This window comes from Bradyrhizobium sp. WSM3983 (assembly GCF_000473045.1).
GTDB lineage: Bacteria > Pseudomonadota > Alphaproteobacteria > Rhizobiales > Xanthobacteraceae > Bradyrhizobium.
Genome location: NZ_AXAY01000002.1, coordinates 166,886 through 224,556, shown reverse-complemented (window position 1 = coordinate 224,556; position 57,671 = coordinate 166,886). Strand labels below are relative to the sequence as shown.

Annotated in this window: 46 protein-coding genes and 1 other RNA gene (1 of these 47 cut by a window edge); 15 read left to right on the top strand and 32 right to left on the bottom strand. The window is 65.2% G+C overall.

The genetic code is table 11. The annotated features are described in order from the left end of the window. Positions 1–791 carry the 5' portion of a fatty acid desaturase gene (locus YUA_RS0103950; protein WP_245285096.1) on the bottom strand. Its footprint begins 169 nt before the window's first position, so only the first 791 of its 960 coding nucleotides appear in the window; its start codon is at positions 789–791; its stop codon lies beyond the left edge, outside the window. Between the two features lie 322 nt (positions 792–1,113). On the opposite strand from YUA_RS0103950, the gene YUA_RS0103945 reads away from it, so the two are divergent. Together YUA_RS0103945 and YUA_RS0103940 are read left to right on the top strand one after the other, a co-directional pair. After that, positions 1,114–1,971, top strand: coding sequence for an alpha/beta fold hydrolase (locus YUA_RS0103945; protein WP_027529497.1), 858 nt, complete (start codon positions 1,114–1,116; stop codon positions 1,969–1,971). Between the two features lie 188 nt (positions 1,972–2,159). Next, on the top strand, positions 2,160–3,083 hold the full coding sequence (locus tag YUA_RS0103940; RefSeq protein WP_198029369.1) for a glycerophosphodiester phosphodiesterase: 924 nt from the start codon (positions 2,160–2,162) through the stop codon (positions 3,081–3,083). A 9-nt stretch (positions 3,084–3,092) separates the two neighbouring features. On the opposite strand, the gene YUA_RS0103935 is transcribed toward YUA_RS0103940, so the two are convergent. Then, positions 3,093–5,375 (bottom strand): fused MFS/spermidine synthase, encoded by a 2,283-nt coding sequence (locus tag YUA_RS0103935; RefSeq protein ID WP_027529495.1) that lies wholly within the window; start codon positions 5,373–5,375, stop codon positions 3,093–3,095. Between the two features lie 178 nt (positions 5,376–5,553). Here YUA_RS0103935 and YUA_RS0103930 point away from each other — a divergent pair, with 178 nt between their 5' ends. Further along, the gene (locus YUA_RS0103930; RefSeq protein WP_027529494.1) at positions 5,554–7,164 is read left to right on the top strand and encodes an NAD(P)/FAD-dependent oxidoreductase; all 1,611 of its coding nucleotides are present in this window, start codon (positions 5,554–5,556) and stop codon (positions 7,162–7,164) included. Between the two features lie 297 nt (positions 7,165–7,461). Here the strand turns inward: YUA_RS0103930 and YUA_RS0103920 are convergent, their stop codons facing one another. Continuing rightward, entirely contained in the window at positions 7,462–7,617 is a 156-nt protein-coding gene (locus YUA_RS0103920; protein ID WP_084292062.1) for a Flp family type IVb pilin, read from the bottom strand. Positions 7,618–7,781: 164 nt separating this feature from the next. Between YUA_RS0103920 and YUA_RS0103915 the strand changes: the two genes are divergently transcribed. Then, on the top strand, positions 7,782–8,669 hold the full coding sequence (locus tag YUA_RS0103915; protein WP_027529492.1) for a 50S ribosomal protein L11 methyltransferase: 888 nt from the start codon (positions 7,782–7,784) through the stop codon (positions 8,667–8,669). Positions 8,670–8,840: 171 nt separating this feature from the next. On the opposite strand, the gene YUA_RS0103910 is transcribed toward YUA_RS0103915, so the two are convergent. Beyond that, on the bottom strand, positions 8,841–9,020 hold the full coding sequence (locus tag YUA_RS0103910) for a hypothetical protein (RefSeq protein ID WP_027529491.1): 180 nt from the start codon (positions 9,018–9,020) through the stop codon (positions 8,841–8,843). 185 nt (positions 9,021–9,205) lie between these two features. Here YUA_RS0103910 and YUA_RS0103905 point away from each other — a divergent pair, with 185 nt between their 5' ends. Together YUA_RS0103905 and YUA_RS0103900 are read left to right on the top strand one after the other, a co-directional pair. Beyond that, entirely contained in the window at positions 9,206–11,032 is a 1,827-nt protein-coding gene (locus YUA_RS0103905) for an aminopeptidase P family protein (RefSeq protein ID WP_027529490.1), read from the top strand. Between the two features lie 222 nt (positions 11,033–11,254). Next, positions 11,255–12,535: a multidrug effflux MFS transporter gene (locus YUA_RS0103900; protein WP_027529489.1), complete on the top strand. Its 1,281-nt coding sequence runs from the start codon at positions 11,255–11,257 to the stop codon at positions 12,533–12,535. Positions 12,536–12,703: 168 nt separating this feature from the next. Here the strand turns inward: YUA_RS0103900 and ligA are convergent, their stop codons facing one another. From ligA to rsmH, 19 genes are all read right to left on the bottom strand, one after another. Further along, positions 12,704–14,851, bottom strand: coding sequence for an NAD-dependent DNA ligase LigA (gene ligA, locus YUA_RS0103895; RefSeq protein ID WP_027529488.1), 2,148 nt, complete (start codon positions 14,849–14,851; stop codon positions 12,704–12,706). 95 nt (positions 14,852–14,946) lie between these two features. After that, positions 14,947–16,635 carry a DNA repair protein RecN gene (gene recN / locus YUA_RS0103890; RefSeq protein WP_027529487.1) on the bottom strand — a complete coding sequence of 563 codons (1,689 nt, stop codon included), beginning with the start codon at positions 16,633–16,635 and terminating at the stop codon, positions 14,947–14,949. 24 nt (positions 16,636–16,659) lie between these two features. Beyond that, entirely contained in the window at positions 16,660–17,547 is an 888-nt protein-coding gene (locus YUA_RS0103885) for an outer membrane protein assembly factor BamD (RefSeq protein ID WP_027529486.1), read from the bottom strand. Between the two features lie 243 nt (positions 17,548–17,790). After that, positions 17,791–18,753 carry a UDP-3-O-acyl-N-acetylglucosamine deacetylase gene (gene lpxC / locus YUA_RS0103880; RefSeq protein WP_027529485.1) on the bottom strand — a complete coding sequence of 321 codons (963 nt, stop codon included), beginning with the start codon at positions 18,751–18,753 and terminating at the stop codon, positions 17,791–17,793. 363 nt (positions 18,754–19,116) lie between these two features. After that, positions 19,117–20,892 carry a cell division protein FtsZ gene (ftsZ, locus tag YUA_RS0103875; protein ID WP_027529484.1) on the bottom strand — a complete coding sequence of 592 codons (1,776 nt, stop codon included), beginning with the start codon at positions 20,890–20,892 and terminating at the stop codon, positions 19,117–19,119. An 87-nt stretch (positions 20,893–20,979) separates the two neighbouring features. Further along, a complete protein-coding gene (gene ftsA, locus YUA_RS0103870; RefSeq protein WP_027529483.1) occupies positions 20,980–22,302 on the bottom strand; it encodes a cell division protein FtsA in 1,323 nt (440 codons plus the stop codon). Further along, positions 22,299–23,327, bottom strand: a complete 1,029-nt coding sequence (locus YUA_RS0103865) for a cell division protein FtsQ/DivIB (RefSeq protein WP_027529482.1) — start codon at positions 23,325–23,327, stop codon at positions 22,299–22,301. The genes ftsA and YUA_RS0103865 overlap by 4 nt, the downstream gene beginning before the upstream one ends. A gap of 349 nt (positions 23,328–23,676) precedes the next feature. After that, complete coding sequence (locus tag YUA_RS0103860) at positions 23,677–24,663, bottom strand: D-alanine--D-alanine ligase (RefSeq protein WP_027529481.1); 987 nt, start codon at positions 24,661–24,663, stop codon at positions 23,677–23,679. A 22-nt stretch (positions 24,664–24,685) separates the two neighbouring features. After that, positions 24,686–25,606, bottom strand: coding sequence for a UDP-N-acetylmuramate dehydrogenase (gene murB, locus YUA_RS0103855; RefSeq protein WP_027529480.1), 921 nt, complete (start codon positions 25,604–25,606; stop codon positions 24,686–24,688). A gap of 185 nt (positions 25,607–25,791) precedes the next feature. Further along, positions 25,792–27,195 carry a UDP-N-acetylmuramate--L-alanine ligase gene (gene murC / locus YUA_RS0103850; protein ID WP_027529479.1) on the bottom strand — a complete coding sequence of 468 codons (1,404 nt, stop codon included), beginning with the start codon at positions 27,193–27,195 and terminating at the stop codon, positions 25,792–25,794. Between the two features lie 122 nt (positions 27,196–27,317). Then, positions 27,318–28,418, bottom strand: coding sequence for an undecaprenyldiphospho-muramoylpentapeptide beta-N-acetylglucosaminyltransferase (gene murG, locus YUA_RS0103845; protein WP_027529478.1), 1,101 nt, complete (start codon positions 28,416–28,418; stop codon positions 27,318–27,320). Positions 28,419–28,590: 172 nt separating this feature from the next. Then, the gene (gene ftsW / locus YUA_RS0103840; protein ID WP_027529477.1) at positions 28,591–29,742 is read right to left on the bottom strand and encodes a putative lipid II flippase FtsW; all 1,152 of its coding nucleotides are present in this window, start codon (positions 29,740–29,742) and stop codon (positions 28,591–28,593) included. A gap of 166 nt (positions 29,743–29,908) precedes the next feature. Further along, positions 29,909–31,309, bottom strand: coding sequence for a UDP-N-acetylmuramoyl-L-alanine--D-glutamate ligase (gene murD / locus YUA_RS0103835; protein ID WP_027529476.1), 1,401 nt, complete (start codon positions 31,307–31,309; stop codon positions 29,909–29,911). A 10-nt stretch (positions 31,310–31,319) separates the two neighbouring features. Further along, positions 31,320–32,423, bottom strand: coding sequence for a phospho-N-acetylmuramoyl-pentapeptide-transferase (gene mraY, locus YUA_RS0103830; protein WP_027529475.1), 1,104 nt, complete (start codon positions 32,421–32,423; stop codon positions 31,320–31,322). A gap of 171 nt (positions 32,424–32,594) precedes the next feature. Further along, positions 32,595–33,974 carry a UDP-N-acetylmuramoyl-tripeptide--D-alanyl-D-alanine ligase gene (gene murF, locus YUA_RS0103825; protein WP_027529474.1) on the bottom strand — a complete coding sequence of 460 codons (1,380 nt, stop codon included), beginning with the start codon at positions 33,972–33,974 and terminating at the stop codon, positions 32,595–32,597. Continuing rightward, entirely contained in the window at positions 33,971–35,443 is a 1,473-nt protein-coding gene (locus YUA_RS0103820) for a UDP-N-acetylmuramoyl-L-alanyl-D-glutamate--2,6-diaminopimelate ligase (RefSeq protein WP_027529473.1), read from the bottom strand. The genes murF and YUA_RS0103820 overlap by 4 nt, the downstream gene beginning before the upstream one ends. 83 nt (positions 35,444–35,526) lie before the next feature. Further along, complete coding sequence (locus YUA_RS0103815) at positions 35,527–37,278, bottom strand: penicillin-binding protein 2 (protein WP_027529472.1); 1,752 nt, start codon at positions 37,276–37,278, stop codon at positions 35,527–35,529. Continuing rightward, entirely contained in the window at positions 37,275–37,667 is a 393-nt protein-coding gene (locus YUA_RS0103810; RefSeq protein ID WP_027529471.1) for a hypothetical protein, read from the bottom strand. The genes YUA_RS0103815 and YUA_RS0103810 overlap by 4 nt, the downstream gene beginning before the upstream one ends. A gap of 3 nt (positions 37,668–37,670) precedes the next feature. Continuing rightward, the gene (gene rsmH / locus YUA_RS0103805; protein ID WP_027529470.1) at positions 37,671–38,660 is read right to left on the bottom strand and encodes a 16S rRNA (cytosine(1402)-N(4))-methyltransferase RsmH; all 990 of its coding nucleotides are present in this window, start codon (positions 38,658–38,660) and stop codon (positions 37,671–37,673) included. 536 nt (positions 38,661–39,196) lie between these two features. Between rsmH and YUA_RS0103800 the strand changes: the two genes are divergently transcribed. Continuing rightward, complete coding sequence (locus tag YUA_RS0103800; protein ID WP_035970484.1) at positions 39,197–39,976, top strand: N-acetylmuramoyl-L-alanine amidase; 780 nt, start codon at positions 39,197–39,199, stop codon at positions 39,974–39,976. A gap of 15 nt (positions 39,977–39,991) precedes the next feature. On the opposite strand, the gene YUA_RS0103795 is transcribed toward YUA_RS0103800, so the two are convergent. Continuing rightward, positions 39,992–41,224 carry an RNA polymerase sigma factor gene (locus YUA_RS0103795; RefSeq protein WP_027529468.1) on the bottom strand — a complete coding sequence of 411 codons (1,233 nt, stop codon included), beginning with the start codon at positions 41,222–41,224 and terminating at the stop codon, positions 39,992–39,994. After that, the gene (locus tag YUA_RS0103790) at positions 41,224–41,574 is read right to left on the bottom strand and encodes a YciI family protein (protein WP_027529467.1); all 351 of its coding nucleotides are present in this window, start codon (positions 41,572–41,574) and stop codon (positions 41,224–41,226) included. Before YUA_RS0103790 ends, YUA_RS0103795 begins: the two co-directional genes overlap by 1 nt. Positions 41,575–41,778: 204 nt before the next feature. Between YUA_RS0103790 and rnpB the strand changes: the two genes are divergently transcribed. Further along, an RNA gene (rnpB, locus tag YUA_RS46795) (RNase P RNA component class A) lies at positions 41,779–42,209 on the top strand. A gap of 244 nt (positions 42,210–42,453) precedes the next feature. Here rnpB and YUA_RS0103785 read toward each other — a convergent pair. Together YUA_RS0103785 and YUA_RS0103780 are read right to left on the bottom strand one after the other, a co-directional pair. Then, the gene (locus tag YUA_RS0103785; RefSeq protein ID WP_027529466.1) at positions 42,454–43,167 is read right to left on the bottom strand and encodes an alpha/beta fold hydrolase; all 714 of its coding nucleotides are present in this window, start codon (positions 43,165–43,167) and stop codon (positions 42,454–42,456) included. Positions 43,168–43,240: 73 nt separating this feature from the next. After that, on the bottom strand, positions 43,241–43,702 hold the full coding sequence (locus tag YUA_RS0103780; protein WP_198029368.1) for a DUF983 domain-containing protein: 462 nt from the start codon (positions 43,700–43,702) through the stop codon (positions 43,241–43,243). A 49-nt stretch (positions 43,703–43,751) separates the two neighbouring features. Here YUA_RS0103780 and YUA_RS0103775 point away from each other — a divergent pair, with 49 nt between their 5' ends. Both YUA_RS0103775 and YUA_RS0103770 read left to right on the top strand, forming a co-directional pair. Further along, positions 43,752–45,122, top strand: coding sequence for a PLP-dependent aminotransferase family protein (locus YUA_RS0103775; RefSeq protein ID WP_027529464.1), 1,371 nt, complete (start codon positions 43,752–43,754; stop codon positions 45,120–45,122). 94 nt (positions 45,123–45,216) lie between these two features. Further along, the gene (locus YUA_RS0103770) at positions 45,217–45,960 is read left to right on the top strand and encodes a sulfite exporter TauE/SafE family protein (RefSeq protein ID WP_027529463.1); all 744 of its coding nucleotides are present in this window, start codon (positions 45,217–45,219) and stop codon (positions 45,958–45,960) included. Here YUA_RS0103770 and YUA_RS0103765 read toward each other — a convergent pair. From YUA_RS0103765 to YUA_RS0103750, 4 genes are all read right to left on the bottom strand, one after another. Next, positions 45,957–47,363, bottom strand: a complete 1,407-nt coding sequence (locus tag YUA_RS0103765) for an MATE family efflux transporter (RefSeq protein WP_027529462.1) — start codon at positions 47,361–47,363, stop codon at positions 45,957–45,959. The two genes, YUA_RS0103770 and YUA_RS0103765, sit on opposite strands and share 4 nt — an antisense overlap. A gap of 54 nt (positions 47,364–47,417) precedes the next feature. Beyond that, the gene (locus YUA_RS0103760) at positions 47,418–49,217 is read right to left on the bottom strand and encodes an ABC transporter ATP-binding protein (RefSeq protein ID WP_027529461.1); all 1,800 of its coding nucleotides are present in this window, start codon (positions 49,215–49,217) and stop codon (positions 47,418–47,420) included. A 391-nt stretch (positions 49,218–49,608) separates the two neighbouring features. Further along, positions 49,609–51,195: a DHA2 family efflux MFS transporter permease subunit gene (locus tag YUA_RS0103755; RefSeq protein WP_027529460.1), complete on the bottom strand. Its 1,587-nt coding sequence runs from the start codon at positions 51,193–51,195 to the stop codon at positions 49,609–49,611. Between the two features lie 30 nt (positions 51,196–51,225). Continuing rightward, complete coding sequence (locus YUA_RS0103750) at positions 51,226–52,536, bottom strand: HlyD family secretion protein (protein WP_027529459.1); 1,311 nt, start codon at positions 52,534–52,536, stop codon at positions 51,226–51,228. 218 nt (positions 52,537–52,754) lie between these two features. On the opposite strand from YUA_RS0103750, the gene YUA_RS0103745 reads away from it, so the two are divergent. Genes YUA_RS0103745 through YUA_RS0103735 form a run of 3 tightly spaced genes read left to right on the top strand, consistent with a single transcriptional unit; the run spans position 52,755 to position 54,955 of the window. Further along, a complete protein-coding gene (locus tag YUA_RS0103745; protein ID WP_371259865.1) occupies positions 52,755–53,366 on the top strand; it encodes a TetR/AcrR family transcriptional regulator in 612 nt (203 codons plus the stop codon). A 54-nt stretch (positions 53,367–53,420) separates the two neighbouring features. Continuing rightward, a complete protein-coding gene (locus tag YUA_RS0103740) occupies positions 53,421–53,765 on the top strand; it encodes a DUF6665 family protein (protein WP_027529457.1) in 345 nt (114 codons plus the stop codon). Beyond that, positions 53,762–54,955 (top strand): LanC-like protein, encoded by a 1,194-nt coding sequence (locus tag YUA_RS0103735; RefSeq protein ID WP_027529456.1) that lies wholly within the window; start codon positions 53,762–53,764, stop codon positions 54,953–54,955. The genes YUA_RS0103740 and YUA_RS0103735 overlap by 4 nt, the downstream gene beginning before the upstream one ends. Positions 54,956–54,981: 26 nt before the next feature. Here the strand turns inward: YUA_RS0103735 and YUA_RS0103730 are convergent, their stop codons facing one another. Then, complete coding sequence (locus tag YUA_RS0103730) at positions 54,982–56,181, bottom strand: extensin family protein (protein WP_027529455.1); 1,200 nt, start codon at positions 56,179–56,181, stop codon at positions 54,982–54,984. A gap of 85 nt (positions 56,182–56,266) precedes the next feature. On the opposite strand from YUA_RS0103730, the gene YUA_RS43420 reads away from it, so the two are divergent. Next, positions 56,267–56,452 (top strand): hypothetical protein, encoded by a 186-nt coding sequence (locus YUA_RS43420; RefSeq protein WP_156947047.1) that lies wholly within the window; start codon positions 56,267–56,269, stop codon positions 56,450–56,452. A gap of 229 nt (positions 56,453–56,681) precedes the next feature. Then, on the top strand, positions 56,682–57,473 hold the full coding sequence (locus YUA_RS0103720) for a DUF2147 domain-containing protein (RefSeq protein ID WP_027529454.1): 792 nt from the start codon (positions 56,682–56,684) through the stop codon (positions 57,471–57,473). Positions 57,474–57,671: the final 198 nt, after the last annotated feature.

Genomic DNA, 57,671 nt, shown 5'->3' with positions numbered 1-57,671 from the left:
GAATACGGGAAGGCATGATGGTTGTTGTGCCAGCCCTCGCCCCAGGCGAGCCAGGCCATCACGCCGAGATTGCGGCTGTTGTCGTCGCGAGTAACGAACGGCTGCGCGCCAAACGTGTGCATGATGGAGTTGATGGCCGACATGGTCTGCTCGACCACGAACATGCGCACCACGCCGCCCCACAGCAGACCGGTCAGCGCGCCCCACAGGCTCATCGTGGCGAGGCCTCCGATCGCCGCCGGCAACAACAGGCCGAGCGCGACCCAGCTGTAGTAATAGCTGTTGACGGCGACCAGGGTGCGGCTGGCCATCAGATCCGGCACGTAAAGGGCGACGTTGGGATAGTCGTGCGCGATCATCCAGGTCAGGTGCGCATGCAGGAAACCGCGCAGGCGGCCGAGCATGCCGCCGCCATGCAGACGCGGCGAATGCAGATCGCCATCGTGGTCAGACAGTTCGTGGTGCCGCCGGTGCATGGCCGCCCAGGACAGCATCGGGCCGCGCCCGGCCATCGATCCCATCGCGATCAGGATCGCGCTCATCGCGGTCGAGGTGGCAAAGGCGCGGTGGGTGAACAGGCGGTGATAGCCCACAGTCAGCCCAAGCCCCGTGATCAGCCAGAGGCCGAAGAACAGGCTGAGCTCCATCACGTCGATCGGACGGTAGAACAGGAGACCCAACGCGATCAGCGTTCCAACGAAGGGCAAAACGTCGAAAACGATGAAATGCCGCCGCTGCATCTTGTGAAAATGCCGGCTGCGAATGATGCGGTGATCGCGTTTCTGTTGCACGGGTCGGGCTTCCAAGACTGGCTATGAGTACATACCCGCCGGACGAGCGCAACCCAAGCTAACCGCGTGGAGTTTCAACAGGTCTAGCCCGGCGGCTGCCGCAACAGCACCGAAAACGGCCAATCCCCTCACTTTTGCGAGAGAATCCGGGCCGTTGGCCGCGTCTGCAGGACCGGTCATCCGGCTGTAAAAAGCCGGCAATACGGTCAGCCCATCCATTGGGCATGCGCCTCCGGCGAGAGGTTTGCGCGGCGCCTGGCATCGAGGCCGGAAGCGCATCGGCTCCCGCCCACGCGATTGAACACAGGATGCGGAGACTGTCATGAAGCGAGGCATTGCCGTTTTCGCCTCAGCCGCAGCGCTGATGGGCTTCTTCTATTTCGTTGTCGGCAGGTGGGCGATCCACCACAGCACCCTGGCGTTCGCAGACATTCTGCGCGGCGACCGCGACGTGACCGCGGAGGTCTCCGTCCGCCGCGACCGTGAGATGGAATCACTGGCGGAAATGATCGACCTTCCGGTCGTGATCCTCAGCCACGGAAACACGGTCAAGCACACCGAGTATTCGTTCCTCACCAACACGTTCGCGGCCCGCGGCTATCTCGTCGTCAGCATCCAGCACGATCTGTCTTCCGACGATCCGATGGCGACGAAGGTCAACGAGGAGTATGTCGGCCGCCGCTTGCAATACAACCGCGGCATCGCCAACATCCTGTTCACGATCGAGCAGCTCAAGAAGGATTATCCGAATGCGGATTACCGCCATTTGACCCTGGTGGGACATTCCAATGGCGGCGACATCTCGATGTATTTCGCGAAGCTGCACCCCGAGCTGGTGAAGAAAGTCGTCACGCTCGACAATCTGCGCGTGCCCTTCGTCACCGACGGCAGGGTCAAGATCCTGTCTTTCCGCTCCAAGGATCCGCAGTTCAAGGCCGATCCGGGCGTCGTTCCCGACGACGAGACCTGCGCCAAGGCCGGCATCCAGGTGGTCAGGACCGAATTCCAGCACAACGATCTCAGCGACCGCGGCTCGGACCAGGTCAAGGGCTTCATCGGCAGCGTGGTCGACGATTTCCTGAACGACCTCGGCGAGGACGACAGCCCCTTCAACATGCCGCGCCCGTCAAAGCCGCATCCCACCATCGACGAGCTTGCGGCCTCCGTGCCCGACCGCTGACGCGCGAGACCTCCGGCGCATATCCGCCCTGACGCTTCGCCGCCGGGTGGACGGCGCCGCCGATGCCGACTATTGGTCGATCCGGCGTTGCGGCTCGAGCCGCGTTCCTCTTGCCCGTCGCGGTCATGATGTCATTCCGTCCTGCGCTACTACTCGGCACGATCTGTCTTCTCGTTGCAGGAGGGGCCATGGCTTTCGATCTCGAGGCGCATCGCGGCGGGCGGGCGCTGATGCCGGAAAACACCCTGCCGGCCTTTGCAAATGCGCTCACGATGGGCGTGGACACGCTCGAGCTCGACGTCGGCGTAACCGCCGACGGCGAGGTCGTCGTGTCGCATGAGCGCGGGCTCAATCCCGATCTTGCCAGGGACGCGAACGGCGTCTATGTCGCCGCACCCGGCACGCCGTTCGTGAAGCTCCGCTTCGCCGACGTCGGGACCTACGACGTCGGCCAAATCCGGCCGGACAGCGCCTACGCGAAGCAATTTCCCGACCAGCGCGCCGTGCCGCGGACCCGCATCCCCACGCTGAAGGAGCTGTTCGCGCTGGTGCGCAAATCCGGCAACGAACGCGTACGTTTCAATATCGAGACCAAGATCGATCCGGATCACCCAGACGAATCGCCTGAGCCGCAGGCTTTCGTCGCAAAGCTGCTCGGGGTGATCGCAGACGAAAAGTTTTCCGACCGCGTCATGATCCAGTCGTTCGACTGGCGGACCCTGCTGCTGGTCCAGCAGCAAGTCCCGACAATTCCGACCGTGTATCTGACGCTCCAGCGCGGCTCGGCACCGACCATCGCCCTCGACAAGGCCACCGGCTGGACGGCGGGCTACAGCCCGGCCGATCACGGCGGCTCGCTGCCGCGCACGATCAAGGCCGCGGGTGGCGCGGTGTGGTCACCCTATTTCGGCGACGTGACCGCGGCGCTTGTCACTGAAGCGCATACGCTGGGATTGCGCGTCGTGGTCTGGACCGTCAACAAGACCGACGACATGGCGCGGATGATCGAGACCGGCGTCGACGGCATCATCTCGGACCGGCCGGATCTGTTGCGGCAGGTCGCCGGCGAGAAGGGCTTGGCGCTGCCGGCGGGGACGCCGGTCGAGCCGTAAGTCTCGGCGTTACTGCTCCCCGTACCGCAAGCGCCGGTACAGCGCGCCCAGGATGTTGGAATAGTCGTCGGTCCAGACCCGCACTTTCTCGTCCGCGTCGGTCTCCTCCCACTGCTTGGAGGAGGCCAGCTTGCCGACGTCATCCGCTTCCCGCGCGGAGATGACGACGTCGGTCGAGAAGATGTAATCGGCGTCCCGGCCCGAATCCTCGTCGTAGACCCAGCTCTTCAGGTCGTTGGCATCGGCAATGCCGACGACGACGGGCTCGAGATCGAGATGCCGGTTGGATACGTGCATCACCACCGCGCCGTGCGGGGTGAGCTTGTCCTTGTAGATCTTCATCGCTTCTTCGGTCGCGAGATGAATCGGGATCGCATCCGACGAATAAGCATCGACGATGATGAGGTCGTAGACGCCGTCGGGCTCCCTGGCGAACGTGAGACGCGCGTCCCCGATCACCGGCTTCAGGTCCGGCAGGCAGCTCGAGATGTAGCGGAAATTTTTCGGGTCGCGCGCGGCATCGACCATGGACTGGTCGATCTCGAAGAATTTCCAGCTTTCGCCGGGCTCGGCGGCGCAGGCGAGCGTGCCCGATCCGACGCCGATCGCGGCGACCTTCAGCGGCGCGCCCTTGCGCTCGCGGATCGCGGTGATGGCCTGACCGATGCCGCCGTCCTTGTGGTAATAGGTGATCGGCTCGGGCCGGCCGGTGACCGGCGTGCCGTCATTGTTTAGGAAGCGTTCGGCGCCGTGAATGGTGGTGCCGTGCATCAGCACGTGGAAATAGCCGCCCGGCGTCACTACGATCTTGTGCACGCCGAAGAAGCTGCGCACCGTGGTGACACGGCCCTCGTCGGCCGGATAGATCCGCGTCAGGACCAGCGCCAGCGCGACGGTGGCAAAGATCTTCCAGCGATCGGCGTTGAGCGCCAGCGCCAGAAGCGCTGCGAGCACGCCGACGGCCCCGGCAACCCAGACGCGGTGATCCTCGAACCAGGTCGAGAGATCGCCCGTCATGTAAGACGGCACAACGAGCGCCGCTGCAAGCGCTGCAAGCGCCAGCCAATACCATCTCACGATGCCGGCAAGACGCTCGTTCGCCGACGGCCGGCACAGCGCGGCGAGCGCGACCAGGATCGGATATTCGGCGATCCATGAGAAAGTAAAGGGCGCGACGAGGCCGGCAAAGAGGCCGCCGACCATGCCGCCAAACGACAGCGCGACATAGAAGCCGGTGAGATATTTGGCTGCAGGCCGGGTCCGCGCCAGTTCGCCGTGGCAAGCCATGGCGATGACGAAGAAGCACAGTTGATGGCCGCCGAGCGTGAGCAGCAGATTCTGTTCGCCGCCGAAGGCGAGCAGGAAGATGACGCCGGCGATCGCGACCGGCTGCAGCATCAGCATCCATTTGTGCGGCAGCAGCGGCCGCGACTGGAACACCACAACCCAGGTCAGCAGGTACAGCGACAGCGGCAGCACCCACAGCAGCGGCGCCGCAGCGACGTCGGTCGAGATATGCGCGGTGACCGCGATGAGCAGGCCTGACGGCACCGCGGCGAGGAAGATCCAGCGCAACCGCGTCACGAGGCCAGGTGCCGGGGCATTCGCCTCCTCGGTTTGCGCATCGACGACCGCAAGCTTCGGCGAGCGCAACAGCAGCACACCGCAGGCCGCGATCAGCAGGATCAGAAGGCCGTAGCCGCCGGTCCAGAGCCGGTTCTGCGTATGCAGCGTGAATATCGGCTCCAGCAGGAACGGATACGACAACAGCGCGAGGAAGCTCCCGATGTTGGAGGACGCATAGAGGAAATAGGGATCGCGGCCATCGGGATGCCCGGTGCGGACGAACCAGGCCTGCAGCAGCGGATTGTTGGCGGCGAGCGCGAAGAACGGCAGGCCGATCGACATCACGAACAGGCCGAGCAGCCAGAATGCGTAGCCGGACGCCGGCGGCTCGCCATAGGCGCCGGCGATGCCGAGCGGCAGCGTGATGAAGGCCAGGATCAGCAGCACCAGATGCACCACGACCGGAACCACGCGATTCCTGATCTGCATGAGGAGATGCGCATAGGCGTAGCCCGCCAGCAGCAGCGACTGGAAGAATACCATGGCTACCGACCACACCGCCGGCGAGCCGCCGAGCCGCGGCAGCACCATTTTCGTGAACAGCGGCTGCACCGAGAACAGCAGCAGCGCACTGACGAAGATCGCGGCGGTGTAGACCGTGAGCAGCAGCCGGTTGCGTGACGAGGACGGTTGCTCCGTGGCGGCGGGTTGCACGATCGAATCCATGGAAGCTCCGGCTTATCCCCGGCGGGCGCCGGGCGCGCGCAATGGAGCACACCGCGTCTGAACGGGCAATAAATGGTCTCGTGATGTCGCCGCGAGAAATGCCTGATATAGAACGTTATTTCCGGGATGGTTCGAAGGACCCGCCCCGGGTTGGACCTGGGAACAGCTTGAACTTTTCATGACCGAAACCGACGTCGTCATCATCGGCGCTGGCCATAACGGCCTCACCTGCGCGGCCTATCTCGCGATGGCGGGCTTGCGCGTGCATGTGGTCGAGCGCCGCAAGGTGGTCGGCGGGGCCGCGGTTACGGAGGAGTTTCATCCGGGCTTCCGCAACTCGGTCGCGGCCTACACCGTGAGCCTGCTCAATCCGCAGGTCATCCGCGATCTCGGCCTTGCCGAGCAGGGCCTGCGTGTGGTCGAGCGGCGCGCGCAGAATTTTCTGCCGGCGCCCGACGGCAACTATCTTCTCACCGGCGAGGGCCGGACCAAGGCATCCGTCGCGCGGCTCAGCGCGCGCGATGCGGAAGCGCTCGACGGATTTTCGCGCGAGCTCGAAGACATCGCCGACGTGCTGCGGCAGTTCGTGCTGCGCGCGCCGCCGAACCTGCTCGCCAGTTTTGGTCTTGGCGCTATCCGCGAAGCCGCGAACGCGCTGACGACGGCCAACATCCTGCGCGGCCTGACGCTGGAGCAGAGCCGCAGCCTGCTCGATCTTTTCACCCGTTCGGCCGGCGAAATGCTGGACGAGCGCTTCGAGCACGATCTGGTCAAGGCGCTGTTCGGCTTCGATGCCATCGTCGGCAATTATGCCAGCCCCTACGCCGCCGGCTCAGCCTACGTGATGCTGCATCACGCCTTTGGCGAGGTGAACGGCAAGAAGGGCGTCTGGGGCCACGCCATCGGAGGCATGGGCGCGATCACGCAGGCGATGGCGCGCGCCGCGCGGGCTCGCGGCGTTACGATCGACACCGATGCCGGCGTGCGCGAGGTCATCGTCGAGCGCGACCGCGCCGTCGGCGTGGTGCTGGAGAACGGCACGGCCATCCGTGCGAAATATGTCGCGGCCAACGTCAATCCAAAGCTGCTCTACACGCGGCTGGTCGCCGCCGACGCCCTGCCCCAGGATTTCCTCGCCCGCATCCGCCACTGGAAGAATGGCTCCGGCACCTTCCGCATGAACGTGGCGCTGGATCGCCTGCCCTCCTTCACCGCGTTGCCGGGCGACGGCGATCACCTCTCCGCCGGCATCATCCTGGCGCCGAGCCTCGGCTATATGGACCGCGCATATCTCGATGCGCGGACGCAGGGCTGGAGCCGTCAGCCCGTCGTCGAGATGCTGATCCCCTCGACGCTCGACGACACGCTCGCGCCCGTGGGACAACACGTCGCCAGCCTGTTCTGCCAGCACGTCGCGCCGGAGCTTCCCGACGGCAAGTCCTGGGACGACCATCGCGACGAGGTCGCCGATCTCATGATCGCGACTGTGGACAGCTACGCGCCGGGCTTTGCCTCAAGCGTGCTCGGGCGCCAGATCCTCTCCCCGCTCGATCTCGAGCGGCAGTTCGGCCTGCTCGGCGGCGACATCTTCCACGGCGCACTGACCTTGAACCAGTTGTTCTCGGCGCGGCCAATGCTGGGCCATGCCGATTATCGCGGGCCCCTGAAGGGCCTCTACCATTGCGGCTCCGGCGCCCATCCCGGCGGCGGCGTCACCGGCGCGCCCGGCCACAACGCCGCGCAGGCGATTTTGAGAGATCACCGCGGGCTGTTCGCAAGCCGTGGATAGGGCTGTGGACGAGCTGTGGAGAGGCCTGTTGGCAAAGCTGTGGTGAAGCCGTGGAGGCTTGGCGCGACCGCTGGGCACAAAGCTTGGATCAGACTGTGGAGAAGAGACTGGATAGACCGGATATAAGCCAGTGGATGGCCGCTGAACCATCAGCGAACTGCTTGTGGACGTAGGCGGCGACAACGGCCTCGCTTCCCCCCAAAACGACTTCGCCCGCCAGGGGCAATTCCCCAGCGGGCGCTCGTCGAAAAGCCATCTATGAAGAAGGTGCCCCCGCTGGGAAATGGGAGGCAGAAATTACTTCAAGGAGCTGCTAATCGAAGCGAACTTGTCGTTCATCGTGGTGCCCAGGCTGTTCACCACGGTGATGATCGCCAGCGCGATACCGGCCGCGATCAGGCCGTATTCGATCGCGGTTGCGCCAGACTCATCGGACCAGAACTTTGAAACCATGCGCTTCAAGACTCGCCTCCATCTCCATTTAAGGGTGTGTTGATTGATGCCAACATCCGGAAATCTACGGAGCACAACCTACGGGCAAGTTAATCCGGGAACTGCAAGTTATGCGGAAAATTGGGAACAAAACTTCCAAAAATTGAACCTGACGGAACCCTAGAATGCAGCCATTGCCCACCCATCGCGCCAGCTTTTCGATCGGCAACGAAGCGGCTGCCAGGCGTGTCGTCGACGTGCTTACGGAGGTTTTTTTCGAGGGCGATGCGGCCGTCGCCGCCTTCGAGCGGCCGGACGGAGAATGGGACGTCACGCTGCATTTTGCCGAGGCGCCGGATCAGGGATTGCTGCGCGAACTCGTTGCAACTTCAGCAGGAAATGACATCGCCGCCACGCTTGCCTTCGACACGGTCGAAGCCAAGGACTGGGTCAAGGCCAGCCTGGAGGATCTCGTCCCGGTCCCTGCCGGACGATTCGTCGTCCATGGCAGCCACGACCGCGACCGCGTGCCGCAAAACAAGCTCGCCATCGAGATCGAGGCGGCGCTCGCGTTCGGAACCGGACACCACGGCACCACGCGTGGCTGTTTACTACTGCTTGACCATGTCCTGAAACATGCGCGGCCGAAGCGTGTGCTCGACCTCGGTACCGGAACCGGCGTGCTGGGGATCGCGGCAGCCAAGGCGCTGCATAGCGCGGTGCTGGCCTCCGACATCGACCCGCCCTCGGTGCGGGTCGCGGCCGAGAATGCGGCCCTGAACGAAGCCGGTCATTATGTGCGGGTGATCCGGGCCATCGGCTTCGCTGCACCCGACTTTGCCAAAAGCGGCCCGTTCGACCTTGTGCTGGCCAACATCCTTGCCAATCCGTTACGGCACTTGGCAGGTCCGATGGTTCGGCATCTTGCGCCGGGTGCCCGTGTCATCCTTTCCGGCCTGTTAACCCACCAGGCCCCCGCCGTGATCGCCGCCTACCGCGCGCGCGGCCTTGTGCCGTCGCGGCATCTGCGAATCGAGGGGTGGAGCAGCCTGTTGCTGCGGAAGATGGGGTGAACTGCGTCCGCAGCGGCGGTGCGCTCCCTCGCCCCGTTCTTACGAGGAGAGGGGGGTGAGGGGCTGCTTCCGCAAAAACGGTGAGAGTTGACTTCGCGGAGAGTCCCCTCACCCGGATTGCTTCGCAATCCGACCTCTCCCCGCAAGCGGGGCGAGGTGAACGAAAACGCCCTACTCCGCCGGCTTGTCGTCCCGAGGCGTCGCGCGCTCGTTCTGCAAGGACCGTCTCGCGCGGCGCTCGGCGACGCGATCCATCATCTGGCCGATGAGGCCGCGCGGCTTCTTCGGTGCCGTTGCTGTGGGTGCGCGGCGCACCGGCGGCGAAATCTTCTCAAACGTGAACGCTGGCATCGTGTGTCCCCTCGCCGTTGAGATGAACCACTTGCTCGAATTTCCCTGTTATCCGGACGAAGCGCAACAGCTGCATCCTTTACTCCACTCAATTCGAATGGAACATTTTCAAGCACAGTTCATGCCAGATGCGACCCCAAATGCGTCTACATTGCGGACTGATCTCCATGATCCTAAACTGAGCCATGTTCGAAGCGCACTTCCAGACATTCGAGGAGCCCGAGGCCGGCGTCGCATTGACGGCGCGGCTCGCCGCACTCCGTGAAGAACTCGCCCGCCGCAAGCTGACCGGCTTCGTCATTCCGCGCGCCGATCAGCAGCAGAATGAGTATGTGGCGCCCTCCGAAGAGCGGCTCGCCTGGTTGACCGGCTTTACCGGCTCGGCGGGGCTCGCGGTCGTGTTGACCCAGGAGGCCGCGGTCTTCGTCGACGGCCGCTACACGATCCAGGCGGCCAAGCAGGTCGACGCCAAGGCGTGGGCGGTGGAATCGCTGATCGATCCGCCGCCGGAGAGCTGGGTCTCGGCGCATCTCAAATCCGGCGATCGCCTAGGATTTGATCCATGGCTGCACACTTTTGCGGCAGCCGAGCGCCTCTCCGCCGCCTGCGTCAAGGCCGGCGCCGAACTGATTGCGGTCGACAGCAATCCGGTCGACGCGGTCTGGCAGGACCGGCCGCAGCCGCCAGTCGCGCCCGTCGCGATCCATGGCCTGCAAAACGCCGGCGTCACCGAGGCCGACAAGCTGGTGCAGATCAAAGGCGAGATCGACAAGCTCGGCGTCGATGCGCTGGTGCTGTCCGACAGCCATGCCGTGGCCTGGACCTTCAACATCCGCGGTGCCGACGTCGCTCATACGCCGCTGCCGCTGTCCTACGCACTGGTGCCCAAGGTCGGCCGGCCGACCGTGTTCATCGACCACCGCAAGCTCTCCAACCTGACGCGTGACCATCTCGAACAGTCGGCCGACGTGCGCGAGCCCGATGCGCTGACGCCGACGCTGATGGCACTCGCCAAGAGCGGCGCTGCGATCGCACTCGACAACGCCACCGCGGCCGACGCGCTGAGCCGGTTGATCACCGGCGCCGGCGGCAAGCCGGTGCGCGGCAGCGATCCGATCGCGCTGCTGAAAGCGGTGAAGAACGCGACCGAGATCAAGGGGACGCAGACGGCCCACCGGCGCGATGCAATCGCGCTGGCGCGTTTCCTCGCCTTCATCGATCGCGAGGCAGCAAGCGGCAAGCTCACCGAGATCGACGCGGTCGAGGCGCTGGAGACCTTCCGCCGCGACACCGGTGCGCTCAAGGACGTGTCGTTCCCGACCATCTCCGGCACCGGCCCGAACGGTGCCATCGTGCACTACCGCGTCACCCGCAAGAGCAACCGGCGGATCGCGCCCGGCGACCTGCTGCTGGTCGATTCCGGCGCGCAGTATGAAGACGGCACCACCGACGTCACCCGCACCATGGCGGTGGGCGAGCCGACCGAGGAGATGCGCGACCGCTTCAGCCGCGTGCTGCGCGGCCATATCGCGATCGCGCGCGCGATCTTCCCCGACGGCACCACCGGCGCGCAGCTCGACACGCTGGCGCGGCAATATCTCTGGGCCGCCGGCGTCGATTTCGAGCACGGTACCGGCCACGGCGTCGGCAGCTATCTCTCGGTCCATGAAGGACCGGCGCGGATCTCGAAGCTCGGCACCACGCCGCTGAAGCGCGGCATGATCCTCTCCAACGAGCCGGGCTATTACAAGACCGACGGGTTCGGCATCCGCATCGAGAACCTCGAGCTCGTGGTCGCCGCCGACATCAAGGGCGCCGAGAAATCGATGAACGCGTTCGAGACGCTGACTCTGGCGCCGATCGACCGCCGGCTGATCGACGCCACGATGCTGAGCCGCGACGAGCTCGGCTGGCTCAATGCCTACCACACGCGCGTCCGTGCCGAGGTGGGGCCGGCACTGGATGAGACGACGAAGGCGTGGCTTGATCAGGCCACGGCGGAGCTGACCTAGCGCAGCGCATGGCGCTACGCGGTTTGCGCAAGGCTTGGCCGCTTTTGTCCGCAACCACGACGGGCTCTGCACGCTCCTGACGCAGTTTGCCCGTAAAACAACGGCTTCCCGCGCGCTGTTATTATAACAGTCCCGGAATCCGTATAGCCGCATTCCGAAACGCCGATATCCGTCTTGTGCGAGCACGCTACAGTCGGATTCGAATTCGAAAGACGGACGCGCATGCACGGCATGATCAGCAGGCCGCCGGAGACGGCGACGAAGAACATCGCGACTTCGCGCGTGGTGTTGCTGCTGCTGGTCGTCATGACCGGGATCGCACCGATCTCGCTCTACATCCTGGTTCCGGCGCTGCCCGTGCTGGCGACGACGTTCGGGCGCGACATCTCGATCGCGCAGATGACGGTGTCGCTCTACATGGTCGGCATCGCGCTGTCGCAACTGATCATGGGGCCGCTGTCGGACAAGTTCGGCCGGCGCCCGGTGCTGCTCTCCGGTCTCGCGCTGATGGTGGCGGCAAGCGTCGCCTGCATCTTCGCCGAAACCCTACCGCAGCTGATCGCAGCGCGCTTCTTCCAGGCGCTCGGCGGCGCCTCCGGCATGGTGGTGAGCCGCGCCATCATCCGCGACATCTACGCGCGCGACCGCGTCGCCTCCATGATCAGCCTCGTGGTCGCCGCCCTGATGATCGGTCAGATGGTCTCGCCGCTCACCGGTGGGCTGATCGAGACCGCGTTCGGCTGGCGGGCGATCTTCTACGCTGTCACGATCGGCGCGCTCGCAGTCGCCGTCGGCATCGCGATCGCGTTGCCGGAGACGCGCCGCGACCGCGCGGTCGGCAGCGGCGGCTTTCGCAGCGACGTCGGCACCCTGATCAAGAGCCGCGCCTTCATCGGCTATGTGATGTGCCAGGTGCTGGCGTCCCAGATCATCTTCACCTTCGCCGGCGGCGGTCCCTACATCGTCGTGACGCAGATGGGTCGGACCAGCGCCGAATACGGCGCGTGGTTCGCCACAACAGGATTCGCCTATCTGGTCGGTAATCTGCTCTGCGTGCGCTTCGCGCCGCGGCACTCGCTGGAGAAATTGATCTGGTTCGGACTCGGCCTGCAACTCTGCGGCAGCCTGTTGAACCTGCTCTGGAGCTTTACCGGCTGGAACGAGGCGCCGGCATGGCTGTTCGGCACGCAGATGATCGTGATGGTCGGCAATGCCTTCGTGATGGCGAATTCCGCGGCCGGTGCCATCAGCATCCGCCCTGAAGCCGCCGGCACCGCGTCAGGCGCGATGGGCTTCCTCCAGCAAGGCATCGGCGCGCTGATGTCGCAATTCGGCGCCTATCTCGGCGGCCACTCCGCAACGACGCTGCCGCTGACCTCGGCGGTGCTTGCGATCTCGCTGCTCTGCGCCTGCATGATGATCTTCGTCGTGCCGCGGCGGAAATTGATGGTGAGCGAGACGCTGATCGAGCAGGCCGAGGAGGAAGAGAGCGGGATGATGTAGCCATTGCTGTGCGCAGCAGCCGTCACAACACGTTCGGTGTCATCCCCCGCGAAGGCGGGGGATCCAGTATTCCAGAGACAGTGCGAGGATACGGAGGGGCCGCGGCGTACTGGATCGCCCGCCTACGCGGGCGATGACGGCGGAGTGAACGGATAGGGCGATGCTCTCTCACTCCCCGATCAGCTTCAGCCACTCGTCTTCGGTCAGCACCTGGACTCCGTGCTTGTTGGCCTCCGCGAGCTTCGAGCCCGCCCCGGGGCCGGCGACGACGAGATCGGTCTTCTTCGACACCGAGCCCGAGACCTTGGCACCTAATCGCTCCGCGGTCGCCTTGGCTTCGTCGCGCGTCATCTTCTCCAGCGAGCCGGTGAACACCACCGTCTTGCCGGCGACGGCGGAGTTGCTCTTCGGCTTCTCGGCGTCGACGATCTCGACCTCCTTGGTCAGGCGCTCGACGATGCCGCGATTGTGGCTCTCGCCGAAATAATCGGCGATGCTCTTGATCACGGTCTCGCCGATCTGGTCCAGCGCGTCCATTTCCGCGATCGCTTCCTCGTCATCCTTGGCGACCTTGAGGCAGGCATCGTGGAATGCATCCCAGGAGCCGTAGCCGCGCGCGAGCGCCAAGGCCGTGGTCTCACCGACATGGCGCATGCCGAGCGCATAGACGAAGCGCTCCAGCGCGATTTTGCGCCGGCTCTCGATGGCGCCGAAGAGATTGCGCACCGAGGTCGCGCCGTAGCCCTCGATCTCCTCGAGCTTGAGCTTTGCGTTGCGCTTCTCCAGCGTGAAGATGTCGGAGGGCTCTTTCACCCATCCTTCGTCGAAGAAATATTGGAGCTGCTTCTCGCCGAGACCATCGATGTCGAAGGCGCGCCGCGACACGAACAGCTTGAGGTGCTCGATCTTCTGATAAGGGCAGGCAAACTCGCCGGTGCACCGGGCGCGCGCCTCCTCTTCGCCAGCGGCCGTCTCCCCGCGCACGACGTCGGTGTGCAGCGGGCACGGGCACTTCTTCGGGAAAGAGAATTCCTTGGCGCTCTTCGGCCGCTTGTCGAGGACGACGTCGACGATCTGCGGGATGACGTCGCCGGCGCGCTGGATCACGACGGTGTCGCCGATCCTGATATCGCGGCCCTCGCGCAGCACCTCGCCCTTGTTGCCGATGCCCTTGATGTAGTCCTCGTTGTGCAGCGTGACGTTCTGCACGATCACGCCGCCGACGCCGATCGGCTCGAGCTTGCCAACCGGCGTGAACGAACCGGTGCGGCCGACCTGGATTTCGATGTCGCGAAGCACCGTCATGGCGCGCTCGGCCGGGAATTTGTGCGCAATAGCCCAACGCGGCGTGCGTGAGACGAAGCCGAGCCGCTCCTGCCAGTCGAGGCGATCGACCTTGTAGACGACGCCGTCGATGTCGTAGTCGAGCTTTGCGCGCTGCTCCTCGATGGAATGATGGAAGGCAAGCAGCTCCTCGACGGAGTGACAGAGCTTGGTCAGCGGATTGGTCTTGAAGCCGCAGCGCTCGAACCAATGGATCATGCCGCTCTGCGTATCTTCCGGCATCGCACTCATCTCGCCCCAGGCATAGGCGAAGAAGCCGAGCGGGCGCGATGCGGTGATGGTCGGATCCTTCTGCCGCAAGGAGCCCGCCGCCGAATTGCGCGGATTGGCGAAGATGGTGTCACCGGCCGCCTTCTGCCGCTCGTTGAGCGCGAGGAAGGCCTTCTTGGTCATGTAGACCTCGCCGCGCACCTCGCAGACATCAGGGACGTTGCGGCCCTTCAGCTTCTGCGGCACGTCTTCGAGCGTACGGATGTTGGCGGTGACGTCCTCGCCGACCGCACCGTCGCCGCGTGTCGCCGCGGTGACGAGTTCGCCGCCCTCATAGCGCAGCGACATCGACAGGCCGTCGATCTTCGGCTCGGCGGAGAAATTGACCTTGTCATCGTCAAGCTTCAGGAAGCGCACGATCCGGCCGACGAAGTCGCGGACGTCTTCTTCGGCAAAGGCGTTGTCCAGCGACAGCATCGGAACGGAATGCTGGACCTTCCTGAAGCGCCCGGACGGCGCCGCGCCGACCTTCTGTGAGGGCGAATCCCCGCTGACCAATTCCGGAAAGCGCTTTTCGATCGCATCGAGGCGCTGACGCAGGGCGTCATACTCGGCGTCCGTGACGGTGGGGGCGTCGTCCTGATAGTAGCGCTCGTTGTGTCCCTCGATCTCGAGCGACAGCCGCATGTGCTCGACCTTGGCCTGCGCCTTGGTGAGGTCGGCGACGTCACGAAGCGGTTTTGATTTTGCTGCTCTTGCCATGGTGCTTGGATACGATGGAGCGGGCGGGAGGGTAAAGGCGGTAAAAGTCTCCTGCCCCGGAGGCACCGCATTGCGCTGCGTTCCGGGGGCGCAGCCTAAGCCGTCGCCGCCTTGAGCAGCCGGTCGGCAGCCGCCCTCGCCTCGGCCGTGATCTCGGCGCCGGCGAGCATGCGGGCGATTTCCTCGCGGCGGTGGTCGGCGGCGAGCGCGTTGACGCGGGTGGCGACGCGCCTGCCCTTGTCCAGCGCATCCTTGGAGATCAAGAGATGCTGGTCGGCACGGGCGGCGACCTGCGGGGCGTGGGTCACGGCCATCACCTGCACCTTGCCGGCAAGCCGTGCCAAGCGTCCGCCGATGGCATCGGCGACCGCGCCGCCGACGCCGGTGTCGATTTCGTCGAACACGAGCGTCGGTGCCGAGCCCCGATCGGACAGCACGACCTTGAGCGCCAGGAGGAAGCGCGAGAGCTCGCCGCCGGAGGCGACCTTCATCATCGGCCCCGGCTTGGTGCCGGGGTTGGTCTGCACCCAGAACTCGACGCGATCGATGCCTTGCGGCCCCGGTGCGGCCTCGTCGGTCGCGACCTGGGTCATGAATTTCGCGCGTTCGAGCTTGAGCGGGGCAAGCTCGGCGTTGACGGCCTTGTTGAGCTTCTCGGCCGATTTCTGCCGGACGAGGGACAGCTTTTTCGCAGCAGTCGCATAGCGTGCATCGGCCTCGATCGCGGCCTGCTCCAGCTTCTTCAAGCGCGAGGCGCCAGCATCGATGAGCACGACGTCGGCGGCGTACTTGGCGGCAAGCGCCGCCAGACCATCGACCGGCGTGGAATATTTGCGGGAGGCGGCGCGCAACGCGAACAGCCGCTCCTCGATGCGTTCGAGCTCGGCCGGGTCGAAATCGGTCGCGGCGAGCGCGGCCTGGAGATGCTGGTCGGCCTCCTCCAGCGCGTTGATCGCAATGTCGATCGCCTTCACCGCGGGCTCGACCAGCGCCGGCGAATTGACGCCGCGGCGTTCCAGCCGGCGCACGGCGGCCGACAGCGCCGCGACCGGCGAATTGTGGCCGCCGACGACCTCCTGCGCCTCACGCAGATCGGAGGCGATCTTCTCGCCCTGCATCATGGTGGTGCGGCGCGAGGCGAGCGAGGTCTCCTCGCCATCCTTGGGGGCGAGCTGCTTCAGCTCGTCGGAGGCGTGACGCAGATAGTCGGCCTCGCGCGCGGCGCGCTCCATGCCGGCGCGATGCTCTTCCAGCTCGGTATTGGCGGTGCGGCGCGCGTCCCAAAGGGTCTCGACGGCTGCGACGTCCTTTTCGATACCGGCAAAAGCATCGAGCAGGCGGCGATGGGTGGCGGCATCGACCAGCGCGCGCTCGTCATGCTGGCCGTGGATCTCGACCAGCGCGGCGCCGACCGCCTTCAGGGTCTGCACGCTGATCGACTGATCGTTGATGAAGGCGCGGGTGCGACCGTCGGCGAGCTGGACGCGGCGGAGAATCATCTCGCAAGACTCTGCAAAACTCGCGTCGTCCAGCCCGTTCTCGGCCAGAATCTTTGTCGCGGGGTGATTCTTCGGGATATCGAAGACGGCCGTGACCTGGCCCTGCTCCGCGCCATGGCGCACGAGGCCGGCGTCGCCGCGGCCGCCGAGCGCCAGTGCAAAGGCATCGAGCAGGATGGATTTGCCCGCACCGGTCTCGCCGGTCAAAACCGCAAGTCCGGTGGCGAATTCGATATCGAGCCGTTCGATCAGGACGATGTCACGGATCGACAGACGCGCCAGCATGGAACCAGATTTCCTAGCCGAGACCTAGAGGCCAATCTTCTTGAAGGTCTGGCTGATCCAGGACCCCTGATTCTCGCTCGGCTCGAGACCGCCGGATTTTACAAGATTATAGGCGTCCTTGTACCACCGGCTGTCGGGAAAATTATGCCCGAGCACGGCGGCGGCGGTCTGGGCCTCGCCGACGATGCCGATCGACATATAGGCCTCGGTGAGACGGTAGAGCGCTTCCTCGACATGGCGCGTGGTCTGGTACTGCGTCACCACGGCCTTGTAGCGGTTGATCGCGGCCGTGTAGTCGCGCTTCCCCATGTAGTAGCGGCCGACATTCATTTCCTTGCCGGCGAGCTGGTCGCGCGCGCCCTCGATCTTGGCCTTGGCGGAGGTCGCATATTCGGACGTCGGATATTTGCGCACCACCTCTTCCAGCGAGGCGATGGCCTTCTCGGTACGGGCCTGGTCGCGGCTGATATCCGGGATCTGATCGTAGTGCGAGGCGGCGATCAAATATTGCGCGTAAGCGGCGTCCGGGCTGCCGGGATGCAGGGTGACGTAGCGGGTCGCAGCGCCGATGCAGCTGTCATAGTCGCCGCCCTGGTAGGACGCGTAGGCCGACATCAGCAGCGATTTGCGCGCCCAGTCGGAATAGGGATGCTGGCGGTCGACCTCTTCGAACTTCTTGTTCGCCGCCTTCATGTCCTTCTTTTCGTTCATGAGGTACAGGCCCTCATTGTAGATCTTGTCGGCAGGCTCCTCGACGAAGGTGTCGTCCTTGGCGGTGAACTTGTCCCAGAGCGAGCCGGTGCCGCAGCCGGCCAACGGCAAGGCGAACAGGAAGAGCGCTGCGACCTGGAGCAGCCCACGGGCTCGCGGTGAAACCAAGAGATATCCGCGCGTCATACGCTGTGCCGACATGAATTTAAGACCTGACGCCCTGTGATGCGGTGCCCGCCAGCCCATGATCCCCGTCACGGGCGCGAAATGTGACCGTGGTGCCTGCCACGCGACCACGTCGGTGTAACCGAAAAACGATTGTAACCCATCGGATAGGCAGGCATTCCGCCCGGATTAAGGCGAAAACGCCGCAATCCTAGTCGATCATGGTTACCCGAAGTTTCCCGGACAAAACGCCGCTTGGCTGCTTGTCGCAACAGGGGGTCAGGACACGTCCGGCCCGTAGGCCGCAGCGATCCGGCCGCCGACGATACCGCTGCCGACCTCGACCACAGGACGCGTGGTGCGGCGGGCCACTTCGCCCTCGACCACCCGCCAGGCAGTACGGTCGGCAAGCAGCGCGGTGAGAACGGCGTGGTTGACCTTGTGGCCGCCACGCACCGAGCGATAGGCACCGAGCAGCGGCAAGCCGGCCAGCGCGAGATCGCCGATCACGTCCAGCACCTTGTGGCGAGCGCACTCATCGGCGTAGCGCAAGCCCTCGGGATTGAGCAGCCGCTCGTCGTCGAACACAACAGTGTTTTCGAAGGAGGCGCCGCGACCATAGCCTGCGGCCCAGAGCCGTGCCTGATCGCAGATCATTCCAAAGGTGCGCGCACGGGCGATGTCGCGGCGGAACCGCTCAGGGCTGAGATCCAGCGCGTAGTTCTGACGGCCGATCACCGGATTGCTGAAGTTGATCTCGACTTCGGCGCGGAACCCGTTCGCATAGGGCCGCAATTCACCGAAGGAATCGCCGATCGCAGCAGAAACGGGCTTCAGTACCTGGATATATCGGCGCTGCGCCGACTGCGTCACGATGCAGGCTTGATCGATCGCCGCAACGAAAGGCGCCGCACTGCCGTCCATGATCGGCACTTCGGCACCGTCGATCTCGATGGTGGCGTTATCAACGCCCATGCCGCGCAAAGCGGCCAGCACATGCTCGGCGGTGGAGACGAGCGGACCTTCACGGTCGCCCAGCACGGTCGCCAGATCGGTAGCAACCACCTGCTCTGCGGTCGCCAGCACTTCGCGATCGCGACCATCGAGGCCGGTGCGGACAAAAATAAAACCTGCATCGATCGGCGCAGGCCCAAGGGTAACGGTCACGGGAAGACCGGAATGAACGCCGACGCCGGCCACGGTGGCTTGCGCACGAAGCGTTGTTTGCCGGCTAAATTTCATCAGGAATCCGCCCCACTACGACCCACTGCGACTTATACTAGGCCCGACTGATCGATCGAGATCGACCGTCCGAATCTCCGTATCCCCAAGTCACGCCGAACCATAGTCACTGCCTCAAACAGCGCCAACTCACGCTTTTTTACCGATTGTTACCCCAAACCCGCCGTATTCGCGCCAAGGCTTAACCAAATTGCGCCGGAGTTTTGGGCCGTTATCGGCAGCTTTACTGAAGCACCGAACAAGTAATTAATGATTTAAAATCAGTTGCTTGAGCGCGCAACCCGGATATGCACGGGACCAAAGGAAAGGTCCCGGCAAGCTTCCCGCCGGGACCTTTTATCGTCTGCCTTATTGTAACAATCCTCAGGTCGCCTGCCGCCGCAGGAAGGCCGGGATATCAAGATGGTCGTCGCCCTGTGGCGCCGGCGCAACAGGCGCCGGGCGGCCATGGGCGTCGAGACCCTGCGGCGCCGGCCGGCGGGCATATTCCGACACCGGTTCGCTGGCGGCGATCTGCTGCTGCACCGTCCGCTGCGGCTTGCGCTCGGGCAGCGCCGGCATGGCGGGACTGGCAGTGCGGGCGGCGATCGGGGCCTCGCTCTCCTCGTCGCGACGGCCGAGGCCGACATTGGCAAGGCGCTGGAGCAGCGACAGGCGGGTCTTCTGCGGTGTTTCGTCTTCGACCTCGCCACGGGCCTGACGAATCTCGGCCTGGGCCGGCATCGGCAGCTCGTCGAGGCGCGGCATCCGCGGCGCGCGGGCCGGGGCACGCTCGGCCTGCGGTGGGATGAAGGTTTCCGGCGTCATCGGCTCGTGCATGGCCATCGGTGCCTGCTCGGGCTCCGGGAACAGCGTGGGCTTCTGCGCGATCGGGCGCACCGTGACGTCGCCATAGGTCTGCACCGGCGCGGGCGCCCGCGGAACGTCGGCAACGGCAGCCGCGATGGCGGCAAGCGCCGCACGCTCGACATTGGGACGCGGCGCGGCAGCCGGGATCTGCGATTCCAGCTTCTGGGCGCGCTCGGCCAGGCGCTGGTTATCGGCGCGGAGACGCGCGGTCAGGTCTGCAAGACGGCTCTCGGCAGCAGCGGCCGGAGCCGCGGGAGCCTGCTGCACCTGCGGCGCGGCATTTGCGACGGGCGCGCTGGTGCCCTGGCTGTTGCGGGCGATCGCGGCCTGCTCGATGCCGGTGGCAACGACCGAGACGCGGATCAGGCCGTCGAGCGCTTCGTCGAAGGTGGCGCCGACGATGATGTTGGCGTCCTGGTCGACTTCCTCGCGGATGCGGGTCGCGGCTTCGTCGACTTCGAACAGGGTCAGGTCCTTGCCGCCGGTGATCGAGATCAGGAGGCCCTTGGCGCCCTTCATCGAGCTATCGTCGATCAGCGGGTTGGCGATTGCAGCTTCGGCGGCGGTCAGCGCGCGCTTGTCGCCGGAGGCTTCGCCGGTGCCCATCATCGCCTTGCCCATCTCGCGCATGACGGCGCGGACGTCGGCGAAGTCGAGATTGATCAGGCCTTCCTTGACCATCAGGTCGGTGATGCAGGCCACGCCCGAATAGAGCACCTGATCGGCCATCGCGAAGGCGTCGGCAAAGGTGGTCTTCTCGTTGGCAACCCGGAACAGGTTCTGGTTCGGGATGATCAGCAGCGTGTCGACGACCTTGTGAAGCTCGTTGATGCCGGCCTCAGCGGTGCGCATGCGGCGGCCGCCCTCGAAATGGAACGGCTTGGTCACGACACCGACGGTGAGAATCCCCATCTCGCGCGCGATCTTGGCGATCACAGGAGCAGCACCGGTGCCGGTGCCGCCGCCCATGCCGGCCGTGACGAACACCATGTTGGCGCCGGAGAGATGGTCACGGAGTTCGTCCATCACCTCTTCGGCCGCGGCCGCGCCGACGACCGGCTGCGAGCCTGCGCCGAGGCCCTGCGTGGCTGCCGTGCCCATCTGCACGATGCGCTGCGCCTTCGACATCGTCAGCGCCTGCGCGTCGGTGTTGGCGACCACGAAGTCGACCCCCTGGAGGCCGGCCGTGATCATGTTGTTGACGGCGTTGCCACCGGCTCCACCGACGCCGAACACGGTGATACGGGGCTTCAACTCGTGAATATCAGGAACGTTGATGCTGATGGTCATGTTTGCCTCTCGATCACGCGCGCGTGGGTTCGCCCCGGCCGGCGGCCGCGGGAGTTGGTGACATTCGAAGATTGCGGAACCGGTTCATCAGAAGCCCTCGCGTAGCCATCGTCCGACCTTTCCAAAGTAGCCGCCCGTCCCTGTCTTGACCTGCTGCCGCGTGTGCCGCGGTTCGACATGTTCGTGGTGAACATATTGCGGGTAGACGAGAAGTCCGGCCGGCACCGCGAACGCGGCGTTCTTCGCCTCGTTGGGCAGCCGGCCGAAACCGAGCGGACGTCCGACCCGCACGGGTCGGCCGAGAATCTGGGTGCCGAGCTCGACAAGGCCGGTGAGCTGCGAGGCGCCGCCCGAGAGCACGACACGGCCCTTGGGCTCTGCCGCGAAGGGCGAATCCTTCAGCTTGTCCCGAACCATTTCGAAGACTTCCTCGGCACGGTGCTTGACGATGGTGGCGATGGTGGCGCGCGAAACGATTTGCGGCAGATCCTGGTCGTCACCGGCTGTCGGTACAGACATCAGCTCACGCGAGTCCGATCCGCCGGTGATGACGGTGCCGTATAACGTCTTGATTCGCTCGGCATCGGCAATGGTCGCCGAGAGTCCGCGCGCGAGATCCATCGTGATGTGTTGCCCGCCGACCGCAAAACCGGCCGCGTGCACGAAGCGCCCGCCCGAATAGACCGCGATCGTGGTGGTGCCCGCGCCCATCTCGACCACGGCGGCGCCGAGATCGGCCTCGTCGTCGGTGAGCACCGACAGGCCGGCCACATAGGGGCTCGCCGCCATGGCTTCGACGTTGAGATGGCAGCGTTCGACCGCCAGCATCAGGTTCCGCGCCACGGTGGCGTCGCAGGTGACGACGTTCATGTCGACGCCGAATTGATGCGCAACCATGCCGCGGGGATCGCGGATGCCCTTGACGCCATCGAGCGTGTAGCCGACCGGAAGCGCATGCAGCACGGTGCGGCCCTCACCGGTGGCGTGGCGCATGCCGGTGGAGGTGACGCGGCTGACATCGGCCGGCGTCACCGCGCCGCCACGGATATCGGCTGCGGCTTCGACCAGCTGGCCGGCGAGCCGGCCGCCGGAGACCGACAGCAGCACGGACTCGACACGTACTTTGGCCATTTTCTCGGCAAGCCCGACGGCCTGGCGCACCGCCTGCTCGCATGCGGCGAGATCGACCACCGCACCGGCCTTCATGCCGCGCGACTGGATCTGGCTGTAACCGATCAATTCGATCGCATGGGTGCGACCGCCCAAGGCTTCGCTCGGCGCCGACGGCTTCAGCCGCGCGATCATGCAGGCGATCTTGCTGGTGCCGATGTCGAGGCAGGCGACGAGGCCGCCGCGCTTGTGCGGCATTTGGCGCGTCTTCGGCGTCTGGGTGCGATCAAGACCGGTCATGCGGCGTCCCCGGCCTTCTTTTTCTTCTTGTCCTTGAACAGGTCCTCGCGCGCCTTGGCGGCGTCGTCGGACAGCTGCACCACCAGACGGTCGGGCAGGCGCATGTCGATCGCGACGATGTCCTTCGAGAACAGCCTGTCGTCCTTGTCGAGCTTGGAGAGCGCGGCGAGTGCGTTGCCGACATCCTGCTCGGGCAGGCGAACATCGAGGCCGTCCTTCAGCCTCAGGTTCCAGCGCCGCTCACCGACATAGATCGCGGCTTTGGTCACCGAGTTCACCTGCGGATAGCGCGCGAGCAGCGCGAGGAAGTCGCGAGCCTGGGTGTCGGCGCCCCTCCCGACCACGAGCGGCAGCGACAGGAACCGGCGCGACACATAGGGCTCGAGCAGCGCGCCGTCGTCCGCGATGACGGAGAGCCGGCCGGCCTCCTGCCACAGTGCGAACGCCTTGCGCTCGGTGATCTCGATCATGAGCTGGCCCGGATAGAGCTTCAGCACGGTCGCATCCGCGATCCAGGGATTGGCCTTGAGCTTGTCGCGCACGCCATCGGCATCGAGGAACAGGAGCGAAGAGCGGCCGCTGACGCCGCCGATCGCGAGGATCTCGTCCTGGCTGAGCTGCTTGCGGCCATTGATCATGACGTTGGTGATGCGGAAGCCGGCCGAATTGGCCATGGCGTTGCGCGCGTCACTGACCGCAGTGATGAAATCCTGGAGATGGCCGCCCTTGACGATGCCGAGGCCGCAGCTGCCGATCAGCAGCAGCACAGTCATGCTGATCCCGACCCGGCGCGGCAGATAGCGCTCGACCAGCGCGACCACGCGCGGCGGCGGCTCGCGTTCGATGACAGCCTTGGCCTTGATCTTCTGCTTGATCTTTTCCTTGGCGGCGGAGCGTTTGTCCTCACGCCTGTCCTGCACCCACTCGCGCAGAAGCACGACCGCTCCGATAGCGGCCGCCTTCAGGTCAGCTTGGGGCCTCAGCGATCTCAAAAACGACCGGGTGAGGCTTCCTGCACCATCCATTGCACGAGCTCGTCAACAGTTTGCCCGCGACGTCCCGCGGGTCCTGGCAAACATGACGTCTCGGACGTGCCGGGCCGGGTGATGGTCTTCGGCTGAAGAAACCGCTCCCCTTCAAGACGTTCGCTGGTGTCGGAAATATCCGCAACAGTTCACGCGCCGGCAGCCAAAACGTCACATGCGCCGCCAGCGTTAACCTTCGGACTTCCTGGTAAACAAAAGGTAAAGTTCGTTAACGGAGAATGCTTTTTGCCCAGCTCCGTGAGGCTGTTATGCCACGATGTCCGGCATTTTACCGGTTTTGGGCACCAAATCGGCCGTTTTCGCCCGGTCAGCCGTTAACCAATCCTAACTATTTCCGCACCCGCCGCCCGGCGAGCTCGATCAGGCCGTGCAGGAAGTCGACGAATGCGATGCCCTCGGCCTTCAGCGCCTTGGGGTAGAGCGAGGACTTGGTCAGCCCGGGCAGCGTGTTGGTTTCGAGATAGACGAGGCCCTTGTCCGAGACGATGAAGTCGGAGCGGGAATAGCCGCTGCAGGACATCGCCTGATGTGCCAGCATGGCCTGGGTCTTGAGGGCTGCGGTCACCTCGGCGGAGAAACGGCCCGGGCAGATCTCCTGGGTCGACTTCAAAAGATATTTTGCGGCGTAGTCGAAATTGCCCTCGCCCGGGATGATCTCGATCGGCGGCAGCGAGATGATCGATCCGTCGGTGCGTTCCAGCACGCCGCAGGTCGCCTCGACGCCGGCGATATAGGGCTCGATCACATATTCTTCGTGCCTGGCGGCATTGCGGACCGCGACGAGATCCTGCTTGGCGTTGACGAAAATCAGGCCATAGCTCGACCCATCGCGCGCCGGCTTTGCGATCAGCCTTCCATATTCGGCGAAGGCGTCATCGATGTTGTCCAGCGCAATGTTTGCCGGCGGCGTCACACCGCCGAGCGCGGCAAAGCGCTTGGCCGCGATCTTGTCGAAGGCGAGATGCGAGGAGGCCGAGCCGGAGCCGGTGAACGGCACGCCGCGCGCCTCGCACATCACCTGCAATTCGCCGTTCTCGGCGCACCCGCCATGCAGGCTGAGCACCAGGACGCGATCTTCCGCCCTGGCTTGGTCGAGCGCCTGCGCCAGCGGAATGCCTGATGTGCCAGGCTTGAACTCGTCCTCGAAGGGACGGGCATGTTCGATCAGCTGCCTGGACTGCACGACATGCACCGTGTCCTCGACATCCCACCACCAGAGATCGGCCTCGGGCAGCGCCTGATGCAGCGCCTGGGCTGAAGCGACGGAAACCAGACGCTCGCGGTTGGAGCCGCCAAAGAGGATGGTGATGCGCATGTTCTCTCGTCGCCTGTCCAGGTTAGCCGGGAATCCCAATCCGCTTGATTTCCCAGTGCAGCTCAATTCCGGATTTCGCCTTGACCCGTTCGCGCACGGTCTCGCCCAGCGTCTCGATGTCGTGCGCGGTGGCGTCGCCCGTGTTGATCAGGAAGTTGCAGTGCATCTCGGAGACCTGCGCACCGCCGACGCGCAGGCCACGGCAGCCGGCGGTATCGACCAGCTTCCAGGCGGAATGGCCGGGCGGGTTCTTGAAGGTCGAGCCACCGGTCTTTTCGCGGATCGGCTGCGCAGTCTCGCGATGGCTCTGCACCTCCGCCATCCGCGCGCGGATCGCCTCGGCATCCCTGATCTCGCCGCGAAAGCGGGCGGAGGTGAAGGTGATGGAGGGGTCAACGCCGCTGTTGCGGTAGACGAATTTCATGTCGGCGTTGGAGAAGACGTGCTTGGTGCCGTCGCGGCCAACGCCGCGCGCCTCGATCAGCACGTCCTTGGTCTCGCCGCCATTGGCGCCCGCATTCATGCGCAGTGCGCCGCCGATCGTGCCGGGAATGCCGAAATAGAATTCGAGCCCGCCGATGTTTGCGCCGGCCGCGACCTCCGCGACGCGCTTGTCGAGCGCGGCCGCACCCGCGGTGACGACGTCGCCGCTCGCAATGGCCTCGCCAAAAGCGCGCGGCGCCAGCCGGATCACCACGCCGGCAATGCCGCCATCGCGGACGATGAGGTTGGAGCCGACGCCGACGACATACACGGGGATGTCGCCGGCCAGTTGCGCGAGGAAATAAGCGAGATCATCCTCATCCGCCGGCGTGAACAGCACCTGCGCCGGACCGCCGACGCGAAACCAGGTCAGCTCGGCCAGCGACTGGTTGGCCAGCATCCGCCCGCGCAGATCCGGCATCGCGGCTTTGAGGGCGGACGTGATGTCGGGGAAGCTCATGCCGTCGCCTCGCGTGAGGGACGCACACTCTCTTCGTTCCCTCCCCCCTTGTGGGGGAGGGTCAGGGAGGGGGGTAGCCCCAAGCGAGATCGGAGTTTGTGGCTACCCCTCTCCCCCGCCCTCCCCCACAAGGGGGGAGGGAGCGCAGTGTGCCGTGCCGCGAGCAATGCAATCAACGTCATCACCTACCCTAGCGCCTTCAATTCGCCGGGCAGCGCATAAGCCCATTGCGTGATGTTGCCAGCACCGAGGCACACGACGAGATCGCCTGACTTCGCCACGCCCTTGACGATGTCCGCGAGCTCCGATGCCCCCGGCAGCGGGATCACCTCGCGGTGACCATGCGCGCGCAGGCCAGCGACGAAATGATCGCGGTCAATCCCGTCGATCGGCGTCTCGCCAGCTGCGTAAACGTCTGCGACGACCACCGCGTCGGCATCGTTGAAGCAGGTGCAGAATTCCTCGAACAGCGATTGCAGGCGGGTGTAGCGATGCGGTTGCACCACGGCGATGATCTTGCCGTTGGTGGATTCCCGCGCCGCCTTCAGCACCGCTGAGATCTCGACGGGATGATGGCCGTAATCGTCGATCACGGTGACGCCGTTCCATTCGCCTGTTTTGGTGAAGCGCCGCTTGACGCCGCCGAAGCCGGCGATCGCCTTGCGGATCGCGTCATCTGAAACGCCAAGCTCGCGCGCGACCGCGATCGCAGCTGTCGCGTTGGAGGCGTTGTGGCGCCCCGGCATCGGCAGCACGAGATCGGCGATCTCGTGCACGGCGCCCGTCTTGCGATCGTGGAACGCGACCTTGAATTTTGATCCGCCGCCCATTGGGATCAGGTCAAGAAGCCGCACATCAGCCTGCGGGTTCTGGCCGTAAGTGATGATGCGGCGATCCTCGATCTTGCCGACGAGGGTCTGCACGACGGGATGATCGATGCACATCACGGCAAAGCCGTAGAACGGCAGGTTCTCGACGAAATGCCGGAACGCGTCCTGCACGGCGTCAAACGTCTTGAAGTGGTCGAGATGCTCGGGGTCCACATTGGTGACGATCGCCACGTCCGTCGGCAGTTTCAGGAACGTACCGTCGCTCTCGTCGGCTTCCACCACCATCCAGTCGCCGGCGCCGAGCCGCGCGTTGGACCCATAGGCGTTGATAATGCCACCGTTGATCACGGTGGGGTCAAGGCCGCCGGCATCGAGCAGGGTTGCGACCATCGTGGTCGTCGTGGTCTTGCCGTGCGTGCCGGCGATCGCGACGCAGCTCTTCAGCCGCATCAATTCGGCCAGCATCTCGGCACGGCGCACCACGGGAATGCGCCGCTCGCGCGCCGCCATCAATTCGGGATTGTCGCGCTTGATCGCGGTGGAGACGACGACGACCTCGGCCCCGTCGACATTCTCGGCCTTGTGGCCGACCGAAACCTTCGCGCCCTTCTTGCGCAGGCGGTCGAGATTGTAATTGTCGGAGGCGTCCGAGCCCTGCACGGCGTAGCCGAGATTGACCAGCACCTCGGCGATGCCGCTCATGCCGATCCCGCCGATCCCGACGAAGTGGATGGGTCCGATCTCGCGCGGCAGTCTCATGCTCTGTTCCCTGACCTCGCCGCCTTGCGCAGGCGGCATCTGGCAAAGGTCACGGCCAAATCAGCCGCGCCGTTCTTACTGGATGCCCCGCTTTAGAAGGTGAAGACAAGGGCTTTTTCGCGTCAGATTCCCGCGACTTTGACCACCAGATCGGCCAGCCGCTCGGCGGCATCGAGCCGGCCGGCGCCGCGCGCGGCCTCAGCCATGGCGGCAAGGCGCGCGGGCTCGGCCGCAAAACCGGAGATCTCGGCGGCGAGACGATCGGAGGTGAACTCGGTCTGCGGGATGCGGATGGCGCCGTCGACCTTGGCCAGCACGCCGGCATTGGCGAACTGGTCCTGGTCGATCGCGCCCGGCAGCGGCACCAGGATCGAGGGACGTCCGATCGCGGCGAGCTCGGCCACGGTGCCGGCGCCGGAGCGCGACACCACCAAATGGTTGGACGCGAGCCGCGCCGGCAAATCCGTGAAGAACGGCGCGAGCTCGGCATTGATCTTGAGCTTGTCGTAGACCGTACGCACGCGGGTCATGTCTTCATCGCGCACCTGCTGGGTCAGGATGAGCCGGCTCCACAGCGCGGGCTCGAGCCGCTCGATCGCGCCCGGCACAATGTCGGCCATGATGCGCGCGCCCTGGCTGCCGCCGACGACGAGCAGACGCAGCGGGCCATTCACTTCGGGTACGGCATATTGCACCGCCGCTGCCGCGAGGACCGCCGGCCGCATCGGCGTGCCGACCGTCGTGGTCTTGCCCGCCAGGGCCGGATCGCGGTCGAGCACGCCCGGCAGCGATGTCGCGATGGCGCGAACCCGGCTCGACAGGAAACGGTTGGCGCGGCCAAGCACGGCATTTGCGTCATGGATGATGCTGGGCACGCCCGCGAATTTTGCCGCGACCAGCGGCGGCAATGTCGGATAGCCGCCAAAGCCGACAACCGCGGCGGGCTTCAACCGCTTGATCAGGCGGTAAGCGGACAGCGTGCCGGTGACGAGCATGAGGCCGGCATAAGCGAGCTGAAGCGGATTGCGGCCGCGCGCGGTCTCGCTGGCGACGACGTCGATCATGTCCTTGGTGAACAGCCCGCCATAGCGCCATGCGCGCTCGTCCGTGACGAGGCGCACGCGAAAGCCGCGCCGGATCAGCTCGACGCCGAGCGCCTCGGCCGGAAACAGATGGCCGCCGGTGCCGCCTGCGGCGAGAAGAATCAAGGGGGATGTGTCCATGGCAGGCGTTTTACAGGGAGTTTTCGGTCATTGCGAGCCGGGTGCACGTGCCCCGGGCGCACGCCGCACCTTGCGGCGTGGTGCGCTGCTGAACCGGGGCCCATGCCAGCCGCATTTCTGGGTCCCGGCTCTGCGCTCCGCTTCGCTGCGCTTGTCCGGGACACGAGACCTGTCACGCGTAGCTGCGCATCGCCTCTGCGTGCCCGCTTGCCTCGACCTCGGTGCGCGGGCGCAATCGCGTCAGGGCCAGCATCATGCCGACGCCATAAGACAGCGACACGATCGAGGAGCCGCCGTAGGAAATGAACGGCAGCGTCATGCCCTTGGCGGGGATGAGCTGAAGGTTGACCGACATGTTGATCGCTGCCTGAACGCCGAACAGGATCGCAAGGCCCGAAGCCGCAAAGCGCGAGAACATGTCCTCATTGGCATAGGCGCGTGACAGCGTGCGGATGACGACGAAGGCGAACAGCGTCAGCATCGCCAGGCACAGGATGATGCCGAACTCTTCGGCGGCGACCGCGAACACGAAGTCGGTGTGGCTGTCCGGCAGGCTGCGCTTGGCGATGCCCTCGCCCGGTCCGAGGCCAAACCAGCCGCCGTTGTAGAAGGCTTCCATCGCGGTATCGACCTGAAACGTGTCACCGGAGCCCGGGTTCATGAAGCGCTTGATGCGTCCTGCCACGTGCGGAACAAACAGATAGGCGCTGAACAGGCCGGCTGCGGCAGCCCCGGCTAGGCCGAACACCCAGATCATGCGCATGCCCGCGATGAAGAACAGCGCGCCCCACACCATCAGGATCAGCATGGTCTGACCGAAATCCGGCTCCATCACCAGCAGCGACACCAGCATCAGCAGCAGCACCAGCGCCATCGAGGTCGCCGGCATCTCCGGCCGCTTGGTCGATTCCGCGAACAGCCACGCCGCGATGACGACAAACGAGGGCTTGGCGATTTCGGAGGCCTGGATGTTGACGCCGAGCAGCGTGATCCAGCGCCGGGAGCCCTTGACCTCGGGGCCGATCGCGAGCGTCACCACGATCAGGATGATGCTGATGGTGAAGATGATCAGCGCGCTTCGCCGGATCGCGCGCGGCGACAGGAAGGAGACGCCGACCAGCACCATGAAGGACGGCGCCAGGAACATCACGTGCCGGCTGAAGAAGTGGAAGGGATCGAGCCCGATGCGGGTCGCGACCGGCGGGCTCGCCGCCAGCGACAGGATGACGCCGGTCAGCATCAACACCAGGATCGCGCCGAGCAGCGGCTTATCGACGGTCCACCACCACTCGGTAAAGGGGGTGCGTTCTTCACGGGAGAGCATGGGCGACCGCTTTCGGACAGAGGTCCGTCCATTGGTCGCCGAGGTTGGTTACCGGGGGGTTAAGGGAGCGTGGATGTTTCGAATTGTAGGATGGGTAGAGCGAAGCGAAACCCATCAATTCCACGGGAGCGATGGGTTTCGCTTCGCTCTACCCATCCTACGGACCTCACACCACCGGCTTCACGCCCGGCAGCGCCTGCACCAGCTCGCGGAACCTGGTGCCGCGGATTTCGAAGTTGCGGTACTGGTCGAAGGAGGCGCAGGCCGGCGACAGCAGCACGACCGCGTCCGTAAGGCCCGATGCTTCCGCATCGCGCGCGGCGTGCTCGACGGCGACGTCTAGCGTCTGGCTGATCTCGTGCGCGACCTCGCTGCCCAGCGTTCCCGAAAACTCCGGCGCGGCTTCGCCGATCAGATAGGCTTTTCGGATGCGCGGAAAGAAGCCCGTGAGGCTCGTGATGCCGCCCGCTTTCGGCTTGCCGCCGGCGATCCAGAAAATGTCGGCAAAGGACGACAGCGCATGCGCGGTGGCGTCGGCGTTGGTGCCCTTGGAGTCGTTGACGAACAGCACATTGCCGCGGCGGCCGACCTGCTCCATGCGATGCGCGAGGCCGGGAAAGCTGCGCAGACCATTCTGCAAGACATCAAGGCTCATGCCCATCGCGAGCGCCGCAGCGGCAGCGCACGCCGCATTCTGCGCATTGTGCAGGCCGCGCAGCGAACCAATGCCGCCGAGCGTGGCGATTTCGCTGCGGGCGCCGCCCGCGGTGCGCACGATGGTGCCGTGCTCGACATGGATGCCGCTCGCCAACGGATTCCTGACGGAGATGCGCACCACATTCTTGCCGGCGCGGTCGAGCCGGTCGGCAATGTCGCGGCAAAAGCCGTCGTCGACGCCGACGATCGATGTGCCGCCTGCCTGCACGCCCGCAACCAGGCGCTCCTTCACCGCAGCGTAATGTTCGATCGCGCCGTGACGGTCGATGTGGTCTTCGCTGACATTGAGCAAAATGCCGACCGAGGGATCGAGCGAGGGCGCGAGGTCGATCTGGTAGGACGACATCTCGATCACATGGACGCGGCCCATGCGCGGCGGCTCCAGCGACAGGATCGCGGTGCCGATATTGCCGCCCATCTGGGTGTCGTAGCCGGCTACCTTTGTCAGATGCGCGATCAAAGCCGTGGTGGTCGACTTGCCGTTGGTGCCGGTGATGGCGACGAATGGCGCGTTCGGTGCGTGACGGCGCCGCTCGCGGCAAAATAGCTCGATGTCGCCGATCACCTCGACACCCGCCTCTCGCGCTTTCAGCACGCTCCAATGCGGCACCGGATGCGTGAGCGGCACGCCGGGCGCGAGCACGAGGCTAGCGAAATTCGACCACGAGACGTTGCGCAAATCTGCGGTGATGAAACCGGCCTGCGCCGCCTTGGCGACGTTCTCGGCATTGTCGTCGGCGGCGATCACTTCGGCGCCACCGGCCTTCAACGCGTGGCAGGAGGCGAGCCCAGAGCCGCCGAGGCCGAACACCGCGATCGTCTTGCCGGCGAAGGATGTAACCGGGATCATCGTGATACCGTCAGCGCAGCTTCAGCGTGGAGAGGCCGGCGAGAGCCAGCATCACCGAGATGATCCAGAAGCGGATCACGATCTGCGGCTCGGTCCAGCCGAGCTGCTCGAAATGGTGGTGGATCGGCGCCATGCGGAAGATGCGCTTGCCCGTCAGCTTGAACGACACCACCTGCACGATGACGGAGACCGCCTCCAGCACGAACAGGCCGCCGATCACCGCGAGCACGATCTCGTGCTTCACCGCGACCGCGATCGAGCCCAGCATGCCGCCGAGCGCGAGCGAGCCGGTGTCGCCCATGAAGATGGAGGCCGGCGGCGCGTTGAACCAGAGGAAGCCTAGTCCTGCGCCCAGCAGCGCGCCGCACAGCACCGCAAGTTCGCCGGTGCCGGCGACATATTTGATCTGGAGATAGTCGGCGAACACCGCGTTGCCGGCGAGATAGGCGATCATCGCAAAGCTCGCGGTCGCGATCATCACGGGCACGATGGCGAGGCCGTCGAGACCGTCGGTGAGGTTCACCGCATTGCCGGCGCCGACGATGACGAAGGCGCCGAACACGATGAAGAACCAGCCGAAATGCAGCATGGTGTCCTTCAGGAAGGGAATCGTCAGCGCGGTCGACGCAGGATCGCGGTTCAGCCGCACCAGCGCATAGCAGGCGACCAGCGCGATGACCGCCTCGATCAGCAGGCGAAGCTTGCCGCCGAACCCGCTCGTGGTCTGCTTGGTCACCTTGAGGTAATCGTCATAGAAACCGACGAAGCCGAAGCCGAGCGTCACCGCAAGCACGATCCAGACATAGGGATTGAGCGGATTGCACCACAGCACCGTGCCGACCGTGAGGCCGGACAGGATCATCAGCCCGCCCATGGTGGGCGTGCCCTTCTTGGCCAGATGCGATTGCGGACCGTCGGTGCGGATCGGCTGACCCTTGCCCTGGCGGATGCGCAAATGATCGATGATCCAGGGCCCGAACAGGAACACGAACAGCGCGCCGGTGACGACGGCGCCGCCGGTGCGGAAGGTGATGTAGCGAAAAACGTTCAGAACGGTGCGTACTGCACCGAAGCCCGGAAATGTGTTGGAGAGTTCGATCAGCCAGTAAAACATTCAGACGGTCCTATGGCGCCTTTCGCACGCAGGCTCTTTCAGACGTAGATTTCGCCTCACGCGCATTCGCTGGTCTTCATCATCGGTCGGGCGACCTCTAAGAAACCTGCCGGCTTCGCGCCGCAAAACGGTGGCAAAACGGTGGGATTCGGGAACAGCGCCTTAAGCAGTTTACGCCTTTGCCTGCAAGGCGGCCACTAGGCCCGGCACAAACTTGTTGACCCAGAACATCTTCTTGCTGCCCTTGACAACCACGACATCGCCTGCCTTCAACAGGCCCGCGACCTCGCCCGGCTTTAGCGTGGCGGGATCGTCGTGCCAGCCGAGCCCCTTCCCGGCGGGAAGCGCGTCATAGAGGTGCCGCATCAGGGGCCCAACGCAATAAATGCCGTCGATGCCGTCGAGATGCGTGGTCAGCGCGGTGTGGTAGCTTCGTGCGTCGTCGCCTAGTTCCAGCATGTCGCCCAGCACCGCAATGCGGCGGCCGCCGGTCATGTTGCGCGCCTGGAGGCTTTGCAGCGCAGCAGCAACGCTCGCCGGATTACCGTTAAAGCTGTCGTCGATCACGGTGACACCGCCGACTGCCTGCTCCACGCCGCGGCCACTCATGATGCCGACGCGGTCGAGCTTGATCGCAAGCGTCGCGACATCGAGATGCGCGGCGTGAACAGAAGCGAGCGCGGCGAGCGCATTCTGCACGCGGTGCGGCGCCCCCGGCGTGAGGCTGAAGGCGATCTCCTTCTTGCCGATCGCGGCCACGACCTGCCAGCTCTCGCCATGCGGGGCGTGCGTCACCTCGTGCACCTCGGCCTTCTCGCCAAAGCGCACCACCTTGCCCTTCCATTCGGATGCCTTGAGCCCTGCCGGCAGCACCAGCACACCATCCTCGGGCAGGCCGAGCGCGATCGACACCTTCTCGCGGCGGATCGCGTCGAGCGAGCCGAGCTTCTCCAGATGCACCGGCTGGACGTTGACGACGAGCGCCACCGTCGGCCGCGTCAATTCACTGAGCCGCGCGATCTCACCGGTCTGGTTCATGCCCATCTCGACGACCCAGAGGCTGGCATCGGGCCGCGCATTGCACAGCGTCAGCGGCATGCCCCAGAAATTGTTGAAGCTCGAAGGGCTCGCATAGGCATTGGGATAGGCAGCCAGAAACTCCTTGGTGCTGGTCTTGCCGGCACTGCCGGTCAGCCCGATCACCGGCCCGTTGAAACGCGCGCGTGCGGCGCGGGCGAGGCCCCAGAGGCCGTCGATCAACGTGTCCTTCACGACGATCTGCGGAATTTGAACGCCCGCGATCTCATGCGGCACGATCATCGCGACCGCACCTGACGCTTCCGCCTTGTCCGCGAACTCCCAGCCGTCGCGTGCGCTGGCGAAGGCCGAGATGAAGCCGCCGCTCGGCGTGCCGGATAGCGCCACGAACAGGCTGCCGGGCTTCACCAGGCGGCTGTCCTGGGTGACGAAGTCGATCGCCGTGTCCGGGAATGATCCGGTCGCGCCGAGCGCACGCGCCACCTCGGCAACCGTCCATAGTGGCCCGCTCATGCGACCCTCGATGCTAATGCGGCGGCAACCGCCTCGTGATCACTGAACGGCAGGACCTCACTGCCGACGATCTGCCCGGTCTCGTGGCCCTTGCCGGCAACGAGCAGCGCGTCGCCATCTTCCAGTTCCTCGATCGCGGCGCGGATCGCAGCCGCGCGGTCACCAATTTCGCGCGCACCCTTGGCGGTGGCGAGGATCGCGGCGCGAATGGCTTCCGGCTTCTCGCTGCGCGGATTGTCGTCGGTGATGATGACACGATCGGCATGTTCAGCCGCGATTTCGCCCATGATCGGCCGCTTGCCGGCGTCGCGATCGCCGCCGGCGCCGAACACGACGATCAGCCTGCGCTTCGCATAGGGACGCAGCGCCTGCAGCGCCTTCGCCAACGCATCGGGCTTGTGCGCATAGTCGACGAAGATCGGCGCGCCGTTGCGCTCGCCGACGCGCTCGAGCCGGCCCTTGGCGCCTTCGAGATGTTCCAGGCTCGCAAACACGTTGGCCGCATCGCTGCCGGTGCCGATGGCAAGACCGGCCGACACCAGCGCGTTCTCGATCTGGAATTCGCCGACCAGCGGCAACCGGACCGCATAGCGCTTGCCACGATGTTCGAGTGCGAGCTTTTGCGAAAAGCCTTCGACCGCGGCTTCGGTGAGGCGGATGCCCTCACCCGCCCCGTCGCCGTGACGGCCGACCGCCATCACGCGCAGACCGCGCGACTTGGCGGCATCGATCGCCTCCGCCGAGCAATCATGATCAGCCGAGATCACCGCGGCGCCGCCGGGTGGCACGAGCTCGCGGAACAGCCTGAGTTTTGCCGCGAGATAATGCGCGACGGTCGGATGATAATCCATGTGGTCGCGCGAGAGATTGGTGAAGCCTCCGGCGGAGACGCGCACACCGTCGAGACGATATTGATCGAGGCCGTGCGACGACGCTTCAAAGGCGAGATGCGTCACGCCCTCGCGCGCGATCTCATCGAGCTGCCGGTGCAGTGCGATCGGATCCGGCGTCGTCAGCGAACCGTAAACGGTGCGCTTCGGCGAGACGAGGCCGATGGTGCCGATGCTGGCCGAGGCGTGGCCAAGCCGCTCCCAGATCTGGCGCGTGAACGCGGCAACCGAGGTCTTGCCGCTGGTTCCGGTTACCGCCGCGATCGTCGCGGGCTGGGTCGGGAAGAATCTTGCTGCAGCCAGTGCGAGCGCGCGGCGCGGATTGGCGACAGGGATGAACGGCACCTTGCTGCTATCAGGCGCGTGATCGCCGACCACAGCCACGGCGCCGGCGGCGATGGCAGCATCGATAAAGCGCGAGCCGTCGGTCTTGCTGCCGGCGAGCGCAAAGAAGAGATCGCCCGGCTTGACCACGCGGCTGTCGAGCGCAACGCCGCTCACCTCGAGCGCCGCGACAGCGGGCTCGATCGCGGCATCGTTGCCCAAAACGTCCTGACCCAAGAGTTCACGCAGCTTCATGGTCTTCCAGTCGACATGCCGCGCCGGAAAGCCGAATCGTCAGGAAAAGCCGAATCAGCACCGGCGATGGCCACACCAGTTGATTACTGGGTTGTCCTGGATGCTGCAAGAATAAGGCGGTCCGCGGGCGGCAGGTCGTAGCGGGGCTCGATGCCGAGGAGCGGCCCGATGCGGCTAATGACGTTGCCGGCGGTCGGAACGGCGTTCCAGCCTGAGGTGATCAAGCCGTAGGTTTCCTTCAGCGGCTGCGGCTCGTCCAGCATGATCAGCAGCTGGTATTTCGGCTTGTCGGCCGGCAGGATCGCGGTGAACGCGGTCAGTACCTTCTTCTTGGCATAGCGGCCGTTGACCACCTTTTCGGCAGTGCCGGTCTTGCCGCCGATATAGTAACCGGGAACGTTGGCCCTCTTGGCGGTGCCGATCTCGGCATTCAGCCGCATCAGGAAGCGCATCTTGTCCGAGGTCTCGGGCTTGATCACACGCTTGGCGATCGCGCGGGCTTCTTCCTCGGAGCGCTTGAGGAAGGTGGGGGGAATCAGAAGACCGCCATTGGCGAGCGCGCTGACGCCCATCACCGCCTGCAAGGGAGCCACCGCTATGCCATGGCCGAACGCGATGGTGATGGTGTTCAGATCGCTCCAACGCCGCGGCAGGATCGGCGAGGCGCTCTCCGGCAACTCGGTGCGCAGCCGCTCCATCTGGCCCATCTTGCGCAGGAACGCCTTGTGCGCTTCCACCCCCTGCGACAGCGCAATCCGCGCCGCGCCGACGTTGGAGGAAAAGGTGAACACCTCTTTCATGTTCAGGAAACGGCCCTTCGGCTCGTCGTCATGGATCGCGAACTTGCCGTAGTGCAGCGGCCCGCGCGCGTCCCACAGCGAGTCGAGACCATACTTGCCAGTGTCGAGCGCCATCGCGAGCGTGAAGGCCTTGAAGGTCGAGCCCATCTCGTAGACGCCCGTGGTCAGGCGGTTGATGCGGTCCGGGTCGTGCGCTTCCTTCGGATTGTTCGGATCGAAATCCGGCACCGAGACCATCGCGATGATTTCGCCGGTGTTGACGTTTGTGACAAGCCCTGAGGCCGCCTTGGCGTGGAATTTCTCCTTTGCCTTCAACAACTCGTCGCGCAGCGCATGCTCGACGCGTAAGTCCACAGACAGCTCGACCGGCTTCTGCAAGCGGTCGGTGGCAAAGCCGGCACGGTGGAGATCGGCGAGCCCTTGATTGTCGAGCCACTTCTCCATGCCGGCGATGCCCTGGTTGTCGATGTTGACCAGACCGATGAGGTGGGCGACCTCGTTGCCGGTCGGATAGACGCGTTTGTTCTCGCGCAGGAAGCCGATGCCGGGCAAGCCGAGCTTGTGGATGTCCTGCTGCTGCTTCGCCGTGATCTCGCGCTTCAACCAGACGAACCCCTTGCGCGTCGACAGGCGCTCGCGCACCTCGGCTTCGTCGAGGTCGGGCACCGTCGCGGTCAGAAGCTCGATCGCCTCGTCCTTGTCGATGATGCGGCGCGGCTCGCCGAACATGCTGGCCGCCTTGACGTCGGTTGCCAGAATCGCGCCGTTGCGGTCGACGATGTCGGGCCGCGCGGTCGCAACCACTTCCTGCGAGGCGGCGCGCCGCGCGCTGTGGGCGTCGGCGCCGATCGCGAACATCACGAGCCGGCTGCCGATCAGGGCATAGACCAGGGCAAAAGCCAGCATCGCCAGGCCGACGCGCGCGCGCGCCTTCGCGGCCCGATCGACATTGCGCCCGTAGAGCAGGCTGCGGATCAGGCGCTGCCGCCAGGGCTCAGCTGGCCGCTCGGTGGGTTTGGCCGGAACAGCGCTCATTGCTTGTCCTCGGGCTGAGGCACCGAGCCCGTCACGCTCTCCGGATCGCTCGCGGCTTCGATGGTGTTGATCATGGACCCGATCGGATCAGGCTCCCCCGGCCTGAACATCCGCGGCGGACGGTCCGGCAGGTTCTTCAATGAATCATATTGCGTGCCGTTGACGGGCTTGAGCGGCAGATGCCGCTCGACGAGACCCTGCAGGCGCAGCGGCGCATCGAGCTTGGCCCATTGGGAGCGCAGCTGCGCGATCGCGTCGCGCTGCTCGCGGATTTCCGCGTGCAGCCGCAGCACCTTCTCGGTGCGGGCGGTGGAGTCCATCTTGATCCGGTAGACATAGGCGGCCGCGAAGATCAGCGCGCCGATGACGAGAAGGTGTATGAAGCGCATACGCTAACCTCCCCTCATCACGTCGGAGAGTCTTGGCCAGGACGATGGCTCGGCGTCGTCATGCGCCGGCGCCGAGGTGCGCTCGGCCGCGCGCAATTTTGCGGAACGGGCGCGGGGATTATGCGCAACCTCCGCCTCGCCGGCGACCACGGGCCGCCGCGTCAAAAGCTGGAAGCTCGGCGCGCCTTGCGCCACTTCCGGCAGATGGCGCGAGCCGCCGCCGGTCTTGGACCGCTCGGAGAGGAAATTCTTGACGATGCGGTCTTCCAGCGAATGAAACGAGACCACGACCAGACGGCCGCCGGGCTTGAGCACGCGCTCGGCCGCGGCGAGCGCGGTCTGGAGCTCCTCGAGCTCTTCATTGACGAAGATGCGCAGGGCCTGGAACGTCCGCGTCGCCGGATGAATGTCGCCGGGCTTCGAGCGCACCACCCTGCCGACGAGATCGGCGAGCGCGCGCGTGGTGGTGAACGGCGTCTCCTGCCGATCAGCCACGATGGCGCGGGCGACGCGGCGCGAATGCCGCTCTTCGCCGAAGAGATAGATGATGTCGGCGAGATCGCTTTCCGAGGCACGTGCGACGACATCGGCGGCCGTCGGCCCCACCTGTCCCATGCGCATGTCGAGCGGACCGTCGAGGCGAAACGAGAAGCCCCGACCGGCCTGGTCGAGCTGCATCGAGGACACCCCGACGTCCATCACGACGCCGTCGACCGCACCGACGCCTTGCGCCGCGCAGACCTCGGCGAGATTCGAGAAGCGGTCTTCGACCAGCGTCAGCCGACCGGCTGCGTGCGCGACCAGCTCGGCGCCGCCGGCAATCGCCGTGCGGTCGCGATCGATCGCGATCAGGCGAGTTCCCGGCACGTCGAGAATGGCGCGGCTGTAGCCGCCGGCACCGAAGGTGGCATCGACATAGATGCCACCTTCGCGCGGCGCGAGATGCTCGATCGCCTCGCGGCCAAGCACAGGGATGTGCGGCGCGGCGCTCATGCGTCGCGCCTGCCGAGTGCGCAGGCGAACGGCCAAGTGAAATTGGGGGCGAAGCAGGCCATCACGCCTCGAATAATTCCGCGCCGCGGCGGTTCCACGACCCAACCCCTCTCCGGCATACTTGCCAGCATGCGCGCCAAGCCCGGTCGTCCCAGGTGGCAACCCCGGTGTTCCCAGTGGAATATGTCGGGCAGCCATGGGATTCGGAGCCAAAATCGCTTCTGGCCGCCTCCGGACGCGGGTCGGCTCTTCACCTCTCAGTAATGGCCCTTAGCGTTAAGAAAGCGTTGATCGGCTCCTTACAAATCGAAAAGGTCACTCGCCGGTGATGCGTCATCCACACACTGGGCCCAAAATGCACCCGTTAACCGCACCGCGCGATTGCGCGGACCGGTCGGTAAAGAAATAGTAAAGAGAAGGGCTTGCCCCAGTCTCCTGTCCGACTTGAGCTGTTTATGTCGTCCGGTCCGTCCACGCCATCTGGCACTGATTCGAAGCGTCAGCGCGTTCTCCCGGTTCCCAAGGCCGCGGCGACCATGCGGACGTTCGAGCCGGATTCGTCGATCGTCTCCGACATCATTCCCTCGCCCAATCACGGCGAGCGCAGCAAGGGACGGCAGCCCGACATGATCGTGCTGCACTACACCGGCATGCCCGACGTCGAGGGTGCGCTGGCGCGGCTGTGCACGGCCGGAACCGAGGTGTCGGCCCATTATGTCGTGCTCGAAGACGGCCGCATCGTGCAATGCGTACCTGAAGCGCGGCGCGCCTGGCACGCCGGCATCTCGTCGTGGGCCGGCGAGGACGACATCAACTCCTGCTCGATCGGGATCGAGATCATCAATCGCGGCCACGATTGGGGCTATCCGGAATATCCGCTGCGCCAGATCGCGGCGGTAATTGCGCTGTGCCGCGGCATCATGCTCCGCCGCAAGGTGACGCCGCAACGGGTGCTCGGCCATTCCGACGTCGCGCCCGCGCGCAAGAAGGATCCCGGCGAAAAATTCCCCTGGCATTCGCTGGCCAATTCCGGCGTCGGTCACTGGGTGACACCTGCGCCGGTCGTGCGCGGCGAAACCCTGATGCTCGGCACCATCAGCGACGAGGTGCTCAGTCTTCAGCAGGCGCTGGCACGCTACGGCTATGGCGTGCCGCTGAACGGCAAATACGACGCGTCGACCATGGAAGTCGTCACCGCCTTCCAGCGTCACTTCCGCCCCGCGCGGCTGGACGGTGTCGCCGATCACTCGACGCTGTCGACCTTGCAGGCGCTGCTGGCGAGCCTGCCGGCGGACGGGGCCGCGGCTTCACGATGACGGAGCATGTGGCGACTACACCATCTCCCGCACCCGCCGCGCATACAACCTTCGCAACGGCTCCAGTTGCGTCGCCGCCGTCGCCACACGATAAGCCTCGCGCGCTTCGTCCTTGCGGCCGAGCCGCCGCAACAGATCGGCGCGCACCGCCGGCAACATCTCATAGCCGTTCAGCCCGCCGCGCGCGGTGATCGCGTCGACGAGATCGAGCGCACGTGCCGGGCCGTCGACCATCGAGATCGCCGCCGCGTGGTTGAGCTCGATCACCGGGGACGGGTTGATGCGCAGCAGCACTTCGTAGAGGCCGGCGATCTGCGGCCAATCGGTCTCCTCAAAGCTCGGTGCGCGGGCATGCAGCGCTGCGATCGCGGCCTGCACCGCATAAGGCTGCGGCCGGCCGGGCACGCGCAGCGCGTCATCGACGAGACGCAGGCCCTCCTCGATCTGCGCGCGATCCCAGAGCGAGCGGTCCTGCTCTTCCAGCAGAACGATGTCGCCCGCCGCGGTCTCGCGACCGGCGCGCCGCGCGTCATGGAGCAGCATCAACGCCAGCAGCCCCTTGATCGCGGCGCGATCGGGCATCAGCCTGTCGAGCAAGCGACCGAGCCTGACCGCCTCGACCGCAAGATCAGGCCGCATCAGGTCGGCGCCTGAGGTTGCGACATAGCCTTCGGTGAAGACGAGATAGATCACGGCAAGCACGCCATCGAGCCGCGGTGCCAGCGCGTCGCGCTCGGGCACTTCATAGGGTATGCCGGCGAGCCTGATCTTCTGCTTGGCACGAACCAGGCGCTGCGCCATCGCGTCCTCACCGACGAGGAAGGCGCGCGCGACCTGCGCACTAGAGAGGCCGCAGACCGTACGCAGCGTCAGCGCGACCTGGACTTCGGGCGCGAACGCCGGGTGGCAGCAAGTGAAGATCAGCCGCAGCATATCGTCGTCAAGCATCGCCGGCGGCTCGGCCGGCGCATCTGCATTGAGCTCGAGCTCGTGCAGGAGCGCCTGCTGCTTGCCGCGAAAGACGGCTTGGCGACGCACACGGTCGATCGCCTTGTTGCGGCCGACATTGACCAGCCAGGCGCGCGGATTGTCAGGGACCTCCCCGGCCGACCAGCGCTCGAGCGCCACCGCGAAAGCGTCCTGGAGCGCGTCCTCGGCCAGATCAAAATCACCGACGAGGCGGATCAGGGTGGCCAGCGCCCGCCCCGCCTCGTCGCGGAAGATCTTGTCGATGTCGGCCAGAGAGATCACTTGTAGATCATGACCGGTCGGACCTCGATCGATCCTCTCTTGGCTTCGGGAATTCGCGCCGCGAGCGCGACGGCGTCGTCGAGGTCCTTGGCTTCGACCAGATAGTAGCCGCCGAGTTGCTCACGCGTTTCCGCGAACGGACCATCGGTGGTCATGGTCTTGCCGTCGCGAACGCGCACTGTGGTCGCCGTCGTCGTCGGCTGCAGCCCGTCACCGGCCTTGAAATGGCCGCTCTGGATGATCGACTGCGTGTAGGCGCCATATTCTCCCGCCAGCTTCTGACGGTCGGTGGCGTTCATCTCGGTCAGGAAGGTTTCGTTCCGGTAAATCAGCAGCAGATATTGCATCGCTTAACTCCTGTTGTTCGGCGGGATCGCCGACACCAGTCGAACGGGGCCGACGTCAAACGACATCATCGCGGATTTTTTTCGAGATCATTTGCAGATCGGGGCGCCCGCCCAACGACATGTTCAGGATAAATTATTTACACTGCTGCGTGCGCCTCGATCTCCGCTTGACGAAACCGTCACAAATGCCCATTGCGTAAGGCGTCAGTCGGCCGGACGGCCGCTCCGGCAAGTGCCGAAAGGCCGCCGGGGAGGAAAGTCCGGGCTCCCTTGACATACGGTGCCGGATAACGTCCGGCGGGGGCAACCCCAGGGAAAGTGCCACAGAGAACGAACCGCCTGCCTTCGCAGCGCAAGCTGCGAAGGCAGGTAAGGGTGAAAAGGTGCGGTAAGAGCGCACCGCGGGTCCGGCAACGGAGCCGGCATGGTAAACCCCACCGGGAGCAAAACCGAATAGGGACGGCGTAGCGGGCTGTTCGCGCAAGCGATAACGCCGCGGGGCGATGTCAGGCCCGCCGTCCGGGTAGGTTGCTCGAGGCCATGTGCAAACATGGTCCCAGAGGAATGGCCGTCACGTATCGTTCGCGCAAGCGGACGGTGCCTTACAGAACCCGGCTTACAGGCCGGCTGATATTCTAAAGCGCTTTCGAGCGAAGTGGAGTTCCGGTTCGCGTCAAGAAAGCGCGTCTCAACCAGGAAGCAACGAGGGGTTCGATGCCAACGCATCGGACCCCTCACCATTTTGGGACGAGCGCGCAGCCATTCAAATGGTGTCATTCCGGGGCGTGCGTAGCACGAGCCCGGAACCCATTGCGCCGCAGAGTTGGTGGAGGAATGGATTCCGGGTTCTCGCTTCGCGAGCCCCGGAATGACGGTGAACTAACCGACGATCTCGTTCAGCACACCCATCAACGCCTCCGGTGCGGTCACATTCGGCGCGTGGCTGGCGTCGAGCTCGAAATAGCGCCAGCCTTCCTCGCTCTTCGTCCGCTTCGCGAACTGCCCGAACACATCGCCCGGCGGAATGCGCTTGCAGTAGATGTAGCTGCGCGGCATCGCAGGTTCGCCGTGTTGAAGCTTCAGCTTCGTCTCAAAGCATTTGATCGGCATGTTGATGCGGCGCGCATTGAGCCAGTCGAGATCGGCCTGCGGCGTATCCGGTGGCGGCGGGTTCGGCGGGATGCGGTAGCCGTCGCCAGCGGCAGCAGCTTTGCGCATCGGCTCGCGCCCGCCTTCGTTGAGATCGAACAGCGACTGGCCATCGCGCGGCACGAAGGCGTCGAGATAGATCAGTTGCGTCACGCGCTCTCTTGCGCGATCGGCGACGCTGGTCGCGACCATGCCGCCATAGCTGTGGCCGAGCAGCACGATATCGCTGAGATCCTCGAATGTGATGACGTTGAGGATGTCCTGGATATGCGTCTCGAGATCAGTCGCCGGACTGGCGAGATGCGATCGCTCGCCGAGCCCGGTGTAGGTCGGCGCAACCAGGCGGTAGCCGGCCTGCGCCATCAGCGGATGCATCTTCTTCCAGGCCCATGCGCCGGACCACGCGCCATGACAAAGGAGGAAGGTCTTTGCGCGTATGGCCATCGGCGTTTCCATCGTTCTTGTTTGATACGATGGAGTGTACCGGGCGGCCGCGCGATGTAAACGCCGCCGGGCGTCAGGCCGCGCGCGGCGCCTTGACCAGCACGGGCGCAAGCTGACTGGCTTCCCGCCGCAGCATGCTCGCCTCAAAGCCGTGCATGCCGATCTGCCATTGCAGCCCGACGATGGCGCCCTTGGTCGGTTGCAGCAATGCGAGCGAAGCGAACAGCGTGACCGGCAGCCACACCGCGAGTTGCAGCCACACCGGCGGGGCATAAGCGGTCTCGACCGCGAGGATCGCCGGCACCACGAGATGGCCGACGACGACCATCACCAGATAGGCCGGGAAGTCATCGGCGCGCTGGTGGAACAGCTCCTCGCCGCAATGGTCGCAGCTGTCCGCCACCTTGAGGAAACGGCTGAACATATGCCCTTGGCCGCAGTTCGGGCACTTGCCGCGAAAGCCGCGCCACATCGCCTTTGCCAGAGAGACTGAACCGGCCGCCATGACCACACCTCTTCCGTTTTGGTGATCCATACAATAATATCTTGCATCCATACATTCAAAGGATATAGGCCGAAATCGCATGGATTGGACTCCTACAATCTCGGAGCTGAGCGGGCCGCGCTATCTGCGCATCGTCGAGGCCATGGAGGCCGACATCGCCGCCGGCCGGCTGGTGCGCGGACAGCAATTGCCGACACAGCGCGCGCTCGCCAAGGCGCTCGGCATCGACCTGACCACCGTGACGCGCGCCTACACCGAGGCGCGGCGCCGCGGCATCATGGAAGCCCGCGTCGGACAGGGATCGTTCGTGTCCGAGACCAGCGCGCGCCGTGTGGTCGACCTGCCGCATCCGGTCGCGATCGACCTCTCGATGAACGTGCCGCCGCATCCGCTCGAAGCGCAACTCGACGAGCGCATCATCGCCGGCCTCGAAGCCATTCGCGCGCAATCGGGCCTGACCGCATTCCTGAACTACCAGCCGCCCGGCGGCAGCGCGCATGAGCGCGAGGTCGCCGCGCGCTGGATGCGCGCACGCGTTCCGCACGCGCACGCCGACAAGCTCGTGATCTTTCCCGGCGCGCAGACGATCCTGTTCAATCTGCTCGCCCATCTCGCGCGGCCGGGCGACGTCGTACTGACCGAAGCCCTCACCTTCCCCGGCATCAAGGCTGCAGCAGCGCAGCTCGGCGTCAAGCTCGTCGGTGTCGCCATGGATGACGGCGGTATCCTGCTCGGTGCACTGGCGAAGGCCTGCCGCATGCACAGCCCGAAGGCCATCTATCTCATTCCGACGCTGCACAATCCGACCACCGCGACGCTTGCTCCCGAGCGGCGCAGCGCAATCGCAAAGATCGTTCGCGATGTCGATACGATCTTGATCGAGGACGATGCCTACGGGCTGCTCGATCGCTCGGCATCGCCGATCGCGAACCTCATCCCGGAGCGGACATATCTGGCGACCACGCTGTCAAAATGCATCGCGCCGGCGTTGCGCGTCGCTTATCTGCTCACGCCCGACAGCGGCGCGCAGCTTCAGATGCGCGGCTACCTGCAGGCCACCGTACAGATGCCCGCACCGCTGATGGTCGCGCTGGTGACACACTGGCTCGAGACCGGTGTCGCCGACCGCATCATCACCGCGATCCGCAACGAGGCCATCGGCCGCCAGCAGCTGGCGCAGCGCGCATTGAAGGGTTTTCAGTTCCAGGCAAAGCCCGCCGCACATCATCTGTGGCTGCACTTGCCGGAGGGGCGACCGGACGTCGCCGCGCATCTGCTGCGCAACGGGCTCGCGATCGTTACCGGCGACGCCTTCACGGCCGGCGGAACCTCGCCGCACGCGGCGCGCGTTTCACTCGGCGCAGCGCGCAACAGATCGGAATTGACCGGGGCGCTGCGCATCCTCGTCGGCGCGCTGCAGAAGCCTACCGACACCAGGCAGATCGTCTAGCAGACTTCTATTGATGCTGAAGGCGCCGCATCTGTGCTATGCGCCACGAGGCGATCGCGGCCTTGGGATCGCCGGTAACGGCAGGGATTCATCGGTGGAAATGCTCACTTACGCGCTGATCCTGTTTGGCGCGCTGGCCGGCGGCTTCGTCTCGGGGCTGGCAGGATTCGGCACCGCGCTGATGGCGCTCGGCATCTGGCTCTACGTGCTACCGCCCTCGCTCGCGGTGCCCCTGGTGCTGATCTGTTCGGTGATCGCGCAGACCTCGACGCTGCCCTCGATGTGGAAGAGCTTCGACCTGTCGCTGGTGTGGCCGTTCCTGATTGGCGGATTGATCGGCGTGCCGCTCGGGACCATGCTGGTCGCCTCTGCCGATCCAAAAGTCTTCAAGCTCAGCGTCGGCGTGCTGCTGCTGATCTTCTCGAGCGCGCTGTACCTCAACAAGAAGCAATTCGCCATCACCTTCGGCGGCCGCATCGCCGACGGTGCGATCGGATTTGCCGGCGGCATTTTGGGCGGGCTCGCCGGACTGTCCGGGCCGTTGCCGATCCTGTGGGCCAACATCCGCGGCTGGAACAAGCACGAACGGCGCGGCATCTTCCAGCTGTTCAATTTCACCGTGCTCGCCGCGGCGCTGGTGTTGCAGACGGCGTCAGGCCTGGTCGCGTTCAAGGTGGTGTGGCTCGCGATGGTCGCGTTCCCGGGCACGCTGATCGGCGCGTGGGCCGGGGCGCGCGTCTATCACGCGCTGAGCGACAAGCATTTCGGCGATGTCGTGCTCGGCCTGCTGTTCCTGTCAGGCGCCACCCTGGTCTGGAACAGCATCAGCGCGCTCTAGGCAGGCTCGCGCACCGGAGGCGCAACGGGCTCAGGCGCCGCCTGCTTCAGAGCATCCTGCTGCCGGCGGGTCACCAGCCGCTTCCTGAACTCGCGACGCAGCAACCACAGGCTCTGGACCGCCTGCAGCGTTGTCGCCGCATTCGACAGATACCAGACGTACTCGATCCGAAAGCCCGGCCGCGTCGAAAGCCAGATCGCAGGCAAGGAATAGGTGAGGACGCGGGTCGCCGAACTCCACAACACCGGCTTGGTGTTGCCGAGACCCTGGAACATGCTGGAGCAGGTGAAGATCAATCCCTGCGCCACCATGTTCAGCGAGATCATCTTCAGAAACAGCAACGCGACGCTCATCGTCTCCGGATCATTCGAGAAGCCGGTGAGCAACCATCCGGGCTTGAGCTGCACGAGGATCGTCAGCGCGATCATCACGACGGTCGCGATCAGCGCCGCCTTGACGAAGGTCTCCCGCACCCGCTCATAATTGCCAGCGCCGAAATTCTGACCGACGATCGGCCCTGCCGCCAGCGAGACGGCAAGGGCCGGCATCTGGATCAAGCCTACGACACGCGTCCCGATGCCAAAGCCCGCCTGCGCCGCCGGACCGAGATCGCGCAGCACGTAATAGATCGCCGCCATGAAGATGAAGATCATCACGAACTCGCCGCCCGCGGGCAGGCCGACATTGAGGATCCTCCTCCACTGCCGCATTTGCGGACGCCATTGCGCGGGATGGAAGGCGACGTAGCGCTCCAGCCTGCGGAAATAGGCAAACAGCATCAGCACGCCGATGAAGACGGCGATCGTACTTGCCAGGCCCGCTCCGGCGACACCGAGCGCGTATCCGGTGCCCCAACCCGAGATCAGGACCGGCGCCAGCGCGATGTTGATGATGACGGCAAGCACCTGCACCAGCATGCTCGGCCGCACGATGCCGGTAGCCCGCAGCGCGGCCCCCATCACCTGCGTGACGAATTGCAGTGCCAGCGCCGGCATGAACCAGAGAAAATAAGTGGTGCCGGCCTCGATCGTGGCCTCATCGTTGGCAATCGCGCGCATATAAGGGCGCGCCAGCACAAAGCCGGCGAGCAGCGTCAACAGCCCGAACAGCACCGACAGGACGACCGCCTGGTTGAACACGAGATTGGCGTCGTCGCGATCCTTGCGGCCCACGGCATGCGCGACCAGCGCCACCGTGCCGACGCCGAGCATCTGCATCAGCGCGTTGACGAGGAAGCCGGCGTTGCCGGCCGCAGCGACGCCGGCAACCGCGGCATCGCCGAGCCCGGACACGAAGTACAGGTCGACCAGCTGGCAGATCATGATCGTGATCATGCCGACCACGATCGGTGGCGCCATGCTCAGGATGTGGCTCACGATGGAGCCGCGTGTCAGGTCCTTCATCTCATTCCCCCTTGGCGACGTGACGGCGGGGCTTCCGCCCTGCCGCCGCGCGCCTCATTCCGCTGCTGCGATATGCCCGAGCTCCACCACCTGGCGCTCGAACAGGCTGCGATAGATGCCCGCTGGCTTGCCCGCGAGCAGGGCATGCGTGCCCTGCTCGACGATCTCGCCGCCGTCGAACACCAGGATGCGATCGAGGCTGCGCACCGTCGACAGCCGGTGTGCGATCACGATCGAGGTGCGGCCTTTCATCAGCCGCTCCATCGCCTGCTGGATCAGCGCCTCTGATTCCGAATCGAGGCTCGAGGTCGCCTCGTCCAGGATCAGCACCGGCGCATCCGCCAGGAAGGCGCGCGCCAGCGCCACGCGCTGACGTTCGCCGCCCGATAATTTGACGCCGCGCTCGCCGACCAGCGTGCCGTAGCCCTTCGGCAGACGCAGGATGAAATCGTGCGCATTCGCCAGCCGCGCCGCCTGCTCGATCGCCTCGAGGCTGGCACCGGGCCGGCCATAGGCGATGTTCTCGGCGAGCGAGCGGTGAAACAGGATCGGGTCCTGCTGCACGATCGCGATCTGGCTGCGCAGCGATTGCTGCGTGGCCTTCGCGATGTCCTGCCCGTCGATCAGCACATGACCGTCGGTGACGTCGTAGAGCCGCTGCACCAGCTTGACGAACGTCGTCTTGCCGGAGCCGGAACGGCCGACGAGGCCGACACGCTCGCCAGCGCGGATCCTGACCGACAACCCGTCATACAGCGGCGCGCGATGGCCGCCATAGTGGAACGTGACATCGTCGAACACGATCTCGCCGCCTTCGATCGCGATCGGCCGCGCATCAATCGCATCCGCAATGCCGATCGGCTCGTCATGGATCGCCACCAGCTCCTCCATGTCGTTGACCGAACGCTGGAGATTGTTGATGTGCATGCCGACGTCGCGCAAATAAGCGTGGATGACGTAGTAGCTCGTCAGCACATAGGTGACGTCGCCGGGCGAGGCATGCCCGTACATCCACAGCAGCACCGAGCCGCCGATCACCGACCCCCGCAGGCATAGCAGCAGCGAAAGCTGCGCCATGGCGGTGTAGTTGTAGCGGAACCAGGTCCGCCGCACCCGGACGCGCCAGCGCTTGATGACGCGGGAAAGCCGCGCATCCTCACGCGCCTCGGCGCCGAAGGACTTCACCACCGCGTTGCATGTCAGCGCATCCGCCAGCGTGCCACCGACCTTGGTGTCCCACGCATTGGAGACACGTGCGGCAGGTGCGATGTAGCGCGTCGAGAACAGCACCGTCATCGTGACATAGGTAGCCGCGCCGAGCGCGATCACCGCGCCGAGCGAGGCCCAGTGCACGCCAAGCAGGATCATCGATCCGATCAGCACGACCAGCGATGGCAGCAGCGCCAGCAGGATGGTGTCGTTCAACAAATCGAGCGCCCACATGCCGCGCGTGACCTTGCGCACGGTCGAGCCCGCGAAGGAATTGGCGTGCCAGTCGGTCGAGAAGCGCTGCACGCGCAGAAATGCGTCCTGCGCCACGTCAGACATGATCTTCAGCGTGAAGGGCACGATCACCTGGAGTCCGCTCAGGCGCAACATCATCGACGCCGCGCCCAACACCACGATGCCGCCCAGCGCCACCAGCGCGGCGTGGCGGGCGGCAGGCTCGGACGGGCCACGCGTCAGCGCATCGACCAGATGTCCTGAAAACACCGGCATGAACAGGTCGGCGACGGTCGCTCCCAGCAGAGCGACGGCGATGGCGAGGGTGCGCCCCGGCTGATTCAGCCAGTGCCGGAACACGAAGGGCAGGACCACGCGGATAGCCGCGGGCTTTTTTGACAGAGCGGTCATGGCATCATCCGGCCGCTTTGCCGCGGGCCGGCTCCATCGGACGCAAGCCGGCCGCGAGGGCCGAGACGGCGTCACTTAAAACTGACTTTGACTTGGGAAGCGGAGCGATCGGGGCGTTTGGTCTAAACCTCGGCCCAATCGAAGCTGGCGGAAGTGGCCTCTAACAGGCCGAATGGGCACCGAGCCAGACCATCATCGAGCGCGGAAACGCGATCTGCGAATGCGACGAAATCATGCAAATCCCTCCCCGGTTCGATTGAATGAGGTGCGCTTTATAGATGTATGATTCGCGTTTTGCAACGGGCCCGGCGCGAGATCACGCACGAGTGTTGCATTTTGGTGCGCGGGCGGTCGCCCGGTCAAGCCGGGCGACGACACCGATCGTGTGACGTCAGTGCGCGTCGCCGCCGGCGCCGAACGGCGCGGCCGGCTTGTTCAACAGCGTGACCAGGACGCTGAGGCTCAGATAGAACAAGGTCAGAATGAAGAACGCGTCGCCAAAGCTCATCACCACGGCCTGACGGTGCACGATCTGGCTGAGCTGCTTCATCGCCATCAGCGTCGAGTCCCCAAGCCCCTGGAACTTCTGCTGGAGCATGGTCAGGGTTTCGGTCGCGGTTGCATTGCCCCAGGTCACGCGCTCCTGCAGACGTGTGATGTGCAGGTCGGCGCGATTGTTGAGCACGGTGTTGATGACGGCGAGCCCGACCGCGCCGCCGAGATTGCGCATCAGGTTGAACAGGCCGCTCGCATTCTTCACCTTGTCAGGCGGCAGCGTGCCGAGCGCGATGTTGTTAGTCGGCACCATCGCGAACATCATGCCGATGCCGCGCAGGATCTGCGGCACGAGCAACTCGTAGAAATCGTAGTCGCGCGTGATCCAGGTCATCTGGTAGGAGCCGATCGCGAACACGATCAGGCCGAACGCGATCATGTAGCGCATGTCGAGGCTCGCCATCAGCCGGCCGACCAGCGGCGCGACCAGGAACATGGTGATGCCCGAGACGAACATGGTCTCGCCGATCATCAGCGCGCTGTAGCCGCGCACCTCGGCGAGATAGCGCGGATAGATGTAGGTCAGGCCGTAGAGGCCGATGCCGATGCAGAATTGCAGCGTGGAGCCGACGGCGAAATTGCGGTTGGTGAAGGTACGCAGATTGACGATCGGCTCGGCCGCCATGAAGACGCGCACGAAGAAGGCGATCGCCGAGACGAGGCAGATCCAGGCGCATATCGCCACTGTCGTGTCCTGCAGCCATTCATATTGCGGACCTTCTTCCAGCACGTATTCCAGCGTGCCGAGGAAGCCGGCCATGAAGATCAGGCCCCACCAGTCGAAGCGGTCGAGCAGCTCGAAATGCGGCTCGTCGAAATCGACCAGCGCCAGCACCCCGAGGGTGATGCCGATGCCGGGCACGACGTTGATGAAGAACAGCCAGTTCCACGACATCAAATCGGTGATGTAGCCGCCGACCGTCGGCCCGATCGTGGGAGCTAAGGTCGCAACAAGCCCGATGATGGGGCCGACGATGTGGAATTTCGAACGCGGGAACACGGTGTAGGCCGAGGCAAACACCGTCGGGATCATACCGGCGCCGAGAAAGCCCTGTAGCGCGCGCCAGAGGATCATCTCTTCGATCGTCGTGGCGAAACCGCAGAGCAGGCTCGACACCGTGAAGCCGGCGGCCGAAATCGCGAACAGCAACCGCGTACCGAGGGCGCGCGACAAAAATCCCGACAGCGGGATCGCGATCACTTCGGCGATCAGATAGGCGGTCTGGACCCAGGAGACCTCGCTCGAGCTCGCCGAGAGGCCCGCCTGGATTTCGCTCAGCGATGCCGAGACGATCTGGATGTCCAGAATCGACATGAACATCCCGAACACCATGATGATGAAGGCGATCAGCCGCTTCGGCGCGATGCGCTCCGAAGCGGCGGCCGCCATCATCGCAGGTGAAGCAGTCGTGGCGTTCGCCATGGTCTGACCTCGCAGCGCTGGGTCGCGCGCTTACTGCGGATGGATCATGGTGGGATCGTCGAGATCGATCTCGCTGTCGGCGTCGCCAGCCCCCTTGTTGGTGTCGACCGTCGCGTAGATCGACATGCCGGCGCGGAGCAGGTTCTGCTTGGCAACCGCCTTGGGTACGCGGATGCGGACCGGCACGCGCTGCACGATCTTGGTGAAGTTACCGGTGGCGTTGTCAGGCGGCAGCAGCGTGAATACCGAGCCTGAGCCCGCCGCGATGCTGTCGACGACACCGGAGAACTTGCGCATGCCGTAGGCATCGACCTTGATCGTCACCGGCTGGCCGGGGCGAATGCGCTTGAGCTGGGTTTCCTTGAAATTGGCGTCGATATAGACGTCGTCGAGCGGCACGACATTGCCGAGGCGCTGGCCGACGGCGACGAAGTCGCCGGCGCTGACGAGACGGTTGGAGAAGATGCCGTCGACCGGCGCGCGCACCGCCGTGAAGGCGAGGTCGCGCTCGGCCTTGGCGAGCGTGGTCTTGAGCTCGGCGAGCTGGGCCTGGGCTTCGGCCTGCTGTGCCTTGGCGACATCGACATTGCTGACGGCGACGTCGTAGGCGGCCTGCGCGGCCTTGACCGCGGCGGCGCCCTGGTCGCGTCCGGCTTCCGACGTTTCGAACGTGGCGCGCGAGGCAAAGCCCTTGTTGCTCAGCGCCTGCTGGCGCTCATAGTCGAGATCGGCCCGCTTGAGGCCCGCCTCGGCAGAGACGAGCTGTGCCTTGGCCTGCGCGACCTGGCTGTCGAGCGCCGCGATCTGGCGGCCGATGCGGTCGATCGTGGCCTGCTGGGTCGCGATCCGGGTCGCGGCGGCGTCGACGGCGATCTTGTAGTCGCCGTCGTCGATGCGCAGGACGGTTTCGCCGGCATGCACCCGCGTGTTGTCACCGGCGAGGATCGAGGAAATATGGCCGGCCACGCGCGCACCCAGCATGGTGTTGTTGGCGCGAACATAGGCGTCGTCGGTGGAAACGTAGAAGCGGCCGACCAGCGTGTAGTAGCCGGCATAGCTCGCTGCCGCGAGCGCCAGCACGAGTCCGACGCCCATCATGACGAATTTGCGCTTGCCGGATTTTGGCGCGGCAGCGGCGGGGGCGATCGGGGCCGGCTGATCGGCCACAGGCTTCTCCGGCGCCTCGCTGGGGCGGCGCCTGGTTTCTTCGGCCACATGAGACCGCAGCTGCTCGGCGACGGCTGCGGGTGTCCCGGTCGCAGCTTCGCCGTTTGCCGCCGTCGTCGTCTCCACCGTTTCCTGGCGAAGGACGCGCGCAGCCTGATCTCTCGATGTGGCCATAAAGGCCTCCCCAATAAAGACGCGATGCGGGGCGGCCGTCGCACGGCCGCTTTCCCGCTCGCCCATCCCAAATACCATTGACCGAACGGTTCGGTCAATATATTTAATGTTCCCGGGGACCCTAGTGGCCCGAATCCTTTATTTACGTTTCATGGTCCAAGCCCCGGTCCGAAACCTTCCGAGACCCTAAACCAATGGTTGCACCCAACCGCGAACAAATGCACGCGCTCCCGGACGAGGACAGCTCCAAGCGCCGCCAGATCCTGGCGGGCGCCCGCAAGGTGTTCATGGATCTGGGTTTTGACGGCACCAGCATGGGCGAGATCGCGCGCGCGGCCGGCGTCTCCAAGGGCACGCTCTACGTCTACTTCGCCGACAAGAGCGCGCTATTCGAAGCCATCCTCGAGGAGGAGGCTCTGTTTCATGGCCAGGTCGTGTTCAACTTCGACCCCGCGCGCGACGCCGAGACCACGCTGAAGGATTTTGGACAGGCCTACATCCACCTGCTCTGCCGGCCCGGCGGCGGATCGGCGATCCGCACCGTGATGGCGATCGCCGAGCGCATGCCCGATGTCGGCTGCCGCTATTATCTGCGCGTCCTGGACAAGACCATCAACCGGCTGTCAGACTATCTCAAAGCCCACGTCGCCCCCGGCGATCTCGCGATCGACGATTGCGACCTTGCCGCCTCGCAGTTCATGGAGCTGTGCAAGGCCTCACTTTTCCTGCCTTTCGTCTTCCAGGCCGCGCCGCCGCCGTCGGAAGAGCGGATGACGGAAGTGATCGACAGCGCGACGCGAATGTTCCTGGCCGCGTACAAGGCGAAGTGAGCGCAAGCGGCCACGCGTTGCGCATGCGCCTCGGGCGGCACTATATTGAGTGCCATGTCCCGTGATTTTCGCCCGCCGGTCGATATCCTCCATTACGAGATCGTCCAGGAACAGGCCTCAGCGCTTGGACGAATGGGCCGCACGCTCGAACAGGCCCTCGCGGAATTGCGCGCGTTCGACGCCGCCCATGCAATCCCGGAAACGCCGGCCGCGATGCAGCCGGCCAGGCGCAAGCTGGTGATGGCAGCCGGCCAGGCGCTCTGGATGTTCGTGGTGCAACGCGAGGCGACCGGCTTGCGCGACAGCCGCCACATCATGCGGACCTACAACGTCCCCGGCGAGGTGCAGCGGTGCATGGGGCTGGCGCCGTCGACGGACGTCGGAAAGCGCAGGTCATGATCACCGCCGGCCGCCATCGCGCGCTTGTGCAGGATGCTTGGAGCGAGTCGGCTGTCGGCACCGCGATTGCGGACATCGTTACCGATGCCATCGCTGATTTCGATCCGGAGACGTTTTGGCCCAGTCACCCCGGCGACGATGGGGTGGGAGACGGCAACCCCAGCTTCTACTTTGGCGCGGCGGGCGTCATCTGGGCGCTCGACTATTTGCATCGTGTCGGCGCCAGCCCGGTCGCAAAGGACTTTCGCGCGGTCCTGCCAAAACTCCTCGAGCGGACAACCGTCAAGTTCGAGAGGGATTCGCCGGCCGGCTACGCCCAACACGGCTCGCTGCTTTTTGGCGACATGGGGGCTGCACTTCTCGCCATGCGCCTTGATCCCACGCCGGGCTTGGCCGATCTCGTCCATCGGCGCGCCGAAGCCAATATCAGGCTCCCGATCCGTGAACTGATGTGGGGCATGCCCGGATCCATGCTGGCTGCGATCCACATGGCCGAGATGACACGGGAGCCGCGATGGCGTGGCCTGTTCGAATTGCAGGCAGCCCGGCTGTTGGATGATCTGGAGGAAACGCCGCAAGGTCGGCTCTGGACCCAGGATCTCTACGGCGCCAAGGACCGCTGGCTTGGGCCTGTGCATGGCTTCGCCGGCAACATCATCCCGTTGCTGCGTGGATGGGACTGGTTGACGCCGGCACAGCAGGCGCAGGTGGCCGATATTGTGCCGCAGACCCTGGCAGCGAATGCGTGGTCGTCCGAGCTCGGTACGAATTGGGGCGCGAGAAGCAAGCGCGAGACGCCACCGACCTTGTGTCAGCACTGCCACGGCGCCCCCGGCATGGCGACGACCTTTGCCGACGCGCCGTTCGCGACGCCTGACTTCGACGAACTTCTGCTGGATGCCGGCCGGTTGACCTGGACCGCCGGACCGCTGACCAAGGGTTCGAACCTGTGCCACGGCACCGGCGGGAACGGCTACGCATTCCTCAAGCTTTACCGCCGCACCAGCGATCCGGTCTGGCTCGACCGTGCACGCCAATTCGCCATGACGGCCATTGTCCAGTATCGCGGCTCCAAGACCGTCGTTGACCGCGGACGCTATTCGCTTTGGACCGGCGATGTCGGCCTGGCGATCTACCTCTGGGACTGTATCACCGGGGAGCCGCGTTTCCCCACAATCGACGTGTTCTGATTCGAGGCATTTCGGGCCGTGTCCGGCTATTCGTCCGAGAACTCGTCTTCCTCGTCGACCTTCTCGCGCCTGCTCTTGCGAGAACCGAGCGAGCCGGTGACGTAGGGATCGCGCGAGTTCGCGTAAGGATTGCGCCGCTGCGCGCGCGCGGCGACTTCCTCGCCGGAGACCGCGGCCGGCTGGCAGATCAGGCGGCGGCTGGCGCGGCGCATCAAATCGACGTGGATGTGATCGTAATGATAGACGTTCGAGCCCGGCGCGAGCACGGTGGTGAAATGCGCGCACGCGCCGGATTGCACGTCGCGCAAAAAACCCTGCTCTTCCGGCATGCCGTGCCAGCCGTCCTTCACGGTGATGCGGCGGCCGTCGGCGAGCACGAAGGCAGCGATGTCGAGCGCATTGCCGAAGGCATGCTCCGAGATATGGGCGTTGGAGTTGCCGTTCATGCCGCGGCAGGAATAGGCGGAGATCTGCTTGATCTCGACCACGCGGGCTCCGAACCAGCGCATCGCCGAAGGCTGCACGCTGTCGGCAAACCAGCGGTCGAGCTCGGAGACGATTGGACAGGCCAGCGTCGCGGTCGGCTTCACCGCGACGGGACCGACGGCGATAACGGGATTGCCCTGCGCGGGACCTAGCCGCGGCGGCGGCTGTTGCGCGGGCGCTTGCGAATAAGGTGCCGGACCGGGCTGCCGCGCCGGATAGCTCGGCGCATTCATGTAGCGCGCGGCACCCGCGGCATCGGTGCCCTCGGGCGGCAGGTCGATCTCGTCTTCCTGCGGCGCCACGCCGGGCGCGCTGAGCGACACCGGGCCGGAGGACGTGCCATAGCCCGAGGGCTGGCGCACCGCGCTCTCGGGATAGTTCGATTGCTGCGGATAGCCAGATGCCGGATAACTCGATTGCGGCTGCTTCACCGGCCAGCGCGGCTGATTGCCGATGCTGCCGGGCGGACGCAATTCCTCGTCGGCGAAACCGTAGCTGCTTGAGCCCTCGCCGATGGCGGCGACCTTCAGCGGAAACTCGGCGCCGCACATGCCGGGGCCGGAGATCGGCTCGATCCGGACGATGTCGGCGCTCTCTTTCACGGCGCCCGATTTCAGGCACGCCGCTTCGGCCTCGGCCCGCCACGGTTCACGTTCGGCCTGGAAAAAGCCGCGTCCGCAACCCGCGAGCGAAACAAGGACGATGGAGCCGACGAGATACAAACGAACTCCGCGCGTCATGCGCGCACGTTCGGTGAATTTACTTAAAGACTCTTCAACGTGTCGATTTCAGCTTTTCTTTACCATGACGCGGCTGCGGCCACAGATGAACGACAGCGAGGCTGACTTTTTCGAAGGTGAGTCTCTGTTAACCATGATGGTCGCGCGCAAAGCGGCGCGCAGAGGGGCAATCGCAGGGAGCAACGTCATGACGTTCGTCGGGAGACTGAGCGTTGTCACCGCGTACCTCGCCATGGCCTTCGTCGGCGCCATCGTGCTCGGCATGATCTAGCAGCGTCCACCGATCGCATCACAGGTCTGCCGGCTGAGCCAGATTGTCTGGCCGCTGGGTGCTTTGCGTCGCTCGGAAATTCGAGCAGTCCGAATGTGCGCTGGCTCACCCACACAGCCGTTGTGAGGTTCATCACAGAACGCCGGACGCATCGGGCATAGGGTCGAACCACATCCGGTCCACAACCGACTTCAGTCAATATCGGGACCACGCCATTTCGGAGGTTGTCATGAACAAGCTCACCATCGCCGCCACCGCGCTCTTCCTCGCCTCGACCGCCGTCGCGCAGGCCGGTAATTCGATCTCGTTCCAGATCGAAGGCCAACGCGTCCGCATCGAGACGCCGCGCAACTGCGCCTCGCTGGATTGCGTCACCATCGTGGCGCCGGGCCTGTCGAACAAGCCGATCAAGCTGAACAACATCAACCTCAACGGCCTTGGCGGCTCCAAGGACGATGACGACACCGCGCCGTCGACGACGACGGCAAAGCCCGCGCCGGCTCCGATGCAGCAGCAGCCTGTGGCGCCCGCGCCGGTGCAAGCTACCGCGCCAGCCGCGCCCGCTGTTGCTCCCGCCGCCCCGGCCACGACCGTTGCCGCCGCGCCGTCCGTCGACACGACCACGCAGCCTGCGCCGGTTGCCGCCCCTGCTCCGGTTGCCGCTCCCGCGCCGGTCGCCGCTGCTCCCACTTATGCGCCGGCTCCGGCACCTGCTCCCGCCGCGCCCGTGCAGGCCGCGAACACGCCGCTTGGCCTGTGGGCGACCGAAGAGAACAAGGGCAATGTGCGCGTCGAACAGTGCGGCACCAATCTCTGCGGCTATGCCGAGAAGACCAACGAGCGCATCCTGATCAACATGAAGCCCGAAGGCGCCAAGTGGAGCGGCCGCATCCACGATCCCGACTCCGGCCGCAACTACGACTCGACGATCGCCATGAAAGGTCCGAATGCGATGCGCGTGCAGGGCTGCGCCTTCGGCGGCATGTTCTGCGGCGGCCAGACCTGGAAGCGGGTGAGCTGATATTACAACCACCACCGAGATCCCGGGCGATGCGAGACATCGACCCGGGATCTCGTGCCACAAGCACACGCTATCCCCTCACCCTGAGGAGCCTGCGCAGCAGGCGTCTCGAAGGGCGAGGCCCGGATCGAGAGCCGGGCCTGCATGGTTCGAGACGCGCGCAAGGGCGCGCTCCTCACCATGAGGGGAAAGAGTGGC

What these genes read in the sequence shown, in the direction of transcription:
- murC (WP_027529479.1), bottom strand. Translation starts at nt 27,195, where the DNA reads ATGAGACTGCCGCGCGAGATCGGACCCATCCACTTCGTCGGGATCGGC.
- murD (WP_027529476.1), bottom strand. Translation starts at nt 31,309, where the DNA reads ATGATCCCGGTTACATCCTTCGCCGGCAAGACGATCGCGGTGTTCGGC.
- YUA_RS0103730 (WP_027529455.1), bottom strand. Translation starts at nt 56,181, where the DNA reads ATGACGCGCGGAGTTCGTTTGTATCTCGTCGGCTCCATCGTCCTTGTT.
- murB (WP_027529480.1), bottom strand. Translation starts at nt 25,606, where the DNA reads ATGAGCTTCCCCGACATCACGTCCGCCCTCAAAGCCGCGATGCCGGAT.
- ftsA (WP_027529483.1), bottom strand. Translation starts at nt 22,302, where the DNA reads ATGACCGGTCTTGATCGCACCCAGACGCCGAAGACGCGCCAAATGCCG.
- YUA_RS0103775 (WP_027529464.1), top strand. Translation starts at nt 43,752, where the DNA reads ATGGATTGGACTCCTACAATCTCGGAGCTGAGCGGGCCGCGCTATCTG.
- YUA_RS0103920 (WP_084292062.1), bottom strand. Translation starts at nt 7,617, where the DNA reads ATGGTTTCAAAGTTCTGGTCCGATGAGTCTGGCGCAACCGCGATCGAA.
- YUA_RS0103745 (WP_371259865.1), top strand. Translation starts at nt 52,755, where the DNA reads ATGCACGCGCTCCCGGACGAGGACAGCTCCAAGCGCCGCCAGATCCTG.
- YUA_RS0103785 (WP_027529466.1), bottom strand. Translation starts at nt 43,167, where the DNA reads ATGGCCATACGCGCAAAGACCTTCCTCCTTTGTCATGGCGCGTGGTCC.
- YUA_RS0103885 (WP_027529486.1), bottom strand. Translation starts at nt 17,547, where the DNA reads ATGTCGGCACAGCGTATGACGCGCGGATATCTCTTGGTTTCACCGCGA.
- YUA_RS0103865 (WP_027529482.1), bottom strand. Translation starts at nt 23,327, where the DNA reads ATGGATGGTGCAGGAAGCCTCACCCGGTCGTTTTTGAGATCGCTGAGG.
- YUA_RS0103780 (WP_198029368.1), bottom strand. Translation starts at nt 43,702, where the DNA reads ATGGATCACCAAAACGGAAGAGGTGTGGTCATGGCGGCCGGTTCAGTC.
- YUA_RS0103760 (WP_027529461.1), bottom strand. Translation starts at nt 49,217, where the DNA reads ATGACCGCTCTGTCAAAAAAGCCCGCGGCTATCCGCGTGGTCCTGCCC.
- YUA_RS0103735 (WP_027529456.1), top strand. Translation starts at nt 53,762, where the DNA reads ATGATCACCGCCGGCCGCCATCGCGCGCTTGTGCAGGATGCTTGGAGC.
- YUA_RS0103755 (WP_027529460.1), bottom strand. Translation starts at nt 51,195, where the DNA reads ATGGCGAACGCCACGACTGCTTCACCTGCGATGATGGCGGCCGCCGCT.
- YUA_RS0103740 (WP_027529457.1), top strand. Translation starts at nt 53,421, where the DNA reads ATGTCCCGTGATTTTCGCCCGCCGGTCGATATCCTCCATTACGAGATC.
- YUA_RS0103790 (WP_027529467.1), bottom strand. Translation starts at nt 41,574, where the DNA reads ATGCAATATCTGCTGCTGATTTACCGGAACGAAACCTTCCTGACCGAG.
- YUA_RS0103720 (WP_027529454.1), top strand. Translation starts at nt 56,682, where the DNA reads ATGAACAAGCTCACCATCGCCGCCACCGCGCTCTTCCTCGCCTCGACC.
- YUA_RS0103820 (WP_027529473.1), bottom strand. Translation starts at nt 35,443, where the DNA reads ATGAAGCTGCGTGAACTCTTGGGTCAGGACGTTTTGGGCAACGATGCC.
- YUA_RS0103905 (WP_027529490.1), top strand. Translation starts at nt 9,206, where the DNA reads ATGTTCGAAGCGCACTTCCAGACATTCGAGGAGCCCGAGGCCGGCGTC.
- YUA_RS0103750 (WP_027529459.1), bottom strand. Translation starts at nt 52,536, where the DNA reads ATGGCCACATCGAGAGATCAGGCTGCGCGCGTCCTTCGCCAGGAAACG.
- YUA_RS0103810 (WP_027529471.1), bottom strand. Translation starts at nt 37,667, where the DNA reads ATGCGCTTCATACACCTTCTCGTCATCGGCGCGCTGATCTTCGCGGCC.
- YUA_RS0103910 (WP_027529491.1), bottom strand. Translation starts at nt 9,020, where the DNA reads ATGCCAGCGTTCACGTTTGAGAAGATTTCGCCGCCGGTGCGCCGCGCA.
- murF (WP_027529474.1), bottom strand. Translation starts at nt 33,974, where the DNA reads ATGAGCGGGCCACTATGGACGGTTGCCGAGGTGGCGCGTGCGCTCGGC.
- YUA_RS0103860 (WP_027529481.1), bottom strand. Translation starts at nt 24,663, where the DNA reads ATGCGCATCACCATCCTCTTTGGCGGCTCCAACCGCGAGCGTCTGGTT.
- ftsW (WP_027529477.1), bottom strand. Translation starts at nt 29,742, where the DNA reads ATGCTCTCCCGTGAAGAACGCACCCCCTTTACCGAGTGGTGGTGGACC.
- lpxC (WP_027529485.1), bottom strand. Translation starts at nt 18,753, where the DNA reads ATGAAATTTAGCCGGCAAACAACGCTTCGTGCGCAAGCCACCGTGGCC.
- murG (WP_027529478.1), bottom strand. Translation starts at nt 28,418, where the DNA reads ATGGACACATCCCCCTTGATTCTTCTCGCCGCAGGCGGCACCGGCGGC.
- YUA_RS0103940 (WP_198029369.1), top strand. Translation starts at nt 2,160, where the DNA reads ATGGCTTTCGATCTCGAGGCGCATCGCGGCGGGCGGGCGCTGATGCCG.
- ftsZ (WP_027529484.1), bottom strand. Translation starts at nt 20,892, where the DNA reads ATGACCATCAGCATCAACGTTCCTGATATTCACGAGTTGAAGCCCCGT.
- YUA_RS0103915 (WP_027529492.1), top strand. Translation starts at nt 7,782, where the DNA reads ATGCAGCCATTGCCCACCCATCGCGCCAGCTTTTCGATCGGCAACGAA.
- YUA_RS43420 (WP_156947047.1), top strand. Translation starts at nt 56,267, where the DNA reads ATGAACGACAGCGAGGCTGACTTTTTCGAAGGTGAGTCTCTGTTAACC.
- YUA_RS0103815 (WP_027529472.1), bottom strand. Translation starts at nt 37,278, where the DNA reads ATGAGCGCTGTTCCGGCCAAACCCACCGAGCGGCCAGCTGAGCCCTGG.
- YUA_RS0103935 (WP_027529495.1), bottom strand. Translation starts at nt 5,375, where the DNA reads ATGGATTCGATCGTGCAACCCGCCGCCACGGAGCAACCGTCCTCGTCA.
- YUA_RS0103800 (WP_035970484.1), top strand. Translation starts at nt 39,197, where the DNA reads ATGCGGACGTTCGAGCCGGATTCGTCGATCGTCTCCGACATCATTCCC.
- recN (WP_027529487.1), bottom strand. Translation starts at nt 16,635, where the DNA reads ATGCTGGCGCGTCTGTCGATCCGTGACATCGTCCTGATCGAACGGCTC.
- YUA_RS0103930 (WP_027529494.1), top strand. Translation starts at nt 5,554, where the DNA reads ATGACCGAAACCGACGTCGTCATCATCGGCGCTGGCCATAACGGCCTC.
- YUA_RS0103765 (WP_027529462.1), bottom strand. Translation starts at nt 47,363, where the DNA reads ATGAAGGACCTGACACGCGGCTCCATCGTGAGCCACATCCTGAGCATG.
- mraY (WP_027529475.1), bottom strand. Translation starts at nt 32,423, where the DNA reads ATGTTTTACTGGCTGATCGAACTCTCCAACACATTTCCGGGCTTCGGT.
- rsmH (WP_027529470.1), bottom strand. Translation starts at nt 38,660, where the DNA reads ATGAGCGCCGCGCCGCACATCCCTGTGCTTGGCCGCGAGGCGATCGAG.
- YUA_RS0103945 (WP_027529497.1), top strand. Translation starts at nt 1,114, where the DNA reads ATGAAGCGAGGCATTGCCGTTTTCGCCTCAGCCGCAGCGCTGATGGGC.
- YUA_RS0103900 (WP_027529489.1), top strand. Translation starts at nt 11,255, where the DNA reads ATGCACGGCATGATCAGCAGGCCGCCGGAGACGGCGACGAAGAACATC.
- ligA (WP_027529488.1), bottom strand. Translation starts at nt 14,851, where the DNA reads ATGGCAAGAGCAGCAAAATCAAAACCGCTTCGTGACGTCGCCGACCTC.